We start from the raw sequence: 55,250 nt of genomic DNA, 5'->3' as shown, positions 1-55,250 counted from the left end.
CCACCGAAAGGCGGGACCATGACCTCTCGGACCGCGAAGATCCTGCTCGCCGCGACGCTGACGGCCGCCGGGTTGTCCATCGCCGTGGCATCGCCCGCAGCCGCGGCTCCCGCGTACTGCACCGCCTCCCAGTCCGGCAACGGCGCGACGGCCTACTGCTACGCGTCCGCGTCCGGCACGCAGTTCCGGGCCGTGGCCTACTGCCGGTACCTGACGCCCAGCGGCAGCTTCGACTATTCGAACTTCTACGGCCCGTGGCGGGTGCAGGGCGACCCCTACCACTCCACGGTGGCCTGCGGCGCCGGGTGGAGCTTCGTCAGCGCCAACGCCCAGGTGCGGTGAAGCCGGCTCAGGAGAAGCGCTCCAAGGCCCGGATCTTGTTGGTCGCGTCCAAGGCCGCCACCTTGTACGCCTCCGACAGGGTCGGGTAGTTGAACACCGCGTCCACCAGGTAGTCGACCGTGCCCCCGCACCCCATCACCGCCTGTCCGATGTGGACCAGGTCGGTCGCGCCCGTGCCGAACACGTGGACGCCAAGGAGCTTGCGGTCCGTGGTGGACACCAGGAGCTTGAGCATCCCGTAGCTGTCGCCGGTGATCTGGCCGCGCGCCAGCTCGCGGTAGCGGGCGATGCCGACCTCGTACGGGACCGACGACGACGTCAGCTGGGCCTCGGTCGCGCCGACGTACGAGATCTCCGGGATCGTGTAGATGCCGATCGGCTGCAGCGCGCCCAGTTCGTGCGCCGGCTCGCCGAAGGCGTGGTACGCCGCGAGCCTGCCCTGGTCCATCGACGTCGCCGCCAGGGCCGGGAAGCCGATCACGTCGCCGACCGCGTAGATGTGCGGGACCGCCGTCCGGTAGTTCTCGTCGACCACCAGCCGGCCGCGCTCGTCCGCGGCCAGGCCCGCCGCCTCCAGGTTGAGCTCGGCGGTCATGCCCTGGCGGCCGGCGGAGTACATGACGCCGTCGGCCGGGATGCGCTTGCCGCTGACCAGGGTCGTGATGGTCGCGTGGTCGGACACCGCCACGTCCGCGACCTTCTCGCCGAAGCGGAAGGTGACGCCGAGGTCGCGCAGCTGGAACTTGAGGGACTCGACGATCTCCGGGTCGCAGAAGTCGAGCATGTGGTCGCGCTGCTCGACGACGGTGACCCGGGAGCCCAGCGCGGCGAACATCGACGCGTACTCGATCCCGATCACCCCGGCGCCCACCACGACCAGGGACGACGGGATCTGCTCCAGCCGCAGGATCTCGTCGGAGTCGAGCACGCGGGCGGCGTCGAAGTCGACGTGGGCGGGCCGCGCGGGCCGGGTGCCGGTGGCGATCACGACGTGGTCGGCCGACAGCGTCCGCCGGTCGCCGCGGTGGCGGCCTTCGACCAGCACGGTGTTCGGGTCGGCGAACGAGGCGGTGCCGTCGACCAGGTCGATGTGGTTGCGCATCAGCTGCGCGCGCACGACCTGGACCTCGCGCCCGACGACGTGCTGGGTGCGGGCGAGCAGGTCGGCGATGGTGATGTCCTGCTTGACGCGGTAGCTCGCGCCGTAGAGCTCGCGCTGGTTCATGCCGGTCAGGTAGAGCACGGCTTCGCGCAGCGTCTTGGACGGGATGGTGCCGGTGTTGACGCACACCCCGCCGACCATGTCGTGCCGGTCGACGACCGCCACCTTCTTGCCGAGCTTCGCCGCGGCGATCGCGGCCTTCTGCCCGCCGGGGCCCGAACCGATGACGATGAGGTCGTACTCGTGCTCGCTCACGACGTCGAGCCTGCGCACCCGACGGCCCGGGCGCAACCCCCAGCCGGTGAAGATCCGCGCACGACCCCGCCGGACACCGGCCCGAGCAGGCCCCGGGCCCCGGCAGCCCCATTCCGGAGGCGAGACCCCCGCTCAAGCCCGCAGAGCACCCCGAGCCCGCTGGAAATCGGTCACGGAGTCCAGCCCGGCGTCGATTTCCTCGCTCAACATCGCCGCCAGCTGAGCCGCGACATCAGCCCCGAGCAACTCCCCCACCCGCTCCATCAGCGCTAGGGCTTCCCAAGGCGAAGCCGCCAGAGAACCGACCGTCACCCCGGGCTCCGGGGGCGTCAACCCCTCCTCCATCCCGAACCGCCCGGCCGCCAGCAACGCCGCCACGACGAGGTGCGGCTGAGCGTCGGCCCCGGCGAACCGGAACTCCAGCCGACGACCCGACGCGGGGCCGGCCACCCGCACCGACGCGGTCCGGTCGTCCTGCCCCCACCGGACCTCCCGCGGCGAGAACGGCGCGGTCCGCAGCCGGACGTAGGAGTTCCACGTCGGCGCGAACACCGCGGTCAACGCCCGCGCGTCGCGAAGCACACCGGCCAGGAACCCACCGAGCAGATCCGGCTCCGAACCATCCACAGCGGACAACGACAGGTGCACGTGCCCGGAGTTCCCCTGCCCCGGCTCGGGAGCGGCCAGGTAGTCCGCGGTGACCCCGTGCCGCGCACCGGCCCGGCGCACCACGAGCTGCTGCAGCAGGACGTCGTCACAGGCAGCCAAGGCGTCCCGGTGCCGCAGCACGATTTCGTACTGCCCCGGGTGGCACTCGGCCCGCGCCGACTCGACACCGAGCCCGGCGTCGGCCAGGTCCGTCCGCAGATCACGCAGCAACGGCGCCAGGCGTTCGGTACCGCCGAGCGCGTAGTCGACCCCGTGCGGGGTGAGCGGCCCGTCGGCGTCCCGGAACACGACCTCGTGCTCGATGCCCACCGACGGCACCAGCCCCAGGCCCTCCAACGCGGCGAGCTGCCCCCGCAGCACCTCCCGCGGCGCCAGTTCCGCGGCGGCCCCGGACGGCCATTCGGCGTCGCCGACCACCGCCCAGGTGCGCGCGCCCAGCGGGATCGCCGAAGCGGCGTCCGGCCGCACCCGCACGTCCCCGAAGCCTTCGAGGTACCCGCCCAGCACTCCGGACGCCGGCAGCGGATCACGCGACGGCGTCCACGCGAAGACGTAGCTGCAGACGCCGTAACCGTCGTCGAGGACCGAAGCCGCGAAGGGCGCGGCGAGCTCGACCGCGGCGAACCGCGCGTGCGGATCGGGGACCAGCAGCAGGAGCCGAGCGCCCTCCTCGGCCAGCACGCCACGCAGCACGTTTTCCCCGGCGGCGGCCGCCGCGCGCCGGGCGGCCAGCGACCGCGGTCCGGCCGGGCGCGCGAACGGCGTCACCAGGCGCCACCGGGATCCGGGGCGTGCAGCGGGTTGGGCACCCGGCCCCAGCGGACGTCGAATTCGTCGTCGCGCTCGACCTTGTCGAAGCCCTGACCGGCGAAGTGCTCCCGGTTGAGCGTCACGCGCTCGACGTCCGGGGCGAACAGGCGGCAGGCGTCGAAGCGCGCGGCCAGCTCCGGGTTCTCGTCGCGGAAGCGGCCGACGATTTCCCGCACGGGCGCCCAGAATGCCGCCCGCGGCAGGCCCAGCTCGTCGAGCAGGAGCTCGGCCCAGAACCGGAACTGGCCGGAGAACACCGAGCTGAACAGCGACTGCGCGAGCAGGTGTGCGGGCCAGCGCAGCATGTCCGACGCCGCCTCCGGCGGCAGTGACCGATAGCTCTCCAGCTGCTCGTCGAGCAGGTCGACTCCCTGGGCGAAGTCCTTGATGAGCACCCGCTGCGGGACGCCGGCGGCGTCGACGACCAGGACGAGGTTCTGGCCGTGCGGGCAGAACCCGACGCCGTGGCGCAGCAGCCACTGCAGCAACGGTGTGAGCAGCAGGTCGAACAGCCGCGTCAGCCACGCGGCCGGGTCGCCGCCGCCGATCAGGTGCGCCAGCACCGAGCCGCCGTCCGGGCCGCGGTACGGCAGGGCGGCGAACGAAATCGCGCGCTCGCCGTCCGCGAGCCGGATGGGTTCGCGCCACAGCGCGCCCAGCGTCTCGTGGAACCGGTACGGCAGCTCGTCGAGGTGCCCGAACAGCGGGTGCTTGACCGAAACGCTCGCGACTTCGCCGAGCAGCCCGAACCGGTACTCCTCCGTCAGCAGCGGATCGGCCGCGCCGATCCGGCGCAGCCACGTCGTCACCGACGGCCCGGCGAGCGTGGCCGCGGAGTTGAGCCCGCGGTAGACGAGGGTGTTCCGCACCGACACGGCGGTCTTGACGTCGTGGCGGCCGGGTGTGCTCACGTTGGCCAGGGTCCGGACGGTCTGGTGCGGCCGGTAGGCGTCGGCACTCTCGCCGAGGTCGATCACGAGCCCGGTGGCGAGCTCGGCGGCGTAGAGCGTGCCGACGATTTCGTCGGCCTGCCACGGGTGCACGGGCACCCAGACGTAGTCCTCGGGCGCCTTCGCGGCGAACTCCCGCCGCAGCTCGCCGAGTTCCGCGTCCAGCAGCGCGTCCCGGCTCAGCCCAGGCACGCAGCGGAATTCGGCGTGGCCGGGGTGGACGGCGAACCAGCGCAGCCGGATGTCCTCGCCCGCTTCGGGGGCGTACCGGGCCCGGTCGCGGGCGGAGAAGCCCACCCGGCCCTTGTTGAGCACGAGCCGCGGGTGGCCGGTGAGGTGGCCGTCCGCGAGGTCGTAGTCCATCGTGGACAGTGCGGCCGCGCTCGGCGCGCGGCGCAGGCGGGCGGCCTCGTTGGCGACCGTCGAGGTCAGCTCGGCGAGCACGTCGGCCAGCCGCAGCCCGCTCAGGCCCAGCGCTTCGCGGGCGTCGACGACGAGGGTGCGCGGGTCGGTGACCGGCTCGCCGGACCGGCGGGCACTGCCCGGTGCAACCGTCCAGGCGTCGAACGCCCCGCGCCGGGCCCGGAACGTGTAGGTGGCGCCGGGCAGCTCGAGGCGGTACTCCTCGCCGTCGGCGACCGGCTCCAGCATGTGCTCGTAGGACAGTTCGCCGAGCATCTTGTGCGTGATCAGGGCGCCGGCCGCGCGCCAGGCGGCCGCCTCATCCAGGGTCACAGGTCCTCCAGGCCGAACGTGGTGAACGCGGTGCGGTCGGGCAGCTCGTGCACGGTCTTGCCGCACACGGCGTTGAGGATCACGGCCGCCCGCCACGCGCCGAGACCGAGGTCGGGGGCGCCGGGCCCGTGGGTGTGCCGTTCGGCGTTCTGCACGAACAGCGAGCCGGGCAGGTCGAGCGCGACGCGGTAGTCGGCGCCGACGGCGAGGCGGCCCCGCCGGTCGCGGCCGACGGCGTCGCCGAGCCCGGCCAGCAGCGGCGCGGTCGGCGCCTCCGCGTACCCGGTGGCCGCGACGACGGCGGCGGTCCGCACGGTGGCGCTGCGGCCCTGCTGCACGTGCCGGACGCCGAGTTCGATCCGGCCCTCCACTGTGGACGCGGAGACGACTTCGACACCCGGGGTCAGGACCGCTCCGGGCGGGCCGGTGATGCTGCGGCGGTAGAGCTCGTCGTGGATGGCCCCGATCGTTTCGGTGTCGATGCCCTTGTAGAGCTGCCACTGCGCGGGCAGCAGCCGGTCGCGGACCGCTTCGGGCAGGCCGTGGAAGTAGGCGGTGTAGTCGGGGGTGAACTGTTCGAGGCCCAGTTTCGAGTACTCCATCGGGGCGAAGGCCGGCGTCCGGGCGAGCCAGCGCAGTCCGTCCACAGTGGAGCGGTTACGCAGCAGGTCGAGCACGACCTCGGCACCCGACTGCCCGGACCCGACGACCGTGACGCTCTCGGCGGCGAGGAGTTCGTCGCGGCGCGTCAGGTAGTCGGCGGAGTGCACGGCCGGGACGCCGGGATCGGCGACGAGGTCCCGCAGCGGCTCGGGCACCGACGGCACCGAACCGACCCCGAGCACGACGTTGTCCGCGAGCACCGGTTCCTTCCCGGCGATCGTCAGCTCGAAGGCGTCGCCCGCCCAGCCGATGCCGGTCACCTCGTGCCCGAAGCGGCACGACGGCAGCCGCGCGGCGGCCCAGCGGCCGTAGTCGTCGTACTCGGCGCGCGGCGGGTGGAACCGCTCGGCGAAGTAGAACGGCAGCAGCCGGCCGCGGTCGCGCAGGTAGTTGAGGAAGGAGAAGGGGTTCGTCGGGTCGACCAGCGTCACCAGGTCGGCGAGGAACGGCACCTGCAGCGTCGCGCCCTCGACGAGGAGGCCGGGGTGCCAGCGGAACTCCGGGCGGCTGTCGAAGAAGACGGCGTCGAGGCCGTCGACGGCGGTGGCCAGGGCCGCGAGGGAGAGGTTGAACGGCCCGATCCCGACCCCGGCGAGGTGGTGGCGCCTCACGAAGCGACCGGGCTTTCCCGGCCGACGACGACCTCGGCGCCGGCGGCGGCGACGATCCGGTCCAGCAGCGGGAGGTAGTCGGCGGCGGTGGCGTGCGGGTGCAGCAGCGTCAGCTTGAGCCACAGCTGGTTCGCCCCGCCGGGCCCGGTCGGCAGCGCGGCCCGGCCGATCACGGCGGTACCGGCTTCCAGCAGCGCCCGGCGGACGCGGGCGACGAGTTCGTCCCCGCCCGCCGCGTCGGCGACGACCGGCCGCAGGACCACTGTGGACAGTTCGGGCGCGCCCCAGAGCCGCAGGCCGGGGTGGGCCTCGACGTGCCGGGCGACCTCGGTGGCGGTGGCGCAGCAGCGGTCGACGAGGGCGCCGAGACCCTCGGTGCCGAGCGCCTGCACGGTGACGGCCATCCGGAAAGCATCCGGTCGCCGGGACGTCCGGATGGAGCGGCCGAGCAGGTCCGGCAGGCCGGCTTCGGTGTCGTCGTCGGCGTTGAGGTACTCGGCGCGGACGGAGAGCGCGCGGAGATCGGCGGCCTCGCGGGCGGCGAAGAGCCCGGCGGCGACCGGCTGCCAGCCGAACTTGTGCAGGTCGAGGGCGACGGAATCGGCTTGCTCCAGCCCGGCGAGCTTGGCCTGGAGGGTGTCGCTGCAGAGCGCCATGCCCCCGTAGGCGGCGTCGACGTGCAGCCGGGCGCCGTGGGCGCGGCAGATCCGGGCGATTTCGGGCAGCGGGTCGAGGGTGCCGGTGTTCGTCGTCCCGGCGGTGGCGACGACGACGCAGCCGGGGGTGAGGACCTCGTCGAGGGCGTCGGGCAGCAGCCGGTCGCCTTCGCAGGGGACGACGATCGGGGCGGGCAGGCCGAGCAGCCAGGCGGCGCGGGCGACGCTGTGGTGGGCGTTGGCCCCGCAGACCGGCTGGAGGACACCGTTTTCGCGGGCGAGGAGGAGGCCGAGGAGGTTGGCTTCGGTACCGCCGGTGGTCACGACGGCGTCGGGGCTTTCCGCCTCCGGGTAGCACAACCGGGCGATCCCGGTGGTGAATTCGCGTTCGAGTTCGCTCGCGACGGGGGCTTGGTCCCAGGAGTCCATGGAGGGGTTGAGGGCCCCGGCGACGACATCGGCGGCCACGGAAACAGCCAGGGGCGGGCAGTGCAGGTGGGCGGCACAGGCGGGATCGGCGGGATCGGCGGACCCGGCGGCGAGCAGCCGGCCGAGCTGCTCGAGCGCGGCCTCGGCCCCGATCCCGCGCCGGGGCAGGGCCCCGCGGCCGGAGGTTCGCCCCGCGGTGCGGGACACACCGTCGGGCACACCGGCATCCCCCGGGTCCGGTTCACCGCCCTCGGCGGCCGTCGCGGGCTCGCCGGGTCCAGCCGGTTCGCCACGCTCCGCGACCAGCGCCGCCGCCACCGCGGCCGGGCCGCCGGCCGGGACCGGGCCGCCGCGTTCCGCCACGCCCGCCGCCATTGCGCGCAGGGCCACGGGGATCAGCTCGCCGAGCCGGTCCGCGCCGCCGTTGCCCCCGGCCAGGCCGTCTGCCCGCATGTACCCGCCTTCCTTAGGGTTGCCTTGCCTACGCGGAGCCACAGTACGGCGCCCGGCCGCCGCCTGTCACCCGGTCCCGTCCCAGCATGCTCGACCGGGTGGCGGGGACGCGTCGGCCATCGGGAGTAGGTTCACCGCGAGGAGGTGATCAGCGTGCCCCGGTGGGATGTCCTGGCGGCGATCGGCGCCGGCGGTGCGCTCGGCAGCCTCGCCCGGTACGGCCTGTCCGTGGCGATCCCGCACGCGCGCGGCGAGTTCGCCGTCGCGACGCTGCTCACCAACGTCCTCGGCTGCCTGCTCATCGGCGTCCTGATGGCCGTCCTGACCACCACCGCCCGCCCGCACCACCTGCTCCGGCCGTTCCTCGGCGTCGGGATCCTGGGCGGCTTCACGACGTTCTCCACGTTCGTGACCGACACGCTCGACGCGGCGACGACCGGCCGTCTCGTGGGATCCTCGGTGTACGTGGCCGTGTCGGTGGTGCTGTGCCTGGCCGCGGTCGCCACCGGGCTCACGGCGACCCGAGCCGTGCGAAAGGGACGCTGATGGAAGGACCGGCCACCCGCCTGACCATCTACCTCGGCGAAGACGACCACTGGCACCACAAGCCGCTCTACCACGAGATCGTCCGCCGGGCCCGCGACGCCGGCCTCGCCGGTGCTTCGGTGCTCCGCGGCGTGGAGGGCTACGGCGCCTCGTCGCTGATCCACACCACGCGGATCCTGTCGCTGTCGGAGGACCTGCCCGTGGTGATCGTGATCATCGACGAAGAGCCGAAGCTGCGGGCGTTCCTGCCCCAGCTGGACGAGCTGATCGGCGAAGGGCTGGTGACGCTCGACCAGGTCGAGGTGGTCCGGTACGTGGGGCGCGCGGAGTGACGCTGGTTCTGGTGGCCCTCGGCGGCGCGGCGGGCTCGATCCTGCGCTACCTGACGGACCGTCGCGTGCAGCGGTGGCGCGACTCGCCGTTCCCGTTCGGCACGCTGACGGTGAACATCACGGGCTCGTTCGTCCTGGGCTTCCTGAGCGGCTGGCTGGTGCACGGCGCAGAGCCGTCATCGGTGCGCGCGCTGGTGGCGGTCGGGTTCTGCGGCGGTCTGACGACGTTCTCGACGTTCGGCTACGAGACGGTCCGGTTGTTCCTGGAGAAGACGCGGCTGTACGCGGTGCTGAACGTGGTCGTCACCGTCGTCGCGGGCCTGACCTCGGGCGCGCTCGGGTTGCTGCTGGCCACCGGCGTCTTCGCTTAGCGGTCCGGCCGCCGCATCCGTCGCCGCACTCGGCCGAGCGCCTCGTCGAGCCGCGTCGCCCGACCGTTTTCGCGGCCCGCGCGCCGCTCGAGCTTCCACTCGACGTACTCGCCCAACGTGTGTCGGCCCACTTGCGCTTCACCCGGCGGCGCCTGCGCAGCAGCCGCAGCTCGGCCGCCTCGGCGCGACCTTCGTCGGGCACCCCGGTCGCCGCCCGCAGGGCGAGGCTCTCCCGCGCGCGGTCGGCGCGGCGGGCGAACGCCTTGCTGCGCGGCGCGTCGACTTGGCGTTCTCGCCGTAGTCGTCGCGGCGGTCCTTCAGGTAACTGAGCCGCTTCTTCTCCTGCGGCGACTTCCGTCTCATCCGGCCCTCCTCCGGGGCCAGGAAACACCCGGCCCCGGAAGGGCGACGAAATATCAGCGAGGCGCGAGGCCGCGCACCTGCTCGAACGGGTCCTCCCCCGTCGGCAGCAGGGCGATGATCGGCGTCGTCAGGCCGTTGTCCACATACGACTGCACCTGCTCGCGGCACGACTCGACGCTGCCGTGGATCACCAGCTCGTCCACCACCGAGTCCGGGATCACCTGGTTCGCCTTCTGCCGGTCGCCGGCCGCCCACGCCTCGTGCATCGGGGCGAGTGCGTCGCCGCGGCCCAGCCACTCGTGGAACGCCGCGTACACCGGGACCGTCAGGTAGCTCGAAATCAGCATCCGCCCCAGGCCGCGGGCCGCCTCGGCGTCCTCCGTCGGGCAGACGAAGATGCGGGCCGCCAGCTCGACGTCCGGGCCGACGACGGAACGCACCTTCGGGACGTCCGAGGCCGCCAGCCAGTTCGTGATCGCGCCGTCCGCTTCGCGCGCGGCCAGGCGCAGCATGCCCGGCCGGAGCGCCGCCAGCATGATCGACGGCGGTGGGTCGGCCGGGCGCTCCAGGCGGAACTTGGAGACCGCGAACGTCTCGTACTTCTCGCTGACCTTCTCCCCCGTCAGCGCCGACCGCAGGAAGCGCAGGGTGTCCCGCGAACGCGCGAACGGCTCGTCGAAGGAAGCCGCGTTCCACTGGGACACGATCACCGGGGACGACGCGCCGATGCCGAGGACGAACCGGCCCGGGGCCAGCTCCGCCACCGTCGCCGCCTGCATCGCCAGCAGGCCCGGGCCGCGCGTGTACACCGGGACGATCGCCGTGCCCAGGCGCAGCTGCGGCGCCCACTGCGACGCCAGCACCAGCGGCGTGAACGCGTCCGTGCCCGCCGTCTCGGCGGTCCACGCGCCCGTGTAGCCCAGGTCCGGCAGCTGTTCCACCAGCTCGCGGTGCGCCGTCAGCGGCACTCCGGTCAGCGGGATCGTCAAGCCCCAGCGGCTCATGCAGTCTCCTTTTCGACGGCGGAAAGCTCGCGCAGCAGCCAGTCCACCTGCGTGCGCATCAGGTTCTCCGCGACCTCTTCGGCCTGCGGTGTCATGTGGGTGGCGCCCGCCAGCGGCAGGAACACGTGCGGCCGGCCCTTCGCCAGCAACGCCGACGACAACCGGAGCGCGTGCGCGACGAACACGTTGTCGTCGGCCAGGCCGTGCACGATCAGCAGCGCCCGGCTCAGCTCGCCCGCGCTCTCGATCAGCGAGTTGTGCGCGTAGCTCTCGACCTCGTCCTGCGGCTTCCCGAGGTACCGCTCGGTGTAGTGCGTGTCGTACAGCGACCAGTCGGTGACCGGCGCGCCGGCGACCGCCGCGTGGAAGACGTCCGGCCGCCGCAGCACCGCCAGCGCCGACAGGTACCCGCCGTAGGACCAGCCGCGGATCGCGACGCGCTCGGTGTCCAGCTCCGGGAACCGCGCAGCCGCCGCCTGGAGCGCGTCCACCTGGTCCTGCAGCGTGACGTCGGCGAGGCGCCCGTGGATCTCGCGCTCCCACACCGCGCCGCGGCCGGGCGTCCCCCGGCCGTCCGCCACCAGCACCGCGAAACCCTGGTCGGCCAGCCACTGCGACGTCAGGAAGGCGTTGCGGCTCTGCAGGACGCGCTGCGCGTGCGGCCCGCCGTACGGGTCGAGCAGCACGGGCAGCCTGCCCTCACTCGGCTCGTACCCCCGCGGCAGGAGCAGCGCCGCCCGCAGGTTCCGCTCGCCCAGCGTCAGCCAGGTCAGGTTCGGCACGATGTCCGGGTCCACAGTGGACGACTCGATCGTCGCGACCGGCGAACCGTCGCGCAGCACCGAGACGCGCGGCCCGCTGTGCTCCAGGCTCCACGAGGACAGCACGGTGACCGCGGCGGACCCGGCGCCGACGTGCACACCGTCCACAGTGGACAGGCGCCGCACCGACGCACCCTCGGTGCGGAAGACGTGGATCTGCGTCGGGTCGTCTTCGGAGGCGCTGAACAGGATTTCGTCGCCGACGTCGAGGACGGCCCGCAGCTGCAGCCCGGCCGGAGTCACCGCCTCGCCGCCGACGAACAGCCGGTGGTCGCCGTCGACCATGCCCTCGACGACCAGCCGCCCGTCGGGCGTCCAGGCCGGGACCCCGCCGACGATGTCGATCCAGTGCTGGTCGGTGGCGGTGTGCACGACCGACGTCGAGCCGTCGGCAACGTCCACCGCGAGGACGTCCATCCGCTTCTGGTCGCGCGGCTGGACGGCGAGCAGCGGCGCGCCGCCGACCGACCAGTGCACCGAGGCCAGGTACTCCCAGTCCCCCGGCTCGACGTCGACCCGCGAGCCGTCCAGGCCGAGCACCGCCAGGGAAACGAGCGCGTTCGTGGTGCCCGCGGCCGGGTAGGCGACGACGTTCGCGGGGTGCTGCGGGTTCGCCGGGTCGGCGATGGTCCAGCGTGGGACGGGGCCGCGGTCGGAGCGTTCGGCCAGGATGCTCCGGCCGTCGGGCGCCCACCAGTAGCCGCGGGTGCGGTCCATCTCCTCGGCGGCGATGAACTCGGCGAGGCCCCAGGCGATGTCCTCGCCCTCCTCCTCGACGAGCACGCGGTCGTCGCCGGTGGCCAGCTCGAGCACGTGCAGCCGCCGGTTCTGGACGTAGGCGACGTGCGTGCCGGTGGAGTTCGGCCGGGGGTCGATGACCGCGCCGTCGACGCGCAGCGTCACCTCGCCCGAAGCGAGGTCCAGCGTGTACAGCTTGCCCGAGAGCGAGAACACCGCGACGGTGAAGGCCGCGTCGACGCCGTAGTGGACGACGCCGCCGCCGGTCTCCCGCGCCCGTTCGCGCCGCGCGCGCTCTTCGGCGGGCAGCTCCTCCTCGCCGGGCAGGAGCTCGGCGGCGTCGACGAGCTTCGTTTCGGCGCCGGTCGCCAGGTCCGCCGACCAGAGGCTGTGCCGGGGGTCGGTGCCCGACTCCGCGCGCAGGAACAGCACGCGGGAGCCGTCCGGGGCGACCCGGAACTCCTTCGGCGCGCCGAGGGTGAAGCGCTGGGTCCGGGCCTGTTTGCGGAGGAACGGGAGGTCGTCGACATCGGTCACGCCCGCACTCTTCCAGACGGTCACGACCGGACGCCAACACCCTTCAGCTTGGCCAGCTCGGCGTCGACGTCGTAGTCCGGTTCCGGGAACCGCGGCTTCAGGTCGGCGAGGGTTTCGATGAGCAGTTCGGCGACCGCCCAGTTGCGGTACCACTTGTGGTCGGCGGGCACCGCGTACCAGGGCGCGTGCGCGGTCGACGTCTTCTCGAAGATGCCGGCGTAGGCCTGCTGGTAGGCGGGCCAGTGCGATCGGGCCTCGAGGTCGCCCGGGTTGTACTTCCAGCGCTTCTCGGGCGTGACGAGCCGGGCCTTCAGCCGCTTGAGCTGCTCCTCCGGCGAGATGTGCAGGAACACCTTGACGACGGTGGTCCCCGCCTCCGCCAGTTCTTCCTCGAACGCGTTCAGCTCGGCGTAGCGGCGACGGCGCTCGGCGCCGGTCAGCAGGCCGCTCACCTGCGGGACGAGGATGTCCTCGTAGTGCGAGCGGTCGAAGACGCCGATCTGGCCGGGCGCGGGCAGCTGCTTACGGATCCGCCACAGGTACTCGTGCCGCTGCTCGGCCGGGGTCGGCTTCTTGAACGCCGCGTACCGCACGCCCATCGGGTTCACCAGGCCGAGGACGTGGGAGACCGTGCCGCCCTTGCCGGAGGTGTCCATGCCCTGCAGCACGAGCAGCACCCGGCGGGTGCCGCCGCCGACGCCCTCGGCGTAGAGCGCCTCCTGCAGCGCGGACAGCCGCTCCCCCGCGCTCTCGAGCCCGGCCAGGGCCTTGGCCTTCTTGCCGGGCCCCACCGGGGCCGAACCCGGGTCCGGCAGCTCACCGCCGACGCGCAGCGCGTCCCGGACCCGGCTTCCGTCGTGCTTCTTCGCCATTCACCGAAACTACCCGGTCAGGCGGCGGCTTTCTCGGCGAAGAGCTTCAGCAGGGCGCCGTGCCCGCCCTCACCGGAGACGCCTTCTCGGACCTTCGCGCCGGTTTCGCCGTGCCGCTCGAAGCCGCGGTGCTCCAGCTCGACGCGGGTCGACCGCGGTCCTTCCTCGATGAACCGGACCTCGATCTCGCTCGCCGACGCCGGGTCCGGGTCGATCTTCCAGTCGCCGTCGATGCGCCAGGACAGGACCACCCGGGCGGGTGGCTCCCAGGCGAGCACCTCGCCCCACTGGCACTCGGCGCCGTCGACGGTCCGCTCGTACCAGCGGCCGCCCGCCTTCGGCTCGAGGACGGCTTCGGCCAGGTCGCCTTCGCCGATGTGGTGCTGCCGCGGCCACCAGCTGTCGAAGGCCTCGGTGTAGGTCTTGAACGCGTGCTCGCGCGAGCAGGCGACGGTGACGCTCCTGCGGATCGGTTCCAGGGTCATGACTGCTCCTCTTCGGTGGATTCCGCCAGTTCGGCGAAGGCTCTGAGCGCGTCCGACCACATCCGGTCGAGGTACGCGCGCACGGCGGCGATGCCGTCGGGCTCGAGGCGGTACAGCCGCTTCGTGCCCTCGGCCCGGTCCGCGACCAGGCCGGCCTCCTTGAGCACCTTGAGGTGCTGGGAGACGGCCGGACGGCTGATCGGCAGGTCCGCGGCCAGTTCGCCGACCGCACGCGGCCCGGCGCGGAGCGCTTCCACGATCGCGCGCCGCGACGGGTCGGCCAGTGCGGCCAGCTGGTCGCTTCCGTAAGTCGCCACGAACGGTAAGTTACGGCTTACCGATGAACCCGTCAACGGATACGCATTGTTTCGGGGGTGTGAACGCGATATTGCGCAACGAACACCGGGTCAAAGCAACGATTCCCGGCTGAACTCTGCGTCTGTTGCCTCTAACCTGAACACATGACGACGTTCGCCGGCCGGGAGACCGCCGCCCCCACCGCCGCGAGCTTCATCGAGCTCGACGAGCGGTGGAGCACGCACAACTACCACCCGCTGCCCGTCGTGATCGCCGAAGCTTCCGGTGCTTCGGTGACCGACGTCGAGGGCCGCTCCTACCTCGACTTCCTGTCCGGCTACTCGGCGCTGAACTTCGGCCACCGCCACCCGGACCTGGTCGCCGCCGCCGTCGAGCAGCTCGGGCGCGTCACGCTGACCTCGCGGGCGTTCCACCACGACCAGCTGGGCCTGTTCTGCCGCGAGCTGGCCGAACTGACCGGCACCGAGCTGGTGCTGCCGATGAACTCCGGCGCCGAGGCCGTCGAGTCCGCGGTCAAGATCGCCCGCAAGTGGGCGCACCGGGTCAAGGGCGTGCCGGACGGCACCGCCGAGATCATCGTCGCCGGGTCCAACTTCCACGGCCGGACCACCACGATCGTGTCGTTCTCCACGGACGAGACCGCGCGCGCCGACTTCGGCCCGTTCACGCCGGGCTTCGTCACGGTGAAGTACGGCGACGCGGCCGCACTGCGCGACGCGATCACCCCGCGCACCGCCGCGGTGCTGCTGGAGCCGGTGCAGGGCGAGGCCGGCGTCATCGTGCCGCCGGAGGGCTACTTCGCCGACGTCCGGCAGGCCTGCGACGAAAACGGCGTGCTGCTGATCGCCGACGAGATCCAGTCCGGGCTGGCCCGCACCGGGACCGTGCTGGCGCTGGACCACGAAGGCGTCCGCGCGGACGTCTACACCCTCGGCAAGGCCCTCGGCGGCGGCATCCTGCCGGTGTCCGCGGTGGCCGGCCGCCGGGACGTGCTGGGCGTGCTGAAGCCGGGCGAGCACGGCTCGACCTTCGGCGGCAACCCGCTGGCCTGCGCGGTCGGGCGGGCGGTCGTCAAGCTGCTGAACACGGGCGAGTTCCAGCAGCGCGCCACCGAACTGGGCGCCCACCTGCACGCGCGGCTGAACGCCCTGATCGGCACCGGCCTGTCCGAGGTCCGCGGCCGCGGCCTGTGGGCGGGCATCGACATCGCCCCGGGCGGCCCGTCGGGACGCGAGGCGTCGGAGGCACTGGCCGCGCGCGGCGTGCTGTGCAAGGAGACGCACGAGCGCACCCTGCGCGTCGCCCCGCCGCTGGTGATCACCCGCGCGGAGCTGGACCGCGGCATCGACGCCATCGCCGAGGTCATCCACCCCTGAGACCACCCGGACGCCGCCGGGTGAGCCTCCCGCCCCGGCGGCGTCCGGGAGCACAACGTCCCGTTCGCTCAACCGGCTCTGTCGAAGGTCCGGCCCGCCGAGACCCGCGCCCGCCCTCAGCGGAGTCGCCGAACGCGCCGCTGCGATCACCGAACCGACAAGCGCACCTTCCCCCACCTCCCGCGGGGCTCGCCAGGCCGACCACCGCCGGCGGCCGACGAGCGCGGCGTCCGGGAGCACAATGTCCCGTTCGGACGTTGTGCCCGGTATGGGAGCAGGGGAACGCCCGCTGGTGGGTACCGACAGCGTCACACCGGCCGAGCTGTACGAGCAGGGGAAGCGGCTCCGGGAGAAGGTCCCGGTCACCGCGCACGACCACGCGGCCGCCGCGGAAGACCGGCCGAGCGCGAAGCAGTACTTCGAAGCCAGCAACGCCGGTCGGCTGCCGGAGCTGGTGCAGTTGCGGCGGGAACGCATGCTGGCCTCGCCGTTCACCTTCTTCCGCGGCGCCGCGGGGCTGATGGGCGCCGACCTCGCCGGGACGCCGGACTCGGGTCTCACCGCGCAGCTGTGCGGCGATGCCCACGCGGCCAACTTCGGGCTCTACGGCACGCCCGAAGGCCGGATCGTGATGGACATCAACGACTTCGACGAAACCGTGCCGGGTCCGTGGGAGTGGGATCTCAAACGGCTCGCCGCCAGCCTCGTGCTCGCCGGCCGCGAGGGCGGCATCGGCGAGGCCGGCTGCCGCGAGGCCGCCGAAGACGCCGTCAAGTCCTACCGCCGGACCGTCCGCGCGCTGGCCGAGCTGCCCTTCCTGCGAAGCTGGAACGCGCTCCCGGACTCGTCGGTGCTGTCGAAGGCGCGGGCCGACGAGCTGATCGACGACTTCGCCGACGCCGCCGAGAAAGCCCGCAAGAACGACAGCGCGAAGGTCGCCGCGAAGTGGACCGAGCGCGTCGACGACCACGAAACCGGCCTGGCGCGCCACCGGTTCGTCGCGGATCCGCCGATCCTCACGCACGTCGACGCGGAAACCGCCGAGGCCGTCGCGGACGGCCTGGTGTCCTATGTGGACACGCTGCGCGAGTCGCGGCGCACGCTGATCGCGCGCTACCGGCTCGCCGACGTCGCCTTCCGGGTGGTCGGCACGGGCAGCGTGGGGCTGCGCAGCTACGTCGCCCTGCTGCACGGCAACGACGAGGAAGACCTGGTGCTGCAGGTGAAGCAGGCGCAACGGCCCGCACTGGCGCCGCACCTCGGCCTGCCCGCCGCGGAACACGAAGGGCAGCGCATCGTCGACGGCGCCCGGCTGGTCCAGGCCGAGACCGACATCCTCCTCGGCTGGACGACGATCGACGGCGTCCCGTTCATCGTCCGGCAGTTCCGCAACCTCAAGGGCGACATCGACCCGGCGCAGCTGGAGAAGGACCACCTCGACGACTACGGCAGGCTCGCCGGGGCCCTGCTCGCGCGCGCCCACACGCGGTCCCTGCACCCGAAACTGCTGGCGGGTTACTTCGCCGACGACTCGGAACTGGACGAAGCAATGGGCGCGTACGCCGTGCGCTACGCCGACCGGACGGAGGCCGACCACGCGGCCTTCTCGGGGACCTGACCGGACAGGAAGCCGGTCAAAGCCTGGAGAACGACTCACCCGCCGTGCTAGATGTTCGTGACCGGGTGACGGCGAGGGAGGCGGCGTGGCGGATCTCAGGCGGCGGTCGGTGCTCACCGGAGCGGTCGCGACCGCAGTGGCCGCCACCGCGGCGCCGGCTTTCGCGGCGCCCCGGAAGCGGGCGTTCCGGCTGGGCGTCAACTACACGCCGTCGACGCGCTGGTTCCACCTGTGGGAAGACTGGCGCGAGGCCGACCTGCGCCGCGACCTCGGCGACATCGCCGCGCTCGGGCTGGACCACATCCGGATCATGCTGCTGTGGTCGGCCTTCCAGCCCGAACCGCACCTGGTGAGCGGCGAAAAGCTCGACCGGCTGCACCGGTTGCTGGACCTCGCGGGCGCGGCCGGGCTGGACGTCGAGGTCACGGTGTTCAACGGCCACATCTCGGCCCGCTACTGGACGCCGAACTGGCTGCAGACGACCCCGGAGCCGGTCAACTGGTTCACCGACCCGGCCGCGCTGGACGCCCAGCGCGCGTTGCTGACCGCCCTCGCCGAACGGATCGGGCGGCACCCGCGCTTCCTCGGCTTCGACCTGTCGAACGAGCCGTACTACTACTGGGACTCCTACGCCGGGCTGAGCGTCACCCCGGCCCAGGCCGACGCCTGGGCGCGCACGCTCTGCGCCACCGCCGAGGAGGTCGCGCCCGGCAAGGCGCACACGGTCGGCTGCGACCGGGCGCCGTGGGACAACGGCCGCTACTTCACCCGCACCGGCCTGGCGGACGCGGGGAACGTGGTGGCGATCCACCCGTGGACGTCGTTCTTCGGCACGCTGAAGACCGACCCGCTCGCCGCGTTCGCCACGCACAACGCCGAACGCCTGATCCAGGTGGCCCAGGCGTACGCGACGGACCCGGCCCGCCGGGTGTGGATCCAGGAGGACGGCGCGGCGCCCTCCCTCCACTTCAGCGACGCCACGCGCCCGCAGTACGGCGAGTGGCTGGCCCGCTCGATCCGCAACGCGGCCTCCTGCGCGCACACGCTCGGCTTCACGTGGTGGTGCTCCCACGACGTGAACCCCGCACTGGTCCCGAACCTGAACCCCCTGGAGTACGACCTCGGCCTGTACACGAACGACCGCCGTCTCAAGCCCGCGGGCCAGGCGCTGAAGAACCTCGTCGCGGAATTCGACCGGACCCCGCCGGAACCCGAGCCCCGCCCGACGGCGATCGTCGTCCCGGACGCGGACCCGACGCGGGGCAACGACCGGTTCTTCGCCATGGCCGACGCCGGGAAGCGCGTGGCGTTCGTGCTGCAGAGCCGCGCTTCGGACGCGAACCACCTGAAGCAGCGGGGAATCACCGAGCTCATCCAGCCGTGAGCAGCCCGGCGACGTCCGCCGCGCTGCCCCAGGCCAGGGTGATTCCCGCTCCCCCGTGCCCGTAGCAGTGCACGACGTCGCCCACCCGCTCCAGCCGCACCGCTCGCCGGAACGGACGTAAGCCGACCAGCGAACGCAGCACCTCCGCACCCGCCAGGCGCGGCTCCAGCTCGCGGCAGCGGCGCAGGATGTCCGCCGTCACCGCCGGGTTCGGGTCGGTGTCCGCGCGGCCCGGCTCCTCCGTTCCGCCGCACACCACGTGGCCGCCGTGCGGGATCACGTACGTGACACCCGGGCCCCGCGCGTCGACGACGAACTCCGGCAGGCCCGGGTCGGTCACGTGCACGACCTGGCCGCCGACCGGGACCATCGCCGGGTCGTCCGCCAGCGCGCCCGCGCCGAGGCCCGCGGCGTTGACCACGACGTCCGCGTCCAGGCCCCGAAGCGACGTCACGGACCGGTACGCCACCCGCACGCCCAGCTCGCCCACCCGCGCGAGCAGCCACTCGAGGTACACCGGCGGGTCGACCACCGCCGTCGTGAACCCCACGCCGTCGCCGACACGGACCGGGTCGTCCACCGCCGGGAGCCACCACGGGTCCGGGTCGCCCAGGACGCGGCCGCGGCGGAGGCGCACCCCCGGCGCGTCCTGGGTGCGGAACACCGCGAGGCTCGCCGCCGTCCACCGCACGATCCGCTCGTCCGGCACCCGGATCGGCGGGTACACCACGCCGCCCGCGACCGCCGACGTCGACTCCATCGGCGAGGCCGCCGCCACGACCGTGACGTCGTGCCCCGCTTCGGCCAGCCGATACGCACTGGTGAGCCCGATGATCCCGGCCCCGGTGACTGTGACCCGCATCCGCTCCTCCCGAGTCGGTCCTCCCGCATCGTGACGCACCCGCGGAGCCCGGCGGGCCGCGGGGGCCCGGCTACCCTCGCGCGGGTGAGGACGATCGCCGCGGTCTGCGGCCTGCTCGCGCTGCTGCTGGGCCTGCCGTTCGCGGGCGGGACCACGCCCGGCGCGGTCGACGCCGCCGCGGCGGGGGCCGTCGCGCACCTGCCTCCCGGCGTGCTGCGGGCGCTGGTCTTGCCGACCGAGCCGTACGTCGTGCTCGCGCTCGCCCTGCTCGCGGTCGTCCTGTGCCTGCGTTCCGGGCGGCGGCTGGAAGCCGCGCTCTCGCTCGCCGTGCCGGTCCTGGCGATTCTGCTGACGAGCTTCCTGCTGAAACCGCTGTACGACCGGTGGAAGAACGGCACCCTGGTCTACCCGAGCGGCCACACGGTGAGCCTGGTCGCGGTGCTGACCGTGCTCGTCCTCGTCACGCGCCGGGTCGTCGTGGTGGTGCTGGCCGCGGTGGCCCTGCTCGCCGCGGCGGCCGGGCTCGTCGGCATGGGTTACCACTACCTCACGGACGTGGCCGGCGGGACGCTCTTCGCCGTCGCGGTCGTGCTGGTCAGCTGGCCGGCACGGCGTCGCGAGCCAGCGCCGTCAACCGGCTGACCGCGCGCAGGTACTTCTTGCGGTAGCCGCCGTTCACCATCTCCTCGGTGAACAGCGACGGCAGCGGCTCGCCCGACACGACCAGCGGGACCGCCCGGTCGTAGAGCCGGTCGGCGAAGGCCACCAGCCGCAGCGCCACGTTCTGGTCCGGCGCCGGGTGGACGCCGCGCAGGTGCACGCGGGTGACGTCGTCGAGCAGCCGCCCGTAGCGGGACGGGTGCAGCTCCGCCAGGTGGGCGCACAACGCGTCGAAGTCGTCCACAGTGGACCCGTCGTGCGCGGCGGCCGACGACTCGAGCTGCTCCGGCGAGACCGGCGGCGGCGCGTCCGGCAGGCCGCGGTGGCGGTAGTCCGGGCCGTCGACGCGGACCACGCCGAAGCGGGCCGACAGCGTCTGGATCTCGCGCAGGAAGTCCTCGGCGGCGAACCGGCCCTCCCCCAGCTTCTCCGGCAGCGTGTTCGACGTCGCCGCGACGAACACCCCGGCGTCCATCAGCTCCTGCAGCAGCCGCGTGACCAGCGTGGTGTCGCCCGGGTCGTCGAGCTCGAACTCGTCGATGGCCAGGATCCGGTGCTCCGACAGCCGCCGGACGGCCTCGGCGAAGCCCAGCGCGCCGACCAGGTGGGTCAGCTCGACGAACGTGCCGTACGCCTTGGGCGAGGGCGCGGCGTGCCACGTCGAAGCCAGCAGGTGGGTCTTGCCGACGCCGAACCCGCCGTCGAGGTAGAGCCCCATCGGCCCGGCCGGCTCGGCCGGCCCGCCGAACAGCTTGAACCGCTTCTTCTCCCGTCGCGCCCCCACCTTCGCCGCGAACGCCGAGCAGGCCTCGACCGCGGCGGCCTGGCTCGGCTCGTCCGGGTTCGGGAGGTAGGTCTCGAACCGGACGGCGTCGAACCGCGGCGGCGGCACCAGCGCGCCGATCAGCTCGTCGGCGGACAATTCGGGACGGCGGTCGGTCAGGTGCGCGGGCATGGTCGCAGAGCCTATCCGCGCCCCGGGTGCCGCTGAGCGGGCATATCCCCCGGTAGAGACGTGATTCACGCTCGTGTTGGGATGATCGGGTGCAGAGTGTGTGGCCCGAACGGACGGGCGAGTTGACCGGTTCGGACCTCGAAGAGCTCTACGCCTATCCGGAAGACGTGGATCGGCCCTGGGTGCAGGTCAACTTCGTCGCGTCCGCCGACGGCGCCGTCGAGGTCGACACGACGTCCGCGGGGCTGTCGCACGCCGCCGACCGCCGGGTCTTCCTGCTCGGCCGCGACCTCGCCGACGTCGTCCTGGTCGGCGCCGGGACCGCCCGCGCCGAGGACTACCGCGGGGTCGTCGCGGGCCCGAAACGCCTGGAGCGCCGGCGCCGGCTGGGGTTCGCCGGAGTCCCGCCCATCGCCGTCGTGACGCGCACCGCCGACCTGGACCCGGCTGCGCGGCTGTTCACCGAGACCGTCGTGCCCCCGATCGTGGTGACCACGGACACCGCCGACACGCGCGCGCTCGAAGCCGCGGGTGCCGAGGTCCTGCGCGCGGGCACCGACGACGTCGACCTCCCGCGTGCCCTCGACCTGCTCGCCGCCCGCGGCCTGCGCCGGATCGACTGCGAAGGCGGCCCCGGCCTCTTCGCCCGGCTCGTCGCCGCCGACCTCGTGGACCAGCTGTGCCTGACCGTCGCGCCGCTGCTGGTGGCCGGCACCGCGGGCCGGATCGCCGCCGGGGCCGCCCCGGCCGTGCCGCGCCGGCTCGCGCTCGCGTCGATCCTCGTCGAGGACGGCTTCACGCTCCTGCGCTACCGCCGGGACGCCGGGTGAGCGACGACGCCGAACTGCTCGCCAGGGCCGCGGACGGCGACGACACCGCGTTCGGCGCGCTGGTGCGGGAGCACACGCCCCGGATGTACCGGGTCGCGCTGCGGATCACCGGCAGCGCGGCCGAGGCCGAGGACGTCGTGCAGGAGGCGTGGCTGGCCGCGTGGCGGTCCCTCGCCGGGTTCCGGCGGGAGTCGGCGGTGTCGACGTGGCTCTACCGCGTCGTCACCAACAGCGCGCTCGCCGTACTGCGCCGCCGCCGTCCGACCGTCTCGCTCGACGACCCCGATCCGCAGTCCACTGTGGACAGCGCACTGCTCGCCGCGGCGGTGCCCGGACCCGAAGGCCGCGTCGTGCGGGCCGAAGAGGTCGACGCCGTGCTGCGGGCGGTCGGCAGGCTCGAGGTGTCCCAGCGCGTGCCGCTCGTACTGCGCGAACTGGAGGGGCTGAGCTACGAAGAAGTCGCCGAAGTGCTCGACGTCAACGTCGGCGCCTTGCGTTCCCGGCTGCACCGGGCCAGGGTGGCGCTGCTCGCCGAGTTGAGGGAGCGGTGATGGCCGAGCCAGAGGATCCCGAGTCCGATCCCCGCTGGGACGCCGTGCGCGCCGCGGCCCGGCGCCGGGTGCCCACCCCGCCGGGCCTGGTCGACCGCGTGCTGCGGGCGGTCGCGCGCGGCCGCCGGACCGCGGTGGACGTGCCCGGCGGGACGGGCCGGCTGCGCGTCACCGAAGGCGTCGTCGACCGGCTCGCCCGCACGATCGCCGCCGAGCGGGCCCCGGACGGCGTGCTGGTTTCGGCCGTCGCGGTCGAAGACGGCGTCGTGCAGGTGCTGGTGTCCGTCCGGTTCGGCGTGGTGGCCGACGAAGCCGCCGAGACGCTGCGGCGGGCCCTGACCGCGGAGCTGTCGCGGCAGCTGGGGGCCGCGACGATCGTGAACGTGCACGTCGTGGACGTCCACCGCGAGGCCAATTAGCCCGATCGAGTGACCTTGCGTGAGGGTTCCGGCCCCGAGGGCATCGTATGGGCGAGAACCCGCCGAGAGGAGCCCGCACGCATGTACCCGGAACGGACCGAAAGCCCCGGCACGGTCACGCCGCTCAACGAAGAAGGCGCCGCCGGCCGCACCACGATCTCCTCGCTGGTCGTGCAGAAGGTGGCCGGCCTGGCCGCCCGCGAGATCGCCGGCGTCCACACGCTGGGCGGTGGCGGGGTGTCCCGCGCGATCGGCGCCCTGCGCGAGCGGATCCCCGGCTCCGGCACGGTCACCACGACCGGCGTGTCGGTGGAGGTCGGCGAGAAGCAGACCGCGATCGACCTCGACGTCGTCGTCGACTACGGCGCCCGCATCACCGACGTCGCCCGCGCGGTCCGGCGCAACGTGATCACCGCGGTCGAGCAGATCACCGGCCTCGAGGTGATCGAGGTCAACATCGCGGTCAACGACATCTTCCTGCCGGGCGAGGAAGAACCCGAGTCCACGCGCGTGGAATGACCGACCGCGCGGCCTTCCGGGCGTTCGTCCGCACGCACCACCCGGACGTGGGCGGCGATCCGGCGGTGTTCGCCGCCGGGCTGGCGCGGTTCCGGCAACCCGGGTCCCGGTTCGACGCGCCGGTGACGTTCGTCGCCCGCCGCCGCGGGGTGCGGGCGCTGCTCACCCGCTTCCGCCGCCGCCCGTCACGCGTGCGGTGACCGACCCGTCCCAGTCCCACCCGTCCCAGTCCCAGTCCCAGTCCCAGTCCAAGGAGGACATGTGAACGCAACGCAGACCGGGCTCCTGGCCGGGCTGATCCTCGGCCTGGCCGCGACCCAGGGGTTCACCGCGTTCCTGGTGACGCTGGCCCTCGGGATCATCGGCCTCGTCGCCGGCCGGGTGCTCGACGGCGAACTCGACCTCGGCGAGCTGTTCGGCAAGGGCCGCGACAAGTGAGCCCCGCCCTCGACGTACCGCGTGAGCTCGCCGAACCGGGCGAGCGCGGCAGTCTCACCATCGGGCACGCGGTCGTCCGCAAGGTCGCGCAGCACGCGGCGGCCCAGGTGCCCGGCACCGCGCGCGAGGGCAAGGGCCCGAAGGCGAAGGTCGGCGGCCACGACAACGACGTCGACCTCGGGCTGGAGCTCGCCCTGCGTTACCCGGCCGCGGTCCGCGCGGTCGTCGGCGACGTGCGCGCCAGGGTGGCCGAAGAGGTCGAGCTGATCACCGGCTACCGCGTGCGGACCCTGGCCGTGACGGTGTCCGCGCTGCTGCCCGCCCCCGCACCGAGGGTGCGGTAGCCGTGCGCCCGTTCGTCCGCATCCTCGCCACCCTGCTCGGCCTGGCCTTCGCGGCGGCCGGGGCGCTGCTTGCCCTGGAGGTCGGCTGGCACTGGTGGCGCCCGGGCTCGGCACCGCTGCTCGTGCCGTGGCCGCGCTGGCAGGCTGGGCTGGCGTCGCTGGGCTGGGACGCCTACGCGGTGCGCGTCGGGGCCGGCGTGGTCGCCGCCGCGGGCCTGGTCCTGGTGGTGTGCGCGCTCGCCGCCGGCAACCGCGCGGTGCGGCTGACCGACCCGGCCGGCGACGTGAGCGTTTCGACGTCCCCGCGGTCGTTGGCCCGGCTGGTCGGGTTGACCGTGCGCGCGCAGGACAACGTCGCCGGTGCGTCGGTCACCGCGAGCGCCCGCCGCGTCCGCGTCCGCGCGAAGAGCACCCTCGAGACCGAGGGCGAGCTGCGGCCGCGCCTGCTCGCCACGGTGTCCGCGTTGCTGGACGAGCTCCCCCTGGTGCGGCGGCCGAAGGTGACGGTCGTCGTCGACTCGCCGAAGGACCGCCGATGAGCAGGACGATCGCCGCGAAGGCCCTTTCCCGTTCGTACACGGGAGAACGCACGCTGACGTTCCTGGTCGGGCTCCTCGCCTTCGCGGGCGGGGCGCTGGCCCTGGTGGTCGGGTTCGGCGGGCTCGGGCAGTTCCGCGGCCGCCGCCCGCTCCTCGACCCGATCGCCGTGGACTGGCTCGGCAGCCACGCGACACCGGCCCGCATCGCCGCGATCGTGCTCGGCGTGCTGCTGTTCGTGCTCGGGCTGGGGTGGGCCGTGCGCTCCCTGCGCCCGGAACGGCGCCCCGACCTGGACCTCGACCGCACCGACGGCGCGGAACTGGTGGTGACGGCGGCCGCGATCGCCGGCGCGGTCCAGGCGGACGCGGAGCGGCTCGACGGCGTCAGCCGCGCCCGCGTCCGCGCGGTCGGCTCCCGCACTTCTCCGGCGTTGCGCATCACCCTGTGGCTGCACGAAGGCACCGACCTCAAGGGGGTGTGGTCCGGGTTGGACACGCAGGTGCTGACCAGGGCGCGGGATTCGCTCGGCCTGGCGTCGCTGCCCACGGCGGTCCGCATGGAACTCGACACGAGCCCGGCCAAACGCGTGCGCTGAGCCGGGGTTTTCCGCAGAATGCGGGGCATGCCCCTACCGCTGCAGCCGCCGCTGAAGCCGATGCTCGCCAAGCCCGCCAAGGCCATCCCGGACTCCGGGGGCCTGCTGTTCGAACCGAAGTGGGACGGCTTCCGCTGCATCGTCTTCCGCGACGGCGACGAGCTGTACCTGCAGTCGCGCGCGGAAAAGCCGCTCAACCGGTACTTCCCGGAGGCCGTCGCGCGGCTGCTGGAGATCCTGCCGCCGCGGGTGGTGCTCGACGGCGAACTCGTCGTCGCCAAGAACGGGCGGCTCGACTTCGACGCCCTCACCGAACGCATCCACCCCGCCGAAAGCCGGATCACGCTGCTGGCCGCCGAACAGCCCGCCGAGTTCGTCGCCTTCGACGTCCTCGCGCTCGACGGCGATTCCCTGCTCGACGAGCCGACGTCCGTGCGCCGGGACAGGCTGGCCGAGCTGGCCGGCGACCGGTTCCCGCTCACCCCGGCCACCACCGACCCGGAAACCGCCCGGCACTGGTTCGAGCTCTTCGAGGGCGCCGGCCTGGACGGCGTCATCGGCAAGCCGCTGGACGAGCCCTACACGCCCGGCAAGCGGGCGATGCTCAAGTACAAGCACCTGCGCACCGCCGACTGCGTGCTCGCCGGGCTGCGCTGGCACGTCGACGGCGGCCCGGGCGAACTCGTCGGCTCCTTCCTGCTCGGCCTGCACGACGAACAGGGCGTGCTGCACCACGTCGGCACCGTCGGGTCGTTCCCCAAGGAACGCCGCCGCGAGCTGGCCGAAGAGCTGGCGCCGCTGGTCACCGACGGCGAAGACCACCCCTGGGGCGGCCGGGCCACCGGCGAGGCCCAGCGCATCCCCGGCGGCATCACCCGCTGGCGCGCGACCGAGCACGAATGGGTGCCGCTGCGGCCCGAACGCGTCGTCGAGGTCGCCTACGAGAACACCGAAGGCGGGATGCCGTCGCGGTTCCGGCACAACGCGCGGTTCGTGCGGTGGCGCCCGGACCGCGAGCCGGCGTCGTGCGACTACGGCCAGCTCGACGAGCCGGCCCGCTACGACCTCGACGCCGTCTTCCGCGGCCAGGTCGTGCGGACCCGCTAACCCGCGTCCCACACCGGCCGTGCGAAGCTCGGTCCGGCCGTGATCGACGTTCGACGTGAGGACCCTGCCCGTGCGCCGCGCCCGTACCCGTCTCCTGGTCGCGCTGCTCGCCCTGGCCTCGGCCGCGGGCTGCGCCGCCGGGCCGTCGGTCCGCCCGGCGCTGGTCGAGAACGACGGGAAGCCGGCCGGCAGCACACCCACCCGCACCCCCGGGGTGCCGCTGCCGCCGCTGGGCGAGCCGCAGTCGCCGACGCTGAAGTGGGCCGACTGCGACGACGACACGCGCCAGCGCGTCGGCACCCCCGCCGTGCCGGACAGCCTGCACTTCACCTGCGCCCGCGTCACCGCGCCGCTCGACGCGCCCGGCGAGCCGCGGCGTTCGGTGGTGCGGCTGCTGGCGCTGAAGGCCGGCACCGGGCCGGTGCCGCTGGTCGTGGTCAACGACGTCGACGGCGATCCGGGCAGCGTGTACGCCGCGCGGCTGGCCGCGACGCTGCCGCCGGCGTTCCTCGAGAAGTTCTCGCTGATCGGGCTGGACCGGCGCGGCACCGGGCTGTCCGGGGCCGCCCAGTGCGTCCCGCCCGACATCCGGCACGACCTCATCGACGCCGACCCCGCGCAGGGCGGGCTGGCCGACGTGCTCGACGCGGCCCGCAAGGCCGGCCAGCAGTGCGCCATCGAACTCGACGACTCCCAGACCGCGCTGGACAGCTGGCGCGGCGCGGGCGACCTCGACGAGCTGCGCAAGCAACTCGGCATGGAACGGCTCGACGCGCTCGGCCACGGCGACGGCTCGAAGGTGCTGGCCGAGTACGCGGTCCGCTTCCCGGCGCAGGTCGGGCGCATGGTCCTCGACGGGGTGCCTGACCCGGGCGCCGACACCGCCGCGGTGCTCGACGCGGTCGCCGCCGGCGCGCAGTCCACTTGGGACGCTTTCGCCGCGGACTGCGCGGCTCGGCACTGCGCACTCGGCGACCCCAAGGCGGCGCTCCCGGCGCTCACCGACCAGCTGCGGCGCAGCGCGCCCTCGACCGCCGACGGTGTCGCGTTCGGCCCCGGCGTCGCGGTGTTCGCCGTCTACACGGGACTCTCGCAGCGCTCGCGGTGGCCGGAGCTGGCCGACGCGATCGCCGCCGCCCGCGCCGGCGACATCGGCCCCCTGTCCGCGTTCGTCGCGCCGGTGCTGCACGACGCGCGCGCCCAGCCGTCGCGGATCGACGCGACGATCGCGACCCGCTGCAACGACAGCCAGACCCGGCTTTCGGCCGACCAGCTCGACCAGGTCGTGGCCGGAATGCGCGGCAAGTACCCGCAGTTCGGCGCGGTCGTCGCCCAGCAGCTGGCCTGGTGCGGCCCCTGGCCGGTGCGCACCGAGCCGCTGCCGGCGCCGGGCGCGCCCGGCGCCCCGCCGATCCTGGTCGCGGCCACCGCGACGGACCCAGTGACCCCCCAGGTCGGCAGCACCCGCGCGGCCGACCAGATGCCGTCCGCGGTGACGATCACCTGGCAGGGCGCGGGCCACGGCGCCCTCGGCGCCTCCCCCTGCGTCACCGACGCGGCCCGCGCCTTCCTGATCGACGGCAAAATCCCCGCCGACGGCACCCTCTGCCCCGCCTGACCGACGTGACGGAAGGGTCAGCACCCGTGATTGAAGGGTCATCTCACGTGATTGGAGGGTCGACACGGCATCGATGCCGTGTCGACCCTCCAATCACGCGTGTCGACCCTCCAATCACGCGTGTCGACTCTGGGATCACGCGTGTCGGCCGTTCGATCACGGGTGGCGGGTGTTGAGGCGGGCGGCTTGGCGGGTGAGGTGGTCGACCTCGGCGAGGCTGGACGCTTTCGCCGCGGCCTCGGCGTAGAGCTTCGCCGCGGTCGTGAGGTCTCCGTCGCGCTCGTGGAGGTAGGCCGACACGGCCGCGTAGCGGGGCAGGGCCGGGTCCAGCTCCGCCAGCGCCGCGAGGCCCGCGCGCGGCCCGTCCGCTTCGCCGACGGCGACCGCGCGGTTGAGCCGCACGATCGGGCTGCCGGTGAGGCGTACCAGCTCGTCGTACCACTCGACGATCTGCACCCAGTCGGTCTCCGCCGCGTCCGGCGCGTCGGCGTGCAGGGCCGCGATGGCCGCCTGGGCCTGGAACTCCCCCAGCCGGTCGCGGGACAGCGCCCGCTGCAGGACGGCCACGCCCTCGGCGATCAACGCCGTGTCCCACCGGGACCGGTCCTGCTCGGCCAGCGGGACCAGGCCGCCGCTCTCCGTCGTCCGCGAGGCGCGCCGGGCGTGGTGCAGCAGCATCAGGGCGAGCAGGCCGGCCACCTCCGGGTGGTCGATCGACGCCGCGAGCTGCCGGGTCAGCCGGATCGCCTCGGCGGCGAGGTCGACGTCCCCGGAGTAGCCCTCGTTGAAGACCAGGTAGAGCACGCGCAGCACGGTCGCGACGTCGCCGGGCTGGTCGAACCGCACGCCGGACACGGTCCGCTTGGCCCGGCTGATGCGCTGGGCCATGGTCGCCTCGGGCACCAGGTACGCCTGCGCGATCTGCCGGGTCGTGAGCCCGCCGACGGCCCGCAGCGTCAGCGCCACCGCGGATGACGGCGTCAGCGACGGGTGCGCGCACAGGAAGTACAGCTGGAGCGTGTCGTCCACGGCCGCCGCGGGCCCGGGCGCCACCTCGGCCTCGACGACGTCCTCGCGCTTGCGGCGGGCGGCGTCCGCCCGGGACATGTCGAGGAACTTGCGCCACGCCACGGTGACCAGCCAGCCCTTGGGGTCGCGCGGCGGGTCGGCCGGCCACACGCGCAGCGCCTCGACCAGCGCCTCCTGGACGGCGTCCTCGGCCGCCGCGAAGTCGGCCCCGCGGCGGACGAGGATCGCCAGGACGCCCGGGGTGAGGCTCCGGAGCAGGGCTTCGTCCACGGCGTCAGCCGATCCGCTCGGCCAGCTCGACGATGATCCCCTCGGGGCCGCGGACGTAGCAGAGCTTGAAGCTGTCCTCGTACTCCACCAGCTCGCCGACGAGCTGCCCGCCGTGCGGCCGCAGGCGCGCCAGGACGCCTTCGATGTCCGCCACCTCGAACAGGATGTGCCGGAGCCCGGGCGCGTTCGACGGCGCCTCCGAGTCCCCGCGCGGGCTCGAAGGTGCCCGGTACCGGATCAGCTCGAGCTGACCGTGGCCGTCCGGTGTCCGCAGCATCGCCATGTCGGACCGGACGCCGCCGAGCCCGACGATCCGGTCGACCGCCCGGCCCTCGACCGACATCTCCCCCGCCACCTCGAGGCCGAGCGCGGTGAAGAACGCCTTCGCGGCCTCGAGGTCGGCGACGACGATGCCGACGTGCTCCAGCCGTGGCAGAACCATCGGGGTCCCCGTCATTCCGTGATGGTGGGCGGCGCCGCCAGGAACGGGCGCAGCTCGAGCCACTCGTGGATCGGCTCCCCGTTCGGGCCGGGCGCGGCCGACAGCTCGGCGGCCAGCTCGAGGGCCCGCTCGTAGCTGTCGACGTCGATCACCGTCCAGCCGGCGATGAGGTCCTTGGTCTCGGGGAAGGGGCCGTCGGTGACCGGCGGCCGTCCCTCGCCGTCGTAGCGGACGAACGTGCCCTCCGGGGCGAGCGCCTGGTGCTCGACGAACTCGCCGGTCTCGACGAGCTTGTCCCCGAAGTCCCGCATGTACTGCACGTGCGCCCGGATCTCCTCCGGCGTCCACTGGTCGATGGTCGTGTCGCAGTTCGCCGGGGCCGGTGCGCCGCGGTAGTGCTTGAGCAACAGGTACTTGGCCATCGTGGTGCTCCCTCGGTGTCGGACGGCCCATTCTGGCCGCTTCCACCCCGGGGACGGACCCGGTTCGGGGTTCTCGACATCCCGCCGGAAGGTTTTTTCGCGGCCGCCCCATCGCCGGGACGGCCGCGAAGCCGGACCTACTGCCGGTAGGACTCGACCTCCGACACCGGGCGCGCCGCGGCCTCGTCCGGGTTCTCGTGGAACTCCGCCTTCGCGCGCCGCTGGCGCAGCAGGTCCCAGCACTGGTCGAGCTGCTGCTCGACCGCGGTGAGGCGGTCCTTGTCGCCGCCGCTCAGCCCCACGCCGACCGAGCGCGACCGGAGCTCGTGCTCCTCCGCGATCAGCTCGTCGATCCGGCCCAGGATCTCGCCGTCGGCCATCTGTTCCTCCTTGTCGCAGGTGCTCGGGGACAGACGCTACCCCGGCCCCGGGAATTCCCGCCCGGTCCGGATCGTTGACCAGGGCATGAGCACCGTTGAGCTGACCGCCGAGAACTTCGACCAGACGGTAACCGACAACGAGTTCGTCCTGATCGACTTCTGGGCGAGCTGGTGCGGGCCGTGCCGCCAGTTCGCGCCGGTCTACGAGAAGGCCTCCGAGAAGCACGGGGACATCGTGTTCGCGAGCGTCGACACCGAAGCGCAGCAGCAGCTCGCGGCCGCCTTCGACGTCCGCTCGATCCCGACGCTGGCCATCATCCGGGACAAGACGCTGATCTACGCCCAGCCGGGCGCGCTGCCCGAAGCCGCGCTCGAGGACCTCATCAAGCAGGCCCGCGAGGTCGACATGGACGAGGTCAAGCGCAAGACCGCCGAAGCCGAGGCCGACCAGGCCTGACCACCACCACACGACGAAGGCCGCCCCCGCGGGGCGGCCTTCGTCGTGTCCGGGGGACGGTCAGGACTTCGTCGCGAGCCCGCGCAGGAAGAACGCCAGGTTCGCCGGCCGCTCGGCCAGCCGCCGCATGAAGTAGCCGTACCACTCGTCGCCGTAGGGCACGTAGACGCGCATGCGCGCCCCCGACGCGGCGATCCGCTGCTGCTCCTCCGGCCGGATGCCGTAGAGCATCTGGAACTCGTGGTCGTCGTCGGTCCGGCCGTTCTCCTCGGCCAGCGCGGCGGCGATCTCGATCATCCGCGGGTCGTGCGAGGCCACCATCGGGTAGCCCCGGCCGGCCATCAGGACGCGCAGGCAGCGGACGTAGGACTTGTCCACTTCGGACTTCTCCGCGAACGCCACGGACTCCGGCTCGGCGTAGGCGCCCTTGCACAGCCGCACCCGCGAACCCGGCCCGGCCAGCTCCCGGCAGTCCTGCTCGGTGCGCCGCAGGTAGGCCTGCAGCACCGCGCCCACCCACGGGTACTCGCCGCGCAGCTCGCGCAGGATGCCGAGCGTCGAGTCCGTGGTGGTGTGGTCCTCCATGTCGAGCGTCACGGTGGCGCCGACCGCCTCGGCCGCCGCGCAGATCTTGCGGGCGTTCTCCAAGGCGACGTCCTCGCCGTTCGACGGCAGGAACTGCCCGACCGCCGACAGCTTCACCGAGACGTCCGCGCCCTCGGCCAGGCCTTCCGCGGCCAGCGCCGACAGCACGGCTTCGTAGGCCGCGACGGTGGCCGCCGCCTGCGCGGCGTCGGTGGTGTCCTCGCCCAGGTGGTCGAGGGTGATCCGGCGCCCGTCGGCGGCCAGTTCCCCGGCCACCCGGACGGCGTCGGCGGTCCCGGACCCGGCGACGAACCGGCGCACCACGGACCGCGTGGCGGGCACGGCCTCGACCAGCCGCCGGATGCCGGTGGACCGGGCGGCGGCGAGCAGCGGGGCACGCAGCATGACGATCTCCCTCTCAGCCCTGGTGCGGGTAGCGCACGCTGGTCGGCGGCACGAAGGTCTCCTTGACCGAGCGGGGGCTCGTCCAGCGGAGCAGGTTGAAGATCGAGCCGGCCTTGTCGTTGGTACCGGAGGCCCGCGCCCCGCCGAACGGCTGCTGGCCGACGACGGCGCCGGTGGGCTTGTCGTTGACGTAGAAGTTGCCCGCGGAGAACTTCAGCGCGGCGTCGGCCTTGGCGACGGCGAGCCGGTCGTTGGCGATGACCGCGCCGGTCAGCGCGTACGCCGCGGAGGAGTCGATCAGCTCCAGGACGTCGTCGAAGCCGCCGTCCTCGTAGACGTACACCGACAGGATCGGGCCGAAGTACTCGGTCGAGAAGATCTCGTGCTTCGGGTCGTCCGACACGAGGATCGTCGGCTTGACGAAGTACCCGACGCCGTCGTCGGCGGTGCCGCCGGTCAGGATCTCCACCGAAGCGTCGTTCTTCACCCGGTCGAACAGCTCGGCGTGCTTGGTGAACGCGCGCCGGTCGATGACCGCGCCGCCGAAGTGCGACAGGTCGGTGACGTCGCCGTAGGACAGCGCCTCGGTCTCGGAGACCAGGCCGTCCTTCAGCTCGTTCCAGACGCTGCGCGGGATGTACGCGCGAGAAGCGGCGGAGCACTTCTGGCCCTGGTATTCGAAGGCGCCGCGGACCAGCGCGGTGCGCAGGACGTCGACGTCGGCGGAGGCGTGCGCGAGCACGAAGTCCTTGCCACCGGTCTCGCCGACCAGCCGCGGGTAGCCGCGGTAGCCCGCGATGTTCGCGCCGACCGTGCCCCACAGGTGCTGGAAGGTCGCGGTCGAGCCGGTGAAGTGGATGCCGGCCAGGTCGCGGTGGGTCAGGGCGACTTCGGAGACGGCCTTGCCGTCGCCCGGCAGCAGGTTGATCACGCCCGGCGGCAGCCCCGCCTCTTCGAGCAGCCGCATGGTCAGGTGCGCGGCGAACGACTGCGTCGGCGACGGCTTCCACAGCACGGTGTTGCCCATCAGCGCGGGCGCGGTCGGCAGGTTGCCGGCGATCGCGGTGAAGTTGAACGGCGTGATCGCGTAGACGAAGCCTTCGAGGGGCCGGTGCTCCATCCGGTTCCACACGCCCGGCGAGCTGATCGGCTGCTCGGCGAGGATGCGGCGGCCGAATTCGACGTTGAAGCGCCAGAAGTCGGCGAGTTCGCAGGCGGAGTCGATCTCGGCCTGGGTCGCGGTCTTGGACTGGCCGAGCATGGTGGCGGCGTTCAGCGTGGCGCGCCACTTGCCGGTCAGCAGGTCGGCGGCGCGCAGCAGGATGGCGGCGCGGTCGTCGTAGGACAGCGCGCGCCACTCCGGGGCGGCCTTCGCGGCGGCCGCGATGGCGTCGGTCGCGTCCTGCTGCGTGGCGCTGTGGATGGTGCCGAGGACGTGCGCGTGGTTGTGCGGCTGGACGACGTCGATCCGCTCGCCGCCGCCGGGGCGCTGCCGGCCGCCGATGGTGGCGGTCAGGTCGATCGGATCCGCCTGGCCCAGCCGCTTGAGCGCACCCTCGAGTTCCGCGCGCTCGGCGCTGCCCGGCGCGTAGGTGAGCACCGGCTCGTTCTTCGGGGCGGGGGTCTGGGTGACGGCGTCCACGGCGGCTCCTCTGCTCTGTAGTCCTGATGCCCCGAACGGTAACTCCGGACACGTGTCGGCGGCTTGTGCGATCGGCTAAAATCGGCCACGTGATCTTGGCCGGTCGGATAACACTGCCGTGACGTCCTTGCGCCACGTCCTGGCGACCCTGGGCGAGCCGCTCGTCGAGGTGGTGGTGGCCCCGCACGGCCTCGGCGTGCCGGTCACCGACGTCGTGATCATGGACCCCGAGGACCCCCTGGAGGCCTCCCCGGGCGACCTGGTGCTGGTGATCGGCGCCCGCGGCCGGGCGGCGGCCCCCGCCATCCGCGCCGCCGGGCGCGGCGGCGCGGCCGCGGTGGCGGTCAAGGACGCGACGGGCGCCGACGTCGCCGCCGACGCGGGCGTCGCGCTCCTCACGGTCGGCGCGGAGGCACGCTGGGAGCAGGTCGAAGCGCTGGCCCGCGGGGTCGTCGAGGCCGCCCGCGCGGGTGGCGAGGCGGCCAGCGGGGAGGTGCTCGGCGACCTGTTCGCCCTGGCGCAGACGATTGCGACGCTCACCGGCGGCCTGGTCAGCATCGAAGACACGGCGAACCGCGTGCTCGCCTACTCGCGCGCGGGCGACGAGGTCGACGAGCTGCGGCGGCTGTCGATCCTCGGCCGTGAAGGCCCGGAACGCTACCTCGCGATGCTCCGCGAATGGGGGGTCTACCAGCGGTTGCGCGCGGGCGAAGGGATCGTCCGGATCGACGAGCGGCCCGAGCTCGGCATCCGCCGCCGCATCGCCGCGGGTATCCACGCGGGCAAGCAGCCGCTCGGCACGATCTGGGTCCAGGAGGGCGCGCAGCCGCTCACCGAACGGGCCGAGACGGCCCTGCTCGGCGCGAGCCGCGCCCTCGCGCCGCAGCTGATCCGCGCCCGCACCCTGCCCAGCCCGGAGCTGCGGCTGCGCGAAGACCTGCTGGTCAGCCTCCTGGAGGGCCGGCTGGACGCCGAATCCGTCGCCGACGACATCGGCGCGGACCCGGCCCGGCCCGCTCAGGTGCTGGCGTTCTCCCTGGAACGGTCCGGCCACCGGCAGCTGCGCCGGGCCGAGCTGGTCCACCTGATCGCCGTGCACACCGCGGCCTACCGGCGCAGCGCACTGGTGAGCGTGATCGGCGGCCGCGTCTACGCGCTGCTGCCGGACCTGCCCGAGCACTCGGACGCGGCGGTGCTGGCGCTGGCCCGCGAGATCGCCGCCACGGCCCGCCGTCACCTGGACGTCCCGGTCCGCGCGGCGCTCGGCGGCGTCGTGCCCCGGCTGTCGGAGGCCGCGGCGTCCCGCGGTGACGCCGACCGCGTCCTGGCCGCGATGACGCGCGGGCACTGGGCCGCGGACGTCGCCTCGCTGGCCGACGTCCGCGCCGAGGTGCTGCTGTCGGAGGTGCTGGCGTACCTGGGTTCGCAGCCGCGGATCCGCGACCCGCGGCTGACGGCGCTGGTGGAGCACGACGCCGAGCACGGCGGCATCCTGGTGCCCGCAGTCCTGGCGTGGCTGAACGCCTTCGGGGACGTCCGGGCGGCGGCCCGCGTGCTGAACATTCACCCGAACACGGTCCGCTACCGCGTCCGGCGGGCCGCCGAGGTGTCCGGGGTGGACTTCGACGACCCCGCGCAGCGCCTGCTCACGGAGCTGCAGCTGCGGCTCTGACGCTGCTAGCTTCGCGGGCGTGGAGCTCTTCTCGCGCACGTGGGCGGCGTTGCGTGCCGCGGTCGCCGCCCTCCCCGACGCTGAATTCGCCAAGCCGTCGGGCTGCCGGGGCTGGCTGATCCGGGACCTGGTCTGCCACCTGGTGATCGACGCGCAGGACGTGCTGATCACCCTGGCGACCCCGGCGTCTTCGGCGGTGACGCACGACGCGATCACGTACTGGGCGGTGTCCTCCGAGCCACCGGCGGGCGACGACCCGCTGTCGGCGCTGATCGTCCGGCTGGCGGCGGCGTACGAGGACCCGGCGCTGCTGAAGTTCCACCTCGACGACGTGGGTTCGGCGGCGGGCCGGGCGGCGGACCTGGCCGACCCGGGCATGCGGGTGTCGACGCAGGAGATGGTCCTGACGGCGGGCGGCTACCTGGCGGCGTACGTGCTGGAGTGGACGGTGCACCACCTGGACCTGGTGGCGCACGTGCCGTCGGCGGCGGGGCCGCCGGCCGACGGGCTGGCGCGGACCCGGCTGATGCTGGCGGAGATCGCGGGCGCGCAGTTCCCGCCGTCGATGCCGGACGAAGACGTCCTGCGGGTGGCGACCGGTCGGCGCGCGCCGACCGAGGCGGAGGCGGCGGCGCTGGGTCCGCTGGCCGATCGATTGCCGCTGGTGCTCGGGTGACACGGGAATTGCGTCGCCGTAATTCTCCGACGCGATATCCGCGAACCAGGAAAGCGTTTTACGCAGGAGTGGGCAGTTCGGCCAACCGGGCCAATGCGGCGAAAGAATCGAACCGCGCGGACGGGTCGTGGGCCGCCGTTGTCACGAGGATTTCGGCCGCGCCCGTCGGCTCGGTCAACCGGCCCAGCCGGTCCGCCACCTCGGCCGGGGTGCCCGAGATCTGACCGTCCAAAGTCTCCTCGAGGCGCCGTCGTTCGCGGTCGGTCATCGGTGCCGCGAGGACGTCGCCGGGCGGCTCCAGGGGCGGGAAGACCCCGTGGGAGCGCGAGTAGACCGTCGCCCAGGCCTCCGAGACGAGCAACCGGCGCGCGTCGGCCGCCGAGTCCGCCACGGCGATCGCCGTCGACACCACAACGTACGGTTCGCGCGCCCACTCGGACGGGCGGAACCCGTCCCGGTAGCGCGACACCGCCTCGGCCAAGGCCCGCTCGCCGCGCACCGGGGCGATGACCAGCGGCAGCCCGAGTTCCGCGGCGAGGTCCGCACCGGACCCGGTGGCCAGCAGGAACGGCGGCACGTGCAGGCCTTCGGCCGGGTAGGCGTGCACCCCCGGGTAGGCGTGGTCGCCGGTGAAGAACCCGAGCAGTTCGCGGACCTGCGCGCCGAAGTCGTCGGCGGCCTCTTTGCCGTGCCCCAGCGCCGATCGGACGCCGCGGGTGAAGCCGACGGACCGGCCGAGGCCCATGTCGATCCGGCCGGGGTGCAGCGCTTCCAGGACGCCGAACTGCTCCGCCACGACCAGCGGCCGGTGGTTCGGCAGCATCACCCCGCCGGTGCCGACGCGGATCCGGCTCGTCGCCCCCGCGACGGCCGCGGCCAGCACGGTCGGCGCGGACCCGGCGACCCCGGGCACGCCGTGGTGTTCGGACACCCAGAACCGGTGGTAGCCCAGCCGTTCCGCATCGGCGGCGAACGCGACGGTGTCCCGCAGCGCCTGCGCGGGCCCGCGGTCGCGCCGCACCGGCGACCGGTCGAGCACGGAGAACCTCACGCCGGGTGCAACGCCCGCCGTCCGGCGGGATTCCCGTCAGGGCCGCCAGCGCTCGCTGTACTCCGGGTGGTCGGCGTAGGGCAGGGCCAGCAGGCGCAGCGTGAGGCACCAGTTGGAGCCGGCTTCGTCGGCGGGCACGTGGCAGGTGTCACACCAGTATTCGCTGCCGTAGAGCGGAAAACCGGGCACCTTCTCCGACACGGTGGTGCGGTGGGCGAGCAGGATCCGCCGCGTCGCCTCGATCTCGTTGATCATCTGGTTGACGACGTCGAGTTCGAGATCGGTGAGCCCGCGGATCTTCTGCTCCACGGCGACCTTGGTCTCGCCGCGGTTCATCGCCTCACCGGTCTTGGCCTTGTTGACGGCCTGCATGATCAACGCCTGCCGCGCGCCGACGCGCGCCGCGAGGAAAGCGATCAGGTCGTCCACGAACGGCCTCCTTCCTCGAACCCGCCCCCCGATGGCCCCGGGGAGTCGTCGATCCGGGACCGCACGTTACGCCGTCGGAGACCAAGATCGTGATATCAGCATGGGCCGTGCAACATTTGTGACCCGAAAGGCGACAGCGGGCGCCTGCGTGATCACTGCGCGTTCGCATTCGTCTTTTCGGCGGAACGGAATTGCCTGCCACGCCACCGATTCGGTGACCGCCGCCGCCGCTGTGGCCGTGGTTACAGCTCGGGCGAGGTGAGATCTCATCGGCGCACCCGCGTAACGCCCGGCTCGACTGCCGCGTCTGTCGGCAGTACAGAGTCACGGAAGTCGATATGTCCGTTCCGGTCGCGCCCGGCCCGCAGATGCCGTACTCCCGCCGGCCGCTCCCCGGCCCCGGCGCAGGAAGTGGCCGTGGGTCGTCGGCGCGATCGCCGTGGTGGCCGCCTTGGCCGTTGGCGTCGTGCTGGCTCTCACGTTCGGCAAGACCACCGCCGGCCCGTGCCTGGACAAGGCGCAGCAAGCCCCGTGTGCCGGACCGGGCGGCACGTGGATCTCCGCCGACGGCACCGTGCGGCCGCGCGACGCCGCCGGACCCACGACCAGCCCGTCGATCCCCGCCTTCGCCGTTCCGACGACGACGGAACCGGCGCTGCCCCAGCCGACGGCGAAGGACTACTCGGTCGACCTGGCCATCCAGTCGAAGCAGTGTTTCGGCTCGGCGGGCTGCAACGTGGTCGTCGAGCCCAAGCTCAACGCGCTCGGCGCAAGCACACTGCTCTGGGAGTGCGACATCACCTACAGCATCTCGGGAGACACGTCGGGGGAGCTCATCGAGACCGCCTACGCCCAGGGCGGCAGCTCCTACCGCGTCGACCGCACCATCATGAGCACCAAGAACGGCAAGGTCGCCCCGAAGGCGACCGTCACCGCGGTCAGCTGCCGCAAGCCGTGACCCCTCAGTCGGGCCGGGCCTTGCTCGGCTGGACCCGCTTCGGCTCCCCCGGCATCTTCGGGTAGTCCGGCGGGTACGGCAGATCACCCAGACCCCGGTCACGCAGATCCCGCTCGTACCACTCCAGCGCCGTCTCCAGGCCGAACGCTTCCTCGTCCATCCCCGCGTGCAGGTCCCCGTACTCCGCCAGGAACCCCGGGATCGTCAGCACGTCGAAGTCGTCCGCGTCCACTTCGCCCAGCAGGTCCCACGTCAGCGGCGTCGACACCGTCGCCCGCGGGGTTCCGCGGACCGACCACGCCGACGCCACCGTCCGGTCGCGGGCCGCCTGGTTGTAGTCCAGGAACACGCGGCCGCCGCGCTCCTCCTTCCACCAGGAGATCGTCGCCTTGTCCGGGATCCGCCGCTCGACCTCGCGGCCCAGGGCGATCACCGCGTGGCGGACCGCGACGAAGTCCCACTCCGGGCGGATCCCGACCAGCACGTGCACCCCGCGGCCACCGGACGTCTTCGGCCGGCCCGTCAGGCCCGCGTCCGCCAGGACGTCGCGGACCACCAGCGCCACCTCGACCGCGTCCGCGAAGCCCGCCCGGTCCGGCGGGTCGACGTCGATGCGGAGCTCGTCCGGGTGGTCGACGTCGGCGCGGCGGACCGGCCACGGGTGGAAGTCGAACGTGCCCAGGTTGGCCGCCCACGCGAACACCGCGGGCTCGGTCGGGCACACCTCCGCGGCTTTTCGGCCCGACGGGAACGTGATCTCGGCCGTCGACACCCACGAAGGCGCCCCCTTGGGCACGCGCTTGGCGTAGAACCACTCGCCCTCGACGCCGTCGACGTACCGCTTCAGCGTCGTCGGCCGCTCGCCGATCGCGCGCAGCAGCGGGGCGCCCACCGTGATGTAGTGCTCCACGACCTGGCGCTTCGTGATGCCGCGCTGGGGGAAGTACACCTTGTCCGGGTTCGTGACGCGGACCGTGCGGCCGCCCACCTCGTACTCGACCGGGTCACCGTGCTTGGGCATGCGGCCACGCTAGCGGCTGCGGACCCGGCCGGTAGGCTGGAGCGGGTGTCCGGCCGCACCAAGCTGATCGTCGCGCTCGCCGTGCTCGCCGTCTTCGCGGCGGCCGCGGTGCTGCTGCCGATCCCGGGGCCGGCCGAACTGCGCGCCTGGGCCGCCGCCACCGGCCCCGCCACCCCGCTCGTCCTGCTCGTCGCGTATTCGCTGCTGACCGTGGCGCCCGTCCCGCGGACGGTGTTCAACCTCGCCGCCGGCCTGCTCGTCGGCACCGCGGCCGGCATCACCATCGGCCTGGTCGCCACCACGATCGCCGCGGCCCTCTCCTTCGGCCTGGCCCGTCTGCTCGGCCGCGACCTGGTCACCCGGCACCTGCACCGGTCGGCCGTCCGCACGGTCAACGACCGGCTCTCCGGCGGCGGCGTCCTCGCGATCACGTCGCTGCGGCTGATCCCGGTGGTGCCCTTCGCGCCGTTCAGCTACCTCTGCGGGGTGTCCTCGGTGCGGCTCGTCCCGTACCTGACCGGTACGCTGCTCGGGAGCGTGCCCGGCACGGTCGCCGTGGTCGTCCTCGGCGACGCCCTGACCGGTGACACGCCGCCCGCGCTGCTCGCCTGTTACGGCGTGTTCGCGCTGGCCGGAGCGATCGGCCTGGTCAAGGTGTTCAAGAAGCGGGCACCCGCCGAAGCGCAGCCCGCCGGACCGGCTGGCTGACGCGAACTCCGGCGCGGCCGACCGCTACACTCGATCGGGTGCGCGAAGCGGTAACGCGCTGAGCAGGGCCACCACCACCGGGAATTTCGTCAGGAGCAGTCGCCATCGACACCGGTCAGCTGATCGCGGGGCACTACCGCCTCGTCGAGCACATTGGTAGCGGTGCCATGGGTGTCGTGTGGCGCGCGACCGACGTGCGCCTCGAACGCACCGTCGCGATCAAGCAGATCCTGCCGCAGCCGGGAGTGTCGGAGACCGAACGCGACAACATGCGCCAGCGCGCGATGCGCGAGGCGAAGAACGCCGCCCGGTTCCAGCACCCGAACGCCATCGTGGTCTTCGACATCGCCGAGCACAACGGCGACCCGTGCCTGGTGATGGAGTACCTGAACGGGCCCAGCCTCTCCACGATCCTCGCCGAGGAGGGCACCCTCCCGCTCGGCCGGGTCGCCCGGATCGGCGAGCAGGTCGCGTCCGCGCTGGTGGCCGCCCACCGCGCCGGGATCGTGCACCGCGACGTCAAACCGGGCAACATCCTCATCGACGAGACCGGCACCGCGAAGATCACCGACTTCGGCATCTCCCGCGCGGCCGGCGACATGACGCTGACGGCGACCGGCCTGATCGGCGGCACACCCGCGTACCTGGCGCCCGAACTGGCCCGCGGCGCCGACCCGGTGCCCAGCTCCGACGTCTTCGCCCTCGGCGCGACCCTCTACCAGGCGATCGAGGGCACCACGCCGTACGGCAACACGACCAACCAGCTCGCGCTGCTCTACGCGGCGGCGAACGGCCAGATCAACCCGCCGGTGCAGGCGGGGGCGGCCACCGCGCTGCTGATGAGCCTGCTGCGCAGCGAGCCGGGCGAGCGGCCGAGCATGGCCGAGGCCCGCGAGCGGCTGGCCGCGCTGGCCCGGACCGAGCCGGGCGGCATGACGGCGTCGCCGCCGCTGCTTTCCGGCGGCGGGGGCCGCAAGCCCGCCGCCCCCGCGGCCACCGACGACGGTGAGCGGCCGCCGTGGCAGCGCACGGCCGGCAAGGCGCCGTCCTCCCCGCCGGTCGGCACGCCCGCGTCGGCGAACAACGCCTCGTCGAACAAGGCCTCGAACAAGACACCGCCGAACCCGCCGCGCCCGACGGCGGCGTTCATGCCGATGCGGTCCCCGGCCGCCCCGCCGAACACCCCGCCCAGACCGATGCCCGCGGCCGCGCCGACGGCCAGGGCCCCGCAGTACTCGTCGAACACCCCGAAGCCGGACAACAAGCGCAAGTACGCGCTGTTCGCCGGGGCGGGCGCGGCGGTCGTCGTGGTCGCGGTGATCGTGTTCCTGGTCCTGAACTCGGGCAACGGCGGTTCCGGCGGCAACCAGGTCGCCCAGTCGCCGAAACCGCAGCCGACCACGGGCCTGAGCACGCCGAAGAGCGGCCAGAGCAGTGGGACGAATGTGCCCGCCGCTCTCGGCAAGACCGCCTCGGAAAGCAAGATCACCGACTTCGGTGCCGCCGGCAGGGCGATCACCGCGTTCTACGACAACCCCGCCGGCAGCTGGTCGAAGCTCACCCCCGCGGCGCAGCAGGTCTACGGCAGTGAGCAGGCGTTCGCCGACTACTGGGCCAGCAACAAGGTCGTCAACTACCAGAGCGCCCGTGCCGACAGCGGTGGCTCGAACTCCGACGGTTCGATCACGATGAACCTCACCGTCAACGGCACCCGCAACGGCTACCGGATCGTGATGGTCGGCGGCCAGATGCTGATCGACAGCGACACCAAGCTCGGCGCGTCCACCAGCGGGCAGTGAGACGTAACGCGCGTCCGGTGGGCTGAGCGGGCCGGATGGCCTACCGTGGTGGCATGGCCGACGACGGAGCTTCGCTGCCGGGCCAGAATCCTCGCTTCCACGAGGACCTGGTCGGCCTGGACCCGTACGACCCGGAGGCGCGCGCGTTCGCCGAGCACCTCGACCGCATCGAGCGGTGCGGTCCGAACTTCACCATCGAAGCCGCCCTCGACGGCGTCGCCGACTTCGCCGACTCCAGCAACCGGCTCGGCGGCCTGCGGTACTGGGTGGCGGCCCTGATCGTGGTGCTCATCGTGCTGGGCGTGATCGTGACCGCATGGGACATCGTCGTGCACGCCCTCGCCTGGCTCGCGGCGTAACGTGGATCGGGTGAAAGGTATGAAACCCGTTGTCGGCGCGACCCCGCGCGTCGTGAAGTCCGAGCAGGAATGGCGGGCGCAGCTCAGCCCCGACGAGTACGCCGTGCTCCGCCAGGCGGGGACCGAACGGCCGTTCACCGGTGAGTACACCGACACCAAGACCACCGGCGTCTACGCATGCCGCGCGTGCGGTGCCGAGCTCTTCCGCAGCGACACGAAGTTCGAGAGCCACTGCGGCTGGCCGTCGTTCTACGACCCGGCCGACTCCGACGCCGTGCTGCTGCGCGAAGACCGGTCGATGGGCATGAAGCGGATCGAGGTGCTCTGCGGCTCCTGCCACAGCCACCTCGGGCACGTCTTCGAGGGCGAGGGCTACCCGACCCCGACCGACCAGCGGTACTGCATCAACTCGATCTCGCTGAAGCTGGTGTCCGAGCCGGAGAACCCGCAGTCCTAAATCTCCCTTAAGCGAGCAACCACCCGCCCTCCCTCGAACGTAGTCTCCGCACACGGACGAGGGAGGGCGGACTCATGACCGACACCTGGGGCATTCCCGGACCGGTGTTCGCGGGGCTCTACGGCGGCCTGCTGCTCCTGCCGGCGCTGGCCGCCGTGGTGCGCGCCGGCCTCGTGCTGCGGGGCCGCGCGGGCGGCGGCCCGGACCGGCCCGAAGAACTCGCGCTGCTGACCGGCGGCCGCCGGCGCTTCGGCGAGTACGTCGTGGCCGGCCTGCTCGAACGGCAGGTGGTCCGGCTGGCCGGCAACGGGCAGCTGAGCCGCGTCACCGGCACCGCGCCCGACACCGTGGGACGCGAGGTGTTGAGCCGGATCGGCAAGCACGGCTCCTCGATCGAGCGGGTGTGCAACGCCGCCGCGAACCACAAGGTCGCGCGCGAACTGGAGACCGCGCTGATCGATCGCGGCCTCCTCGCCGATCCCCGGAAACTGCGCTCGACCTGGATCGCCACCGCGGTGGCGTACTGGGCCGTGGTCGCGGCCGGCCTGGTCCGGCTGATCGCCGGCGCGAGCACCGGGCACCCGGTGGGCATCCTGCTGGGCCTGCTCGCGGTGGGCACCGTCGTCGCGATCACCGTCACGGTCAAGGCGCGGAACCGGCCGGCGGTGAAGACCACCTTCGCGGGCCGGGCGGCGGCCCGCCGGGCCGCAACGCTGTCGACCGGAACGCTGTCGACCGGCGCGCCCGGGGTCGTCGCGGCGGAGGGCTTGGCCGGCCACCCCGACGAGGACGTCCGCGCGACGGTCACCCGGGCCGCTCAGCACGCCACGGCCCGCGCCCGCAACCGCCGGACCCGCCTGGCCGGGGCCGGGAGCGGCACCGCGGTCGGCTACTACGGCGGCAGTTCGTGCAGCAGTGGCAGCTCGTGCGGCGGGGGCGGCAGCTCCTGCGGCGGGGGCGGCGGTGGAGGCTGCGGCGGTTGAAACGCCGACGCGAGCGCGTGCGTCTCACAGCTACGGTAACCGCGACAAACTGAGGGGAGACGGGCGATGGACGACCCGTGGGGCATTTCCGGACCGGATTTCGTGGTCCTCTACATCGCGTTGCTCGGCGCGGTCCTGCTGGTCAGGGTCGTCGTGTCCGGGATCTTGACCAGCCGGGCGATGCGGGCGGACAACGTGCCACCCGGCCCGCCGCCGACGGTCTACCAGCTGGCCTTCCTGGCCGGCGGCCCCGACCGGGCCACCGACGCGGCGATCGCGGCGCTGGTGGAACGCGGACAGCTGCGCGTCAACAGCTACAAGCAGATCAGCCGGACCGCGGCACGGCCGGCCGAGCCGCTGGAGCGGGCGGTCCACGACGTGGCGCACCTGAAGACGACGGCGACCATCCGGGCGGCCATCCGCGGCTCCGCGGCGATGCGCGCGCTGGAGGAGGGCCTCGACCGGCGCGGCCTGCTGGCGCCGGCGGCCGCCAAGCGGCAGGCGCGGACGTTCGGGCTGGTCCTGCAGCTGGCCGTACTGGCGCTCGGCGTGGTGCGGCTGGTCAACGGCATCTCGCTCGGCCGCCCGGTCGGGATCCTGGTGTTCCTGGTGCTCGTCGCGGCGGTGCTGGCGATCGTGGCGGCGGTCCGCCGGTCGAAGACGGACGTGCGGCAGCCGTCGGCGGCGGGGCACCGCCTGCTGGGCCAGGCGCGGGCCGCGGCGAGCGGGCCGGTGCCGGCCGGGATGCTGGCCGGCGGCGTGCTGCTCGGCGGCGCGGCGGCCGCGGTGGCGCTGGGCGGCTGGGCGATGTACCCGGACGAGGAGCTGAGCACGGCGCTGGCACCGCCGGTGACGTCGTTCGGCGGCGGTGGCTCGTCCGGGTCGTCCGGGTCGTCCGGGTCGTCCTGCAGCAGCGGGTCGTCGTGCTCGAGCTCGTCGTGCAGCAGCGGTTCGTCGTGCGGTGGCGGCGGGTGCGGCGGAGGAGGCTGCGGTGGGTGAGCTGGGCATCGGGATCGGCTGGCGGCACGAGCTCGACCTGTCCATCGCGCGGCTGCCGGGCGTCGACTGGGTCGAGGTCGTGGCCGAGAACCTGCACGCCGACCACCTGCCGGAGACGCTGCTGGCCCTGCGCGAGCGGGGGCTGCCGGTGCTGCCGCACGCGGTCTCGCTGTCCCTCGGCGGGGCCGAGCCCCTGGACACCGGCCGCGTCCAGCACCTCGGGGAGATCGCGCGGGCGCTGGACGCGCCGCTGGTGAGCGACCACGTGTGCTTCGTCCGCGCGGGCGGGCTCGACTCGGGGCATCTGATGCCGCTCCCCCGCACGCGCGAGGCCCTGGACGTGCTGGTGGCGAACGTGCGGCTCGCCCAGTCCATCGTGGACGTACCGCTGGCGCTGGAGAACATCGCGGCGGTGCTCGACTGGCCGGACGCGGAGCTGACCGAGGAGCAGTTCCTCACCGAGCTGACCGACCGGACCGGCTGCCGGCTGATCATCGACGTCGCGAACCTGTACGCCAACGCGCGCAACATCGGCACCGATCCGGAGGCGTTCCTGGACGGGGTCCCGTGGGAGCGCCTGGCGTACGTGCACATGGCGGGCGGCGTCGAGCACGACGGCGTCTACCACGACACGCACGCCCACCCGGTGCTGCCGGAGGTGCTGGCGCTGCTGACGGAACTCCGCCGCCGCACGGATCCGCCGGGGGTGCTGCTGGAACGCGACGACGACTACCCGAGTGACGCCGAGCTGGCGGCGGAACTCGCGGCGTTGCGGACGGCGGTGACGGGATGAGCCGGGAGGAGCTGGCCAGGCGGCAAGCGGAGTTGTTGCGGGCGTTGCTGGCCGACGGCCCGCCACCGGAGGGCTTCGACCCGGCCCGGCTGCGGGTGGAGGCGCAGGTGCTGCGCCGGAAGCACGGGCGGGTGCTGGCGTTTCAGCGGCCGGAGGTGGCGGAGGCGCTGGGCGAGCGGTACGGGCCGTTGTTCGCGTCGTTCAACGCGGGCCGGCCCAAGCGGGCGGCGGAGAGGTCGGGGGCGTACGCGGACGAGTTCGTGCGGTGGCTGATCGAGGGTGGCCACTTGCCGAAACCGAAGCGGCGGCTGGTGGAGCGGCTCCGGCGCCGGTGATCCACAGCCTGGCGTGGTTGTGGACAACCCGGTCGTGGCCAGGGGTTTTGTCGGCGGGGGCCGGTAGACTGGAACCGGGCTCGGCCCCCAGGGCGGGTGGGAACCGACTCAGGGCGTCCAGGTCGGTTTGTCGACTCCCGGCACCCGCGTTCCGAACTCCCAGTACGGCTCCGCGCCCGGCAGCCCGCCGGCCATCCGGACCCGCGTCAGCCGGCCGTACCCGCTGTCCGCTTCCTCCAGCAGGTCCCCGTACTCGACGTCCACCGCCGCGGGATCCTTGCGCCCCAACGAATCCAGCCACCGGCCCGTGCCCGCCAGCGACAGCCGGGCGCGCCAGGTGCCCCCGTCGGTGACCTGCCGGTGCAACGCCGTCATCACCGCCGCCGCCGTGAGCCAGCCCGTGGCGTGGTCCAGCGCCTGGACCGGTAGCGGGGACGGCCCGTCCGCCGAGAACGCCAGGCCGCTCGACATCTGGACCAGGCTGTCGAACCCGCGCCGGCGGGCCCACGGGCCCGCCCAGCCGTACGCGCTCAGGTCCGCGATCACCAGGCCCGGCCGCAGCGCGGCCAGCTCCGCCGGCCCGAAGCCGATGCGCTCCAGCGCCCCCGGCCGGAACGACTGGACCAGCACGTCCGCCCGGCTGATCAGCTTCTTCAGCCGCGCGCGGCCGCCTTCGGTGTCCAGCGCCACGAACGCCGAGCGCTTGCCCTGGTTCGTGTCGCGCACCAGCGCCTCGACCCGCGGCAGGTGCGCCGCCCCGATGTGCAGCACGTCGGCGCCGTGCGCGGCCAGCACCCGGCCGGCCACCGGGCCCGCGAGCACGTGCGTCAGCTCCAGCACGCGGATGCCGCCCAGCGGGCGGTCCGCGTAGAACAACGTCCGCTTGGGAGCCGGCTCCACGGGCGAAAGCGAAACCAGCGGCAGCGAAGCCACCGCCTCCCCTTGCGGGTGCGCCGCCCACTCCGCGGGCGACCGCAGCTCGGCGGCCGCTCCCCCGGCGCTGACGACGGCGTGCTCGACCTCCCGCGCGCCGCGCCCGGCGACCGCCTTCTCGACCGCGCTGCGCGTCGCGGGCACGCCCAGGCCCCAGCACACCGCCGCTTCGTGGCGCGGGTAGTTGCAGTGCAGGCGCACCCAGCCGTCGGCCGCGCGGTAGTCGCCCGACAGCGGCGCCCAGGCGGACTCCGCGCCGACGCCGTCGACCCGCAGCAGCTGCTCGCTCCGGAACGCCGCGGCCGCGTGCCGGGTGTCGGCCGTGACCACACCGGGCTCGATACCGCGCACGCGAAGCATTTCCGCGGCCGCCAAGGTGGCCGCCGCGACGGAAGCGGTGGCGGCCACCGCCACCCGGTACGGCCCGGGCAGGACGTCCTCGGCGCCGGTCAGTTCGAAGGGGCCCGGCTGCGAGCCCGAAACGGCGTGCCAGACGCCCTCGACGACGTCCCGCACTACGGGAGCGCCGCGACGAGCTCGGCGGGCGGCACCCGGGTGCCGGTGTAAAACGGGATCTCCTCGCGCACGTGCCGCCGCGCCTCGGTGCCGCGCAGGTGCCGCATGAGGTCGACGATCCGGTGCAGCTCGTCCGCCTCGAAGGCGAGGATCCACTCGTAGTCGCCCAGCGCGAACGACGCGACGGTGTTCGCGCGCACGTCCGGGTAGTCGCGGGCTTCCTTGCCGTGGTCGGCGAGCATCTTGCGGCGGTCGGCGTCCGGCAGCAGGTACCACTCGTAGGACCGCACGAACGGGTAGACGCAGATGTACTTGCGCGCCTCTTCCCCGGCGAGGAAGGCCGGGATGTGGCTCTTGTTGAACTCGGCGGGCCGGTGCAGCGCGGTCTGGCTCCAGACCGGCGTCGACGCGCGCCCCAGCGGCGTCCGGCGGAACCCGGCGTAGGCCGCCTGGACCTGCTCGATCTCTTCGGCGTGCCACCAGATCATGAAGTCGGCGTCGGCACGCAGCGCGGAGAGGTCGTACACCCCGCGGACGACGACACCCTTGGCCTCGAGCCCGTCGAGGTACTCCGCGGTCTCGCGGCCGGCGGTCCCGCGGTCCTCACCCAGCCTGCCGGGTTCGATCCGGAAGACCGACCAGGTGGTGTAGCGGATGGTGTCGTTGAGCTCGTTGTAGTTGACCCGCGCCATGCGTCCATCCTGTCACCGCGGGCCCGCGCCCGCCGCCACGGGTCGGGGTGAGAGCACTCACGCGGTCAGGTGCGCCGCAACCCGCTGCGCCGCCGCCTCCGCCGTCGCCACGCACGCCGGCAACCCCACCCCGTGCAGCGTCGCCCCCGCCACCGCCAGGCCCGGGACCTCCGCCACCGCCTTCTCGATCCGCTCCACCCGCTCCAGGTGCCCGGTCCCGTACTGCGGCAGCCCGCCGCCCCACCGCGTCACCAGCGTCTCCACCGGAGCCGCCGTCACGCCCGTCAGGCGGGCCAGGTCGTCGCGGACCACGCGGACCAGCTCGACGTCGTCGAACTGCAGGGCGCCCGGCTCGCCGAACCGGCCGACCGAGCCGCGGACCAGGACCGGGCCGGTGCCGTAGTGGTCCCACTTGCGCGAAGAGAACGTGAACGCCTTGGCCGCGTACGGCTTGCCCGAGGCGTCGCCTTCGCCGGCGCCGATCAGGATCCCCGACGCTTCGGGCAGCGCCGTGCCGGGCGGCAGCGCCAGGGCGACCACCGCCATCGACGCCAGCTCGACCTCGCCGAACGCCGCCGAAGCCGCCGGGACCACGTCGGCCAGCAGGCGGCGGGCCGACGGGGCGGGCACCGCGAGCACCACCGCGTCCGCCTCGGCGAGGTTGTCCGCCGGGGCGTGCGCGGTCGGTGCCGCGCCGATGCGCAGCCGCCAGCCGGTGCCCTGCCGCGCGAGCTCGCACACCGGCAGGCCGGTGCGCACCTCGGCGCCGGACGCCGTGGCGAGCCGGTCGATCACCGCGCCCAGGCCACCCGGGACCGTGCCGAACACCGGCGCCGCCGACGGGTTCGCCGGCAGCTGGGCGGCCGCCGCCGCGGTCAGCGAGCCCGCGCCCGCCGCCAGCGCCGCGGCCAGGCCCGGCATGGTCGCGCGCAGGCCGAGGCCATCGGCCCCGCCCGCGTAGACGCCGCCGAGCAGCGGGTCGACCAGCCGGTCCACCAGTTCGTCGCCGAAGCGCTCGCGCAGCAGCGGCCCCAGCGGCACGTCCCCACCCGGCAGCCGCAGCCCGGGCAGCGACGGCTCGGCCGCCACGGCCGTCCGGCCCGCCTCGGACAGCACCCCGGCCACCGACTCCGCCGACGCCGGGACGCCCATCACCGTGCCCGGCGGCAGGCCGGTGACGCTGCCACCCGCGTGGATCTTGGCCCGGGCCTTCGTCGGGTGGACGACGTCGAGGCCGAGTTCACGGACGAGCGCGAGCATCTCGGGCCGCCGGACCAGGAACGCCTCGGCGCCGACGTCGTAAGGCACGCCGGCGAGCTCGGCCGTGCGCAGCTTCCCGCCCGGTGCCGTCGTCTTCTCGAACACCGTGATCGCGGCGTCGGGACCGAGCAGCCGGCGCAGCCGGTACGCCGCGGTCAGTCCGGAAACGCCGCCCCCGACGACCGCGACGCGCTTCACAGCTCGTGCACCAGCCGGGCCACCCGGGTCAGCACGTCGGGGTCGACGCCCGGCGGCACGCCGTGGCCCAGGTTGAAGATGTGGCCGTCGGCCGCCTTGCCCTCTTCGGCGATCCGCCGGACCTCCGCCGCCAGCACCGGCCAGGAGGCGTGCAGCAGCGCCGGGTCGAGGTTGCCCTGCACGACCGCGCGCCCGCCCAGGCGCCGCACGGCTTCGTCCAGGGGGATCCGCCAGTCGACGCCGACGACGTCCGCACCCGCGTCACGCATCGCGGACAGGAGCTCGCCGGTGCCGACGCCGAAGTGGATCCGCGGCACGCCGTACTCCGCGACGCCCGCGAGGACCTTCGCCGAGTGCGGCAGGACGAACTCGCGGTAGTCCCGCTCGGACAGCGCCCCGGCCCAGGAGTCGAACAGCTGCACCGCGTCTACGCCGGCGTCGAGCTGCGCGCGCAGGAACGTGAGCGCGACGTCGGCCAGCCGCCCGGCCAGCTCGTGCCACACCTCGGGCTCGGAGTGCATCAGCGCCTTGGTGTGCTCGTGGTTTCGGCTCGGGCCGCCCTCGATGAGGTAGCTGGCCAGCGTGAACGGCGCGCCCGCGAAGCCGATCAGCGGGGTGCCGCCGAGCCGCTCGACCAGCAACCGGACGCCGTCGGCGACCTTCGACACCTGCTCGGGCTCGAGGACCGGCAGCGCCTTCACGGCGGCGAGGTCGCGCACCGGCTCGGCCACCACCGGCCCGGTGCCGGGGACGATGTCGAGGTCGACGCCCGCGGCCTTGAGCGGCACGACGATGTCGCTGTAGAGGATCGCCGCGTCGACGTCGTGCCGGCGGACCGGCTGCAGCGTGATCTCGGCGAGCATTTCCGGGTCGAAGCAGGCGTCGAGCATGGGCACGCCCTCGCGCAGCGCGCGGTACTCCGGCAGCGAGCGGCCGGCCTGGCGCATGAACCAGACGGGCGGGCGGGCCGGGCGTTCGCCGCGCGCGGCGGCCAGGAACGGGGCTTCGGGCAGCTCGCGGCGGCCGGACGGGGCGGACTGGCGCGGCAGGGGCGTGGTCTGAGACATCGCCGTCAATCGTGCCACGAGCCCGGTGGGGCCGTTCTCTCGGCGCGCCTGCGCCCGCAACGGGGCGTGCCCGCCCTAAAGTCGGTGCGTGACCGCGATGACGCCAGTGCCCGAGCTCTTCCGCGAAGCCGTCGCGGCGCTGCAGTCCGTCCGGCCCCGCCGCGAGGTGCTGCTGGAGCCGATGCGGCCGCCGCAGCGGCTCGCGCCGTGGTCGTACGCGGTCAGCTGTGAAGTGTCCGGGCCCGCCGACGTGCTCGCCTCGGGACGGCTGGTCCTGCTGCACGACCCGGACGGCCAGGACGGCTGGGACGGCGTGCTGCGCCTCGTCATGTACGTGCGCGCGGAGCTGGACCGCGAACTGGCGACCGACCCGTTCCTGCCGGCGGTCGGCTGGTCCTGGCTGACCGACGCGCTGGAAGTGTCCGGGGCGAGCTGGAAGGCCCTCGGCGGCACGGTGACCGAGACGTCGTCGGCCCGGTTCGGCGACATCTCGGGGCCCGCCCGCACCGACGACCTGGAGCTGCGGGCGTCCTGGACGCCCGCCGACACCGAACTGCTGCCGCACGGGCAGGCGTTCTGCCAGGTCATGGCGAGCGTCGTGGGCCTGCCGCCGGTCGGGGTGACCCTCTTCGGTCAGCGCCAGGGCTCCTGACCCGGCCGTCCGGGCGATCTTCGGCAACGAATCGGCAACGACGGGCCGCCGCGGGCCGTCCCGCCTCCCGTTCTTGTACGAATGTGAGCAAAATTCACGTCCGCTGAACGCTGTTCACCCTTCCGCGGCCTCGGAGGGCCCTCAGGGCGTTCGTCGTGGCCCGAATGCTCACCTGAGTGCACCGGCGCGCGCCCGTGACGCCTGAGGACGTTTCACGTCTCCTCGTTCGTGGCCCCGTACGGTCACGCACCGCAACAAGATCGAATGGCGGCCCCGGCGGCCGTCCCACCCCGTCGGCGGACACGTACGGTCACGGTTTCCGGCCGGGACCGGCGTCCGCACGGCTTCGCGGCGGCCTCGGGCCAAGGCGAGTCGCGCCCCGGCCGGAGCCACATTCCGAGGCTTGGGGGAGCCCATCCGGCCCCTCGCCACTAGGCGCACCGGAAGCTGCACGGCTCATCTGCACGGCCATTTGGCCGCAGGTAACTCCTTAGCATCGTGTTCGCTGGGCTATCCGTTAGCAACCGGCCGTGTACTAGCCCGATCGTGTTACTACGAACCCACTGAGTGACTGTTCGTTTGAGATAGATACCCATTCGATCCCCCCGCGAAGGGCTCCGGGCGGCTACAGTGCCTTCGACGACACCACTTTCGGTCTAAAGCTGGCGCGGCTGAACGGCCGAAGGTCCCGGTGCCGGTCGGGGGGCACGACCGACTCCAGGGAGGTAGTGACGTGGCTACCGTCGGCTTATCTCAGGCCGTCCGATCCACGCCAGCCGGTGCATTGCCGGCGAGCATGGTTCCGCACCCGCGGGAAGAGCTTTTTTCCGTGTTGGTGGTCGATGACCACCCGCTGTTGAGGGAGGCAATCGCAGCAAGACTCGCACAGATGGGTGCGGGTACCGTCCACGAAGCCGCCACGGTGGCCGAGGCGAGGGCGCGAGCACAGGCCACCGGGCCTTGTGACCTGGCGATCCTCGATCTCGGACTGCCGGACGGCAGCGGCATCGAGCTGGTTACGGAACTCCGTAGCCACGGCTGGCCGCGCGTGGTGGTCCTCGCATCCTCGGACGACCCGTACGCGGTCCGCTCGGCCTTCCAGGCCGGGGCCCAGGCGTACCTGCTGAAGTCCGCGTCGCCGGTCGTGGTGACCGACGGCGTGCGGCGTGTGCTCGAGGGCGGCGTCTACGCCGACCCGAGCGTGGCTCCGGTGCTGGCCACCGGGACCCGCGTCGCGGGCACCGACAACACCCCGCGCGAGCTGTCCGCTCGTGAGGTGGAGGTGCTCCAGCTGGTCGCCGACGGGCAGTCCAACAAGGAGATCGGCGAAGAGCTTTCGCTCTCCGCTCTCACCGTCAAGTCCCACCTGTCCCGGATCGGGCGCAAGCTCGGCACGGGCGACCGGGCCCAGATGGTGGCGCTGGCCATGCGAGCCGGCGTGATCCGCTGACGCAAGCGAACAGCCCTGCGGGGCGGGCAGACCAGGCGCGGTATGCCCGTCCCGTAGGGTCGTCAACCATGGGAAGTGCAGAGGCCGAGGACACCGGGATGGAGATCGAGTCCACGGGCGGCCCTGTGCTGCTACGCGAACCCGCCGAGGGCACGCCTCCGGTGATCACCGACCCCGCCGCGCTGGCCGACGCCTGCGCGAAGCTCGCCGCGGGCTCGGGGGCGGTCGCCGTCGACACCGAACGCGCGTCCGGCTACCGGTACTGGCCCAAGGCCTACCTCGTGCAGCTGCGCCGCGAGGGTTCCGGCACGGTGCTGATCGACCCGATCGCACTGGCCGACGACCTCCAGCCGCTGCGCGACGTCCTCAACTCCCTGGAGTGGGTGCTGCACGCCGCCTCCCAGGACCTCCCCTGCCTCGCCGAGCTGGGCCTGCACCCGGCGGCGCTGTTCGACACCGAGCTGGCCGGACGGCTGGCGGGCTACGAACGCGTCGCGCTGGGCACGCTCGTCGAGCTGCTGCTGGGGTACACGCTCGAGAAGGGCCACAGCGCGGCCGACTGGTCGAAGCGGCCGCTGCCGGTCGACTGGCTCAACTACGCCGCTCTTGACGTCGAGCTGCTCATCCAGCTGCGGGAGAAGCTGGAAGCGGAGCTGGGCGCCCAGGGCAAGCTGGAGTGGGCGCGGCAGGAGTTCGAGAACGTCCGGACGGCCCCGCCGCCCGCCCCGCGGGCCGAGCCGTGGCGCCGGACGTCGGGCGTGCACAAGATCCGCAGCCCGCGCGGGCTCGCGGCGGTCCGCGAACTCTGGCAGGCGCGCGACGAGCTGGCCCGCAAACGCGACCGCGCGCCGAGCCGGATCCTGCCGGACAGCGCGATCGTCAACGCCGTCACGGCCGACCCGAAGACGGTCGAGGAGCTGCAGGCGCTGCCGGTGTTCAGCGGCCGCGTCCAGCGCAAGTACACGGCGAGCTGGCTGCGGCACCTGCAGGCGGCCCGCGCGCTGCCCGCTTCGGAGCTCCCGTCGCCTTCGCAGCCGACCGACGGCCCGCCCCCGGTGAACCGCTGGGCGGACAAGGACCCGGACGCGGCGGCCCGCTTGTCGGCGGCGCGCGCGGCACTGACGGCCATCGCGGAGGACCGCCGGTTGCCGGTGGAGAACCTGCTGCTGCCGGACCTGGTCCGCCGCACGTGCTGGCGTCCGCCGGCCGAGACCGACGAGGACTCGGTGGCCGAGGTCCTGCGCGCCGGCGGCGCCCGGCCGTGGCAGGTCGAGCTGACCGTGGCGGCGCTGAGCAAGGCCCTGCAGACCACCGCTTCCTGACAGATCCGGGACAGTTCCCGGAACCCCCCGGTCCGGGTCATCGGCTGCCCTAGGCTGCGCCGGAAACGACGCAGCGCCCGAAGGTCTCCGATGCCCGATTTCATGTCCGACCAGCCCGCCGTGCAATGCTTTCTCAGCTTCACGCACGAAGATGACGGTTTCCTCAATTTCGTCACGCCGCTCAAGAATTCGCTCGAGAAGTTCTGCGCTTCGGCGCACGGGCGCAAGATCGAGGTGTTCGTCGACCGCGAAAGCATCGGGTGGGGCGAGGACTGGCGGACGAAGATCCAGGACGGGCTCAACGCCGCGATGGTGTTCATCCCGGTCATCTCGATGAACTACTTCTACGAAAGCAGCGCCTGCCGGGAAGAGCTGACCGCGTTCTACGCCAAGGCGAACGAGCTCGGCCTCACCCAGCTGATCCTGCCGCTGATCGTGCTGGGGCACGAGCTGATCACCGGCCAGAGCGACGACGCCAACATCCGGATCATCGAGAAGCTCCAGTACGTCGACATCAAGGACGCGGTGCTGGCGGGCGCCGGCACGGCGGAATGGCGGCGCACCATGGACCTGGTGGCGGACCGGCTCATCAAGGCGATCCGTTCGGCGGAGGCGGCGCTGGAAAACCTCAGGAAATGCGACCGGCTGCTGCTGGCCGGAGTCACTCCCGAGAAAGACGGCCCGAGACTGCAGGAATACAAGGAGAACCTGACGAAGATCGGTGAACTGCTGGAGCGGCAGTTCGACGCGATCAGCCACTCGCTGGACGAACTGGCCGAGGAAATGCGCCAGGTGACCGGCGACGTGGCCGGGCTGGCCCCGGAGGCGATCAAGGCACGGGTGGTCCGCGCGGCCGACACGATCAAACCGATGGCGGTCAACATCCAGCAGGTCGGCACGACGTTCGAAACGACGGTCGCGGAAACCGATTCGACGATCCGCTCGTACATGCGCCTGATGGACTCGCACATGACACCGGACCTGCTCGACCGCGCGCGCCGCGAATACGACGAATTCGTCGAAATGCTGACCGGGGTGATGGAGCTGGAGGCCCGGATCACGGAATTCCTGACGCAGATCCGCCCCCTGGAGGCGATCAACGCCCCGCTGCGCGCGGCAATCCGGCCCCTGCGCGTCGGCGCGCAGTCGATGGAACTGGGGATACGCACGATGCGCGAAATGTCGAGGATCATCAGCAACCTGCTGGGCGGCCCACCTCGGCCCTAGGGCCTGTCCTCAAAGCTGGTGCGGGTGATCTGCTTTGATCTTCGGTCGTGGTGCGTAGGCATGAGCTGACCGACGAGCAGTGGCAGGTCATCGAGCCGTTGCTGCCGGTGTCGGGGGCGAAGG

60 protein-coding genes are annotated in these 55,250 nt (G+C 73.2%); 35 read left to right on the top strand and 25 right to left on the bottom strand.

Annotation, left to right across the window (positions count from 1 at the left end):
- The first annotated feature begins 18 nt into the window (after window positions 1–18).
- A complete protein-coding gene (locus tag ACLJOU_RS23065; protein ID WP_410569799.1) occupies window positions 19–342 on the top strand; it encodes a hypothetical protein in 324 nt (107 codons plus the stop codon).
- 7 nt (window positions 343–349) lie between these two features.
- Here ACLJOU_RS23065 and sthA read toward each other — a convergent pair whose 3' ends face one another.
- The 5 genes from sthA to ACLJOU_RS23040 form a co-directional block, all read right to left on the bottom strand.
- Window positions 350–1,759 (bottom strand): Si-specific NAD(P)(+) transhydrogenase, encoded by a 1,410-nt coding sequence (gene sthA, locus ACLJOU_RS23060; protein ID WP_410569797.1) that lies wholly within the window; start codon window positions 1,757–1,759, stop codon window positions 350–352.
- A 132-nt stretch (window positions 1,760–1,891) separates the two neighbouring features.
- Entirely contained in the window at window positions 1,892–3,196 is a 1,305-nt protein-coding gene (locus tag ACLJOU_RS23055; protein ID WP_410569795.1) for a glutamine synthetase, read from the bottom strand.
- Window positions 3,193–4,923 carry an IucA/IucC family protein gene (locus tag ACLJOU_RS23050; protein WP_410569793.1) on the bottom strand — a complete coding sequence of 577 codons (1,731 nt, stop codon included), beginning with the start codon at window positions 4,921–4,923 and terminating at the stop codon, window positions 3,193–3,195. Before ACLJOU_RS23050 ends, ACLJOU_RS23055 begins: the two co-directional genes overlap by 4 nt.
- Entirely contained in the window at window positions 4,920–6,197 is a 1,278-nt protein-coding gene (locus ACLJOU_RS23045) for a lysine N(6)-hydroxylase/L-ornithine N(5)-oxygenase family protein (protein ID WP_410569792.1), read from the bottom strand. Before ACLJOU_RS23045 ends, ACLJOU_RS23050 begins: the two co-directional genes overlap by 4 nt.
- Window positions 6,194–7,735, bottom strand: a complete 1,542-nt coding sequence (locus ACLJOU_RS23040; protein ID WP_410569790.1) for a pyridoxal phosphate-dependent decarboxylase family protein — start codon at window positions 7,733–7,735, stop codon at window positions 6,194–6,196. The genes ACLJOU_RS23045 and ACLJOU_RS23040 overlap by 4 nt, the downstream gene beginning before the upstream one ends.
- Window positions 7,736–7,879: 144 nt before the next feature.
- On the opposite strand from ACLJOU_RS23040, the gene ACLJOU_RS23035 reads away from it, so the two are divergent.
- From ACLJOU_RS23035 to crcB, 3 genes are read left to right on the top strand one after another with little or no spacing between them, the layout of a single operon-like run.
- A complete protein-coding gene (locus ACLJOU_RS23035) occupies window positions 7,880–8,281 on the top strand; it encodes a fluoride efflux transporter FluC (RefSeq protein ID WP_410569788.1) in 402 nt (133 codons plus the stop codon).
- Window positions 8,281–8,613: a DUF190 domain-containing protein gene (locus tag ACLJOU_RS23030; RefSeq protein ID WP_410569786.1), complete on the top strand. Its 333-nt coding sequence runs from the start codon at window positions 8,281–8,283 to the stop codon at window positions 8,611–8,613. Before ACLJOU_RS23035 ends, ACLJOU_RS23030 begins: the two co-directional genes overlap by 1 nt.
- Window positions 8,610–8,984 (top strand): fluoride efflux transporter CrcB, encoded by a 375-nt coding sequence (gene crcB / locus ACLJOU_RS23025; protein WP_410569785.1) that lies wholly within the window; start codon window positions 8,610–8,612, stop codon window positions 8,982–8,984. Before ACLJOU_RS23030 ends, crcB begins: the two co-directional genes overlap by 4 nt.
- Before the next feature lie 416 nt (window positions 8,985–9,400).
- Here the strand turns inward: crcB and ACLJOU_RS23020 are convergent, their stop codons facing one another.
- From ACLJOU_RS23020 to ACLJOU_RS23000, 5 genes are read right to left on the bottom strand one after another with little or no spacing between them, the layout of a single operon-like run.
- Window positions 9,401–10,351, bottom strand: coding sequence for an LLM class F420-dependent oxidoreductase (locus ACLJOU_RS23020; RefSeq protein ID WP_410569783.1), 951 nt, complete (start codon window positions 10,349–10,351; stop codon window positions 9,401–9,403).
- Window positions 10,348–12,447 carry a prolyl oligopeptidase family serine peptidase gene (locus ACLJOU_RS23015; protein WP_410569782.1) on the bottom strand — a complete coding sequence of 700 codons (2,100 nt, stop codon included), beginning with the start codon at window positions 12,445–12,447 and terminating at the stop codon, window positions 10,348–10,350. Before ACLJOU_RS23015 ends, ACLJOU_RS23020 begins: the two co-directional genes overlap by 4 nt.
- A gap of 20 nt (window positions 12,448–12,467) precedes the next feature.
- Window positions 12,468–13,319, bottom strand: coding sequence for a PPK2 family polyphosphate kinase (locus tag ACLJOU_RS23010; RefSeq protein ID WP_410569780.1), 852 nt, complete (start codon window positions 13,317–13,319; stop codon window positions 12,468–12,470).
- Window positions 13,320–13,336: 17 nt separating this feature from the next.
- A complete protein-coding gene (locus ACLJOU_RS23005) occupies window positions 13,337–13,804 on the bottom strand; it encodes an SRPBCC family protein (protein ID WP_410569778.1) in 468 nt (155 codons plus the stop codon).
- Window positions 13,801–14,121, bottom strand: coding sequence for an ArsR/SmtB family transcription factor (locus tag ACLJOU_RS23000; RefSeq protein WP_410569777.1), 321 nt, complete (start codon window positions 14,119–14,121; stop codon window positions 13,801–13,803). The genes ACLJOU_RS23005 and ACLJOU_RS23000 overlap by 4 nt, the downstream gene beginning before the upstream one ends.
- A gap of 144 nt (window positions 14,122–14,265) precedes the next feature.
- Between ACLJOU_RS23000 and rocD the strand changes: the two genes are divergently transcribed.
- The 3 genes from rocD (at window position 14,266) to ACLJOU_RS22985 (ending at window position 18,500) form a co-directional block, all read left to right on the top strand.
- A complete protein-coding gene (rocD, locus tag ACLJOU_RS22995; protein WP_410569775.1) occupies window positions 14,266–15,498 on the top strand; it encodes an ornithine--oxo-acid transaminase in 1,233 nt (410 codons plus the stop codon).
- A gap of 268 nt (window positions 15,499–15,766) precedes the next feature.
- The gene (locus ACLJOU_RS22990) at window positions 15,767–17,116 is read left to right on the top strand and encodes a DUF2252 domain-containing protein (RefSeq protein ID WP_410569774.1); all 1,350 of its coding nucleotides are present in this window, start codon (window positions 15,767–15,769) and stop codon (window positions 17,114–17,116) included.
- A gap of 85 nt (window positions 17,117–17,201) precedes the next feature.
- Window positions 17,202–18,500 carry a glycoside hydrolase 5 family protein gene (locus ACLJOU_RS22985; protein WP_410569772.1) on the top strand — a complete coding sequence of 433 codons (1,299 nt, stop codon included), beginning with the start codon at window positions 17,202–17,204 and terminating at the stop codon, window positions 18,498–18,500.
- Here the strand turns inward: ACLJOU_RS22985 and ACLJOU_RS22980 are convergent.
- Window positions 18,487–19,362 (bottom strand): FAD-dependent oxidoreductase, encoded by an 876-nt coding sequence (locus ACLJOU_RS22980; RefSeq protein WP_410569770.1) that lies wholly within the window; start codon window positions 19,360–19,362, stop codon window positions 18,487–18,489. The genes ACLJOU_RS22985 and ACLJOU_RS22980 overlap by 14 nt on opposite strands.
- A gap of 84 nt (window positions 19,363–19,446) precedes the next feature.
- On the opposite strand from ACLJOU_RS22980, the gene ACLJOU_RS22975 reads away from it, so the two are divergent.
- On the top strand, window positions 19,447–20,004 hold the full coding sequence (locus ACLJOU_RS22975; protein ID WP_410569768.1) for a phosphatase PAP2 family protein: 558 nt from the start codon (window positions 19,447–19,449) through the stop codon (window positions 20,002–20,004).
- On the opposite strand, the gene zapE is transcribed toward ACLJOU_RS22975, so the two are convergent.
- Window positions 19,958–20,977 (bottom strand): cell division protein ZapE, encoded by a 1,020-nt coding sequence (gene zapE / locus ACLJOU_RS22970; RefSeq protein ID WP_410569766.1) that lies wholly within the window; start codon window positions 20,975–20,977, stop codon window positions 19,958–19,960. The two genes, ACLJOU_RS22975 and zapE, sit on opposite strands and share 47 nt — an antisense overlap.
- Before the next feature lie 89 nt (window positions 20,978–21,066).
- Here zapE and ACLJOU_RS22965 point away from each other — a divergent pair, with 89 nt between their 5' ends.
- The 11 genes from ACLJOU_RS22965 to ACLJOU_RS22915 all read left to right on the top strand — a co-directional run bounded on the left by ACLJOU_RS22965 (window position 21,067) and on the right by ACLJOU_RS22915 (window position 27,938).
- Window positions 21,067–21,807, top strand: a complete 741-nt coding sequence (locus ACLJOU_RS22965) for a pyrimidine reductase family protein (RefSeq protein WP_410569765.1) — start codon at window positions 21,067–21,069, stop codon at window positions 21,805–21,807.
- Window positions 21,804–22,358 (top strand): RNA polymerase sigma factor, encoded by a 555-nt coding sequence (locus ACLJOU_RS22960; protein WP_410569763.1) that lies wholly within the window; start codon window positions 21,804–21,806, stop codon window positions 22,356–22,358. The genes ACLJOU_RS22965 and ACLJOU_RS22960 overlap by 4 nt, the downstream gene beginning before the upstream one ends.
- Window positions 22,358–22,777, top strand: a complete 420-nt coding sequence (locus ACLJOU_RS22955) for a hypothetical protein (RefSeq protein WP_410569762.1) — start codon at window positions 22,358–22,360, stop codon at window positions 22,775–22,777. The genes ACLJOU_RS22960 and ACLJOU_RS22955 overlap by 1 nt, the downstream gene beginning before the upstream one ends.
- An 81-nt stretch (window positions 22,778–22,858) precedes the next feature.
- A complete protein-coding gene (locus ACLJOU_RS22950; RefSeq protein ID WP_410569760.1) occupies window positions 22,859–23,296 on the top strand; it encodes an Asp23/Gls24 family envelope stress response protein in 438 nt (145 codons plus the stop codon).
- A complete protein-coding gene (locus ACLJOU_RS22945) occupies window positions 23,293–23,496 on the top strand; it encodes a hypothetical protein (protein WP_410569758.1) in 204 nt (67 codons plus the stop codon). The genes ACLJOU_RS22950 and ACLJOU_RS22945 overlap by 4 nt, the downstream gene beginning before the upstream one ends.
- A 61-nt stretch (window positions 23,497–23,557) precedes the next feature.
- Window positions 23,558–23,734 (top strand): hypothetical protein, encoded by a 177-nt coding sequence (locus ACLJOU_RS22940; RefSeq protein WP_043781197.1) that lies wholly within the window; start codon window positions 23,558–23,560, stop codon window positions 23,732–23,734.
- Entirely contained in the window at window positions 23,731–24,078 is a 348-nt protein-coding gene (locus ACLJOU_RS22935; RefSeq protein WP_410569757.1) for a hypothetical protein, read from the top strand. Before ACLJOU_RS22940 ends, ACLJOU_RS22935 begins: the two co-directional genes overlap by 4 nt.
- Window positions 24,079–24,080: 2 nt before the next feature.
- A complete protein-coding gene (locus ACLJOU_RS22930; protein ID WP_410569755.1) occupies window positions 24,081–24,617 on the top strand; it encodes a DUF6286 domain-containing protein in 537 nt (178 codons plus the stop codon).
- On the top strand, window positions 24,614–25,213 hold the full coding sequence (locus ACLJOU_RS22925; RefSeq protein ID WP_410569753.1) for an alkaline shock response membrane anchor protein AmaP: 600 nt from the start codon (window positions 24,614–24,616) through the stop codon (window positions 25,211–25,213). Before ACLJOU_RS22930 ends, ACLJOU_RS22925 begins: the two co-directional genes overlap by 4 nt.
- Window positions 25,214–25,240: 27 nt before the next feature.
- Complete coding sequence (locus ACLJOU_RS22920) at window positions 25,241–26,320, top strand: ATP-dependent DNA ligase (protein ID WP_410569751.1); 1,080 nt, start codon at window positions 25,241–25,243, stop codon at window positions 26,318–26,320.
- 70 nt (window positions 26,321–26,390) lie between these two features.
- A complete protein-coding gene (locus ACLJOU_RS22915) occupies window positions 26,391–27,938 on the top strand; it encodes an alpha/beta hydrolase (RefSeq protein WP_410569749.1) in 1,548 nt (515 codons plus the stop codon).
- A 156-nt stretch (window positions 27,939–28,094) separates the two neighbouring features.
- Here the strand turns inward: ACLJOU_RS22915 and ACLJOU_RS22910 are convergent, their stop codons facing one another.
- The 4 genes from ACLJOU_RS22910 to ACLJOU_RS22895 all read right to left on the bottom strand — a co-directional run bounded on the left by ACLJOU_RS22910 (window position 28,095) and on the right by ACLJOU_RS22895 (window position 30,481).
- Window positions 28,095–29,237 carry an RNA polymerase sigma factor gene (locus ACLJOU_RS22910; RefSeq protein ID WP_410569747.1) on the bottom strand — a complete coding sequence of 381 codons (1,143 nt, stop codon included), beginning with the start codon at window positions 29,235–29,237 and terminating at the stop codon, window positions 28,095–28,097.
- A 4-nt stretch (window positions 29,238–29,241) separates the two neighbouring features.
- Window positions 29,242–29,679, bottom strand: a complete 438-nt coding sequence (locus ACLJOU_RS22905) for a VOC family protein (RefSeq protein ID WP_410569746.1) — start codon at window positions 29,677–29,679, stop codon at window positions 29,242–29,244.
- An 11-nt stretch (window positions 29,680–29,690) separates the two neighbouring features.
- Complete coding sequence (locus ACLJOU_RS22900) at window positions 29,691–30,101, bottom strand: YciI family protein (protein ID WP_410569744.1); 411 nt, start codon at window positions 30,099–30,101, stop codon at window positions 29,691–29,693.
- A 137-nt stretch (window positions 30,102–30,238) separates the two neighbouring features.
- A complete protein-coding gene (locus tag ACLJOU_RS22895; protein ID WP_086838301.1) occupies window positions 30,239–30,481 on the bottom strand; it encodes a DUF2630 family protein in 243 nt (80 codons plus the stop codon).
- A gap of 85 nt (window positions 30,482–30,566) precedes the next feature.
- Here ACLJOU_RS22895 and trxA point away from each other — a divergent pair, with 85 nt between their 5' ends.
- On the top strand, window positions 30,567–30,938 hold the full coding sequence (gene trxA, locus ACLJOU_RS22890) for a thioredoxin (protein WP_410569743.1): 372 nt from the start codon (window positions 30,567–30,569) through the stop codon (window positions 30,936–30,938).
- A 60-nt stretch (window positions 30,939–30,998) separates the two neighbouring features.
- Here the strand turns inward: trxA and ACLJOU_RS22885 are convergent, their stop codons facing one another.
- On the bottom strand, window positions 30,999–31,928 hold the full coding sequence (locus tag ACLJOU_RS22885) for a proline dehydrogenase family protein (RefSeq protein WP_410569741.1): 930 nt from the start codon (window positions 31,926–31,928) through the stop codon (window positions 30,999–31,001).
- A gap of 13 nt (window positions 31,929–31,941) precedes the next feature.
- The gene (gene pruA / locus ACLJOU_RS22880) at window positions 31,942–33,570 is read right to left on the bottom strand and encodes an L-glutamate gamma-semialdehyde dehydrogenase (protein WP_410569740.1); all 1,629 of its coding nucleotides are present in this window, start codon (window positions 33,568–33,570) and stop codon (window positions 31,942–31,944) included.
- Window positions 33,571–33,688: 118 nt separating this feature from the next.
- Between pruA and ACLJOU_RS22875 the strand changes: the two genes are divergently transcribed.
- The gene (locus ACLJOU_RS22875) at window positions 33,689–35,242 is read left to right on the top strand and encodes a PucR family transcriptional regulator (RefSeq protein ID WP_410569738.1); all 1,554 of its coding nucleotides are present in this window, start codon (window positions 33,689–33,691) and stop codon (window positions 35,240–35,242) included.
- Between the two features lie 19 nt (window positions 35,243–35,261).
- On the top strand, window positions 35,262–35,918 hold the full coding sequence (locus ACLJOU_RS22870; RefSeq protein WP_410569736.1) for a maleylpyruvate isomerase N-terminal domain-containing protein: 657 nt from the start codon (window positions 35,262–35,264) through the stop codon (window positions 35,916–35,918).
- Between the two features lie 58 nt (window positions 35,919–35,976).
- On the opposite strand, the gene ACLJOU_RS22865 is transcribed toward ACLJOU_RS22870, so the two are convergent.
- A complete protein-coding gene (locus tag ACLJOU_RS22865; RefSeq protein WP_410569734.1) occupies window positions 35,977–36,969 on the bottom strand; it encodes an LLM class flavin-dependent oxidoreductase in 993 nt (330 codons plus the stop codon).
- Between the two features lie 36 nt (window positions 36,970–37,005).
- Entirely contained in the window at window positions 37,006–37,398 is a 393-nt protein-coding gene (locus ACLJOU_RS22860; protein WP_410569733.1) for a DUF6221 family protein, read from the bottom strand.
- A gap of 451 nt (window positions 37,399–37,849) precedes the next feature.
- Here ACLJOU_RS22860 and ACLJOU_RS22855 point away from each other — a divergent pair, with 451 nt between their 5' ends.
- Complete coding sequence (locus ACLJOU_RS22855; RefSeq protein ID WP_410569731.1) at window positions 37,850–38,356, top strand: hypothetical protein; 507 nt, start codon at window positions 37,850–37,852, stop codon at window positions 38,354–38,356.
- 4 nt (window positions 38,357–38,360) lie between these two features.
- Here ACLJOU_RS22855 and ACLJOU_RS22850 read toward each other — a convergent pair whose 3' ends face one another.
- Window positions 38,361–39,377, bottom strand: coding sequence for a DNA polymerase domain-containing protein (locus tag ACLJOU_RS22850; RefSeq protein WP_410569729.1), 1,017 nt, complete (start codon window positions 39,375–39,377; stop codon window positions 38,361–38,363).
- A gap of 45 nt (window positions 39,378–39,422) precedes the next feature.
- Here ACLJOU_RS22850 and ACLJOU_RS22845 point away from each other — a divergent pair, with 45 nt between their 5' ends.
- From ACLJOU_RS22845 to ACLJOU_RS22810, 8 genes are all read left to right on the top strand, one after another.
- Window positions 39,423–40,085, top strand: a complete 663-nt coding sequence (locus ACLJOU_RS22845; protein ID WP_410569728.1) for a TVP38/TMEM64 family protein — start codon at window positions 39,423–39,425, stop codon at window positions 40,083–40,085.
- A gap of 119 nt (window positions 40,086–40,204) precedes the next feature.
- The gene (locus ACLJOU_RS22840; RefSeq protein ID WP_410570278.1) at window positions 40,205–41,884 is read left to right on the top strand and encodes a protein kinase domain-containing protein; all 1,680 of its coding nucleotides are present in this window, start codon (window positions 40,205–40,207) and stop codon (window positions 41,882–41,884) included.
- 53 nt (window positions 41,885–41,937) lie between these two features.
- A complete protein-coding gene (locus ACLJOU_RS22835) occupies window positions 41,938–42,243 on the top strand; it encodes a hypothetical protein (RefSeq protein ID WP_410569727.1) in 306 nt (101 codons plus the stop codon).
- A 19-nt stretch (window positions 42,244–42,262) separates the two neighbouring features.
- A complete protein-coding gene (gene msrB / locus ACLJOU_RS22830) occupies window positions 42,263–42,700 on the top strand; it encodes a peptide-methionine (R)-S-oxide reductase MsrB (protein WP_410569726.1) in 438 nt (145 codons plus the stop codon).
- 74 nt (window positions 42,701–42,774) lie between these two features.
- The gene (locus ACLJOU_RS22825) at window positions 42,775–43,683 is read left to right on the top strand and encodes a TIGR04222 domain-containing membrane protein (protein WP_410569724.1); all 909 of its coding nucleotides are present in this window, start codon (window positions 42,775–42,777) and stop codon (window positions 43,681–43,683) included.
- 66 nt (window positions 43,684–43,749) lie between these two features.
- Complete coding sequence (locus ACLJOU_RS22820; protein WP_410569722.1) at window positions 43,750–44,682, top strand: TIGR04222 domain-containing membrane protein; 933 nt, start codon at window positions 43,750–43,752, stop codon at window positions 44,680–44,682.
- Entirely contained in the window at window positions 44,675–45,475 is an 801-nt protein-coding gene (locus ACLJOU_RS22815) for a DUF692 domain-containing protein (RefSeq protein WP_410569721.1), read from the top strand. The genes ACLJOU_RS22820 and ACLJOU_RS22815 overlap by 8 nt, the downstream gene beginning before the upstream one ends.
- Entirely contained in the window at window positions 45,472–45,810 is a 339-nt protein-coding gene (locus ACLJOU_RS22810; RefSeq protein WP_410569720.1) for a hypothetical protein, read from the top strand. The genes ACLJOU_RS22815 and ACLJOU_RS22810 overlap by 4 nt, the downstream gene beginning before the upstream one ends.
- 108 nt (window positions 45,811–45,918) lie before the next feature.
- Here ACLJOU_RS22810 and ACLJOU_RS22805 read toward each other — a convergent pair whose 3' ends face one another.
- The 4 genes from ACLJOU_RS22805 to hemE are packed head-to-tail and all read right to left on the bottom strand — an operon-like array spanning window position 45,919 to window position 50,476.
- The gene (locus ACLJOU_RS22805; protein ID WP_410569718.1) at window positions 45,919–47,259 is read right to left on the bottom strand and encodes a CoA transferase; all 1,341 of its coding nucleotides are present in this window, start codon (window positions 47,257–47,259) and stop codon (window positions 45,919–45,921) included.
- Window positions 47,259–47,951, bottom strand: a complete 693-nt coding sequence (gene hemQ / locus ACLJOU_RS22800; RefSeq protein ID WP_410569716.1) for a hydrogen peroxide-dependent heme synthase — start codon at window positions 47,949–47,951, stop codon at window positions 47,259–47,261. The genes ACLJOU_RS22805 and hemQ overlap by 1 nt, the downstream gene beginning before the upstream one ends.
- A gap of 57 nt (window positions 47,952–48,008) precedes the next feature.
- A complete protein-coding gene (gene hemG, locus ACLJOU_RS22795; RefSeq protein WP_410569714.1) occupies window positions 48,009–49,409 on the bottom strand; it encodes a protoporphyrinogen oxidase in 1,401 nt (466 codons plus the stop codon).
- Window positions 49,406–50,476: a uroporphyrinogen decarboxylase gene (gene hemE / locus ACLJOU_RS22790; protein ID WP_410569713.1), complete on the bottom strand. Its 1,071-nt coding sequence runs from the start codon at window positions 50,474–50,476 to the stop codon at window positions 49,406–49,408. The genes hemG and hemE overlap by 4 nt, the downstream gene beginning before the upstream one ends.
- Window positions 50,477–50,564: 88 nt before the next feature.
- Here hemE and ACLJOU_RS22785 point away from each other — a divergent pair, with 88 nt between their 5' ends.
- From ACLJOU_RS22785 to ACLJOU_RS22770, 4 genes are all read left to right on the top strand, one after another.
- Window positions 50,565–51,128, top strand: coding sequence for a DUF3000 domain-containing protein (locus tag ACLJOU_RS22785; protein ID WP_410569712.1), 564 nt, complete (start codon window positions 50,565–50,567; stop codon window positions 51,126–51,128).
- Window positions 51,129–51,861: 733 nt separating this feature from the next.
- Entirely contained in the window at window positions 51,862–52,578 is a 717-nt protein-coding gene (locus tag ACLJOU_RS22780) for a response regulator transcription factor (protein ID WP_033291604.1), read from the top strand.
- 98 nt (window positions 52,579–52,676) lie between these two features.
- On the top strand, window positions 52,677–53,900 hold the full coding sequence (locus ACLJOU_RS22775; RefSeq protein WP_410570276.1) for an HRDC domain-containing protein: 1,224 nt from the start codon (window positions 52,677–52,679) through the stop codon (window positions 53,898–53,900).
- A gap of 90 nt (window positions 53,901–53,990) precedes the next feature.
- Window positions 53,991–55,127 (top strand): toll/interleukin-1 receptor domain-containing protein, encoded by a 1,137-nt coding sequence (locus ACLJOU_RS22770; protein ID WP_410569710.1) that lies wholly within the window; start codon window positions 53,991–53,993, stop codon window positions 55,125–55,127.
- The last annotated feature ends 123 nt before the right edge of the window (window positions 55,128–55,250 follow it).

The organism is Amycolatopsis sp. cmx-4-61 (assembly GCF_046548775.1).
Lineage (GTDB): Bacteria > Actinomycetota > Actinomycetes > Mycobacteriales > Pseudonocardiaceae > Amycolatopsis.
This window is presented reverse-complemented; position numbering and strand designations above follow the sequence as displayed.

Excerpts from the sequence above, each read along its gene's own strand:
- ACLJOU_RS23065 (WP_410569799.1), top strand. The coding sequence starts at position 19 with ATGACCTCTCGGACCGCGAAGATCCTGCTCGCCGCGACGCTGACGGCC.
- ACLJOU_RS23040 (WP_410569790.1), bottom strand. The coding sequence starts at position 7,735 with ATGCGGGCAGACGGCCTGGCCGGGGGCAACGGCGGCGCGGACCGGCTC.
- ACLJOU_RS23030 (WP_410569786.1), top strand. The coding sequence starts at position 8,281 with ATGGAAGGACCGGCCACCCGCCTGACCATCTACCTCGGCGAAGACGAC.
- ACLJOU_RS23020 (WP_410569783.1), bottom strand. The coding sequence starts at position 10,351 with ATGAGCCGCTGGGGCTTGACGATCCCGCTGACCGGAGTGCCGCTGACG.
- ACLJOU_RS23010 (WP_410569780.1), bottom strand. The coding sequence starts at position 13,319 with ATGGCGAAGAAGCACGACGGAAGCCGGGTCCGGGACGCGCTGCGCGTC.
- ACLJOU_RS23005 (WP_410569778.1), bottom strand. The coding sequence starts at position 13,804 with ATGACCCTGGAACCGATCCGCAGGAGCGTCACCGTCGCCTGCTCGCGC.
- rocD (WP_410569775.1), top strand. The coding sequence starts at position 14,266 with ATGACGACGTTCGCCGGCCGGGAGACCGCCGCCCCCACCGCCGCGAGC.
- ACLJOU_RS22990 (WP_410569774.1), top strand. The coding sequence starts at position 15,767 with ATGGGAGCAGGGGAACGCCCGCTGGTGGGTACCGACAGCGTCACACCG.
- ACLJOU_RS22980 (WP_410569770.1), bottom strand. The coding sequence starts at position 19,362 with ATGCGGGTCACAGTCACCGGGGCCGGGATCATCGGGCTCACCAGTGCG.
- zapE (WP_410569766.1), bottom strand. The coding sequence starts at position 20,977 with ATGCCCGCGCACCTGACCGACCGCCGTCCCGAATTGTCCGCCGACGAG.
- ACLJOU_RS22955 (WP_410569762.1), top strand. The coding sequence starts at position 22,358 with ATGGCCGAGCCAGAGGATCCCGAGTCCGATCCCCGCTGGGACGCCGTG.
- ACLJOU_RS22950 (WP_410569760.1), top strand. The coding sequence starts at position 22,859 with ATGTACCCGGAACGGACCGAAAGCCCCGGCACGGTCACGCCGCTCAAC.
- ACLJOU_RS22945 (WP_410569758.1), top strand. The coding sequence starts at position 23,293 with ATGACCGACCGCGCGGCCTTCCGGGCGTTCGTCCGCACGCACCACCCG.
- ACLJOU_RS22925 (WP_410569753.1), top strand. The coding sequence starts at position 24,614 with ATGAGCAGGACGATCGCCGCGAAGGCCCTTTCCCGTTCGTACACGGGA.
- ACLJOU_RS22920 (WP_410569751.1), top strand. The coding sequence starts at position 25,241 with ATGCCCCTACCGCTGCAGCCGCCGCTGAAGCCGATGCTCGCCAAGCCC.
- ACLJOU_RS22905 (WP_410569746.1), bottom strand. The coding sequence starts at position 29,679 with ATGGTTCTGCCACGGCTGGAGCACGTCGGCATCGTCGTCGCCGACCTC.
- ACLJOU_RS22900 (WP_410569744.1), bottom strand. The coding sequence starts at position 30,101 with ATGGCCAAGTACCTGTTGCTCAAGCACTACCGCGGCGCACCGGCCCCG.
- ACLJOU_RS22895 (WP_086838301.1), bottom strand. The coding sequence starts at position 30,481 with ATGGCCGACGGCGAGATCCTGGGCCGGATCGACGAGCTGATCGCGGAG.
- trxA (WP_410569743.1), top strand. The coding sequence starts at position 30,567 with ATGAGCACCGTTGAGCTGACCGCCGAGAACTTCGACCAGACGGTAACC.
- ACLJOU_RS22885 (WP_410569741.1), bottom strand. The coding sequence starts at position 31,928 with ATGCTGCGTGCCCCGCTGCTCGCCGCCGCCCGGTCCACCGGCATCCGG.
- ACLJOU_RS22850 (WP_410569729.1), bottom strand. The coding sequence starts at position 39,377 with ATGCCCAAGCACGGTGACCCGGTCGAGTACGAGGTGGGCGGCCGCACG.
- ACLJOU_RS22835 (WP_410569727.1), top strand. The coding sequence starts at position 41,938 with ATGGCCGACGACGGAGCTTCGCTGCCGGGCCAGAATCCTCGCTTCCAC.
- msrB (WP_410569726.1), top strand. The coding sequence starts at position 42,263 with ATGAAACCCGTTGTCGGCGCGACCCCGCGCGTCGTGAAGTCCGAGCAG.
- ACLJOU_RS22825 (WP_410569724.1), top strand. The coding sequence starts at position 42,775 with ATGACCGACACCTGGGGCATTCCCGGACCGGTGTTCGCGGGGCTCTAC.
- ACLJOU_RS22820 (WP_410569722.1), top strand. The coding sequence starts at position 43,750 with ATGGACGACCCGTGGGGCATTTCCGGACCGGATTTCGTGGTCCTCTAC.
- ACLJOU_RS22810 (WP_410569720.1), top strand. The coding sequence starts at position 45,472 with ATGAGCCGGGAGGAGCTGGCCAGGCGGCAAGCGGAGTTGTTGCGGGCG.
- hemQ (WP_410569716.1), bottom strand. The coding sequence starts at position 47,951 with ATGGCGCGGGTCAACTACAACGAGCTCAACGACACCATCCGCTACACC.
- hemE (WP_410569713.1), bottom strand. The coding sequence starts at position 50,476 with ATGTCTCAGACCACGCCCCTGCCGCGCCAGTCCGCCCCGTCCGGCCGC.
- ACLJOU_RS22775 (WP_410570276.1), top strand. The coding sequence starts at position 52,677 with ATGGAGATCGAGTCCACGGGCGGCCCTGTGCTGCTACGCGAACCCGCC.
- ACLJOU_RS22770 (WP_410569710.1), top strand. The coding sequence starts at position 53,991 with ATGCCCGATTTCATGTCCGACCAGCCCGCCGTGCAATGCTTTCTCAGC.